Here is a 56,011-nt window from a genome sequence, read left to right as displayed (position 1 = left end):
TGGGGTTTTGGGGCGATTGAGACTTTTTCCCTTTCAAATTTTTCTGCCCCTCTAAATCTGACCATAGTGCGTGTCTTACAAAATTCTGCATTACACCAGTAAGGGGAAGTTTAAGGGCTGCGGCCATTGATAAGGAAATGCATCTGGTAGGCAGAGCTGTCACGAAGAGATCAATTTGTGCTAAGCTCTAGAACAGTGTACTGCCTTGGGGCCTGTTTCAATAAAGTGTCTGTAATCCGCTGCGCTTTTTTAATCTGAAATTTTTGAAACTCGACCGGTTTGCGAGCGCATAGATGGTCAACCGTTGTTGACTTGATTGAAATTCAGCGTATTCCCGTGAGAGCATCAGAAGCTGTGTGAGATTTTCTACCAGCATTTTCCCTGTTCCGGGTTCCCATTTGTGATTACACGGAACTGCTACAATGTTATTTTATAGCAATTGTATGGACGAATTTTTTCGACAATAACAACCCGATATAACTACCTAGGCGGCTGCAAAGGATACAGTCGCCTTTTGGAAAAATGACTTCGCCAGCCTTTTATTCTTCTTGATGCTCCGCAAATCTTTGCCGGCGAGAATCATTAAGGACTCACCTTCTTTTAGCGGCTTCTTTAAAGTCCCTATGTTTCTCATGTGGTTCCACACCAGTTAATCTGGGTTCAGGTCTGGCGCATATGGGGCAAGAATACGATCTCAAGCCTTCCTTCTTGTGATTCCACATAGTCAAGAACGTTCTTCGATTTGTGCACTGGATGGCCATCTACAATGAGGATCACCGGACGCCTTTAGCTTCTCTGGAAATCTTTGAAGCACTCCACACACTTATCTGCCGTGAGTCTTCCGCTGTAAATGTGGTGCCAAAATCCACCTTTATTTGATAACGCATAGATCGCATTAATGGATTGCCTTTGCCCGCTGGTTTTTACTATCGGAGTCTTCTGTCTTTCTCACCGCGTCCTTTGCAGCGGGCCGTCAGACCGGATGCTTGCCTCATCCAGCCAGAATATCTCTGCGTAACGGCTTTTATGGAGTTAAACCCGACCGGTGCAGAAGCTCACCGACGCTAGTTACACTAAGTTCAATACCAAATTGCTCTCGAATCAGATCTGATACGATTTGGCGTGTCTACAATCCAAAGTCAAAACCGTATTGCCTTGGATCACCACCAATAACCCACCGTTTGACTTCTAGCCCCTCGGTAGGAGACAACTTTCTGCCGCGCCCAAGCCTTGCTTTGGGGGCCAAAGCTTCGATGCCTTTTCCCGTGCAGTTTTTAACCATAAGAAAATGGTTCTACCACCAGCCCTAAATTACGGGTAATCTCCACCGCCGACTCACCATCAAACACCCGCTGCACGGCTATTTTCTGTATCCGTATGAGATGTTGTCCTTCTATGCTAAGTTTTCCAGCGTCATATTTCATGCGCGCCATGATATCATAATGTATTGATTATTTCCGCTCCGCTAGTATATCGGTTCCACCCTGGCCGTTTTTGCTGCGTCTGTTTTTATCCATGCTTTAACAGTGGGCGCTGTTGGTGATAGTAAAAAAGGCAGAGTAAAAAAAGCAGACATGGTTTTGAGTTCTTATAAATAAATTATTGATAGCTTTAGTGCCGCTGGTTTGATAAGTGCTTCAGTGAAAAATTTAAAATAAAAGGATGTCCGATTTGATTTTTGGGAAGAAAAATAATCTTTTTCTTGGGTGGTTCAAGCACACTCTATGTTTTTTCTGTCTCAAGACCAGAGCAATTTGATTCTAAAAAATACCGTAACTATTTTTACAGAGAAAAATTCAGAAAAGCCGGCTTATCAAAACCTGTTTGAGGTTATTTCATCGCCTTTCACTGAAGATACAAAGAGTATAGGAGTGGCTTCTTTTGAAGGTATGGCTGTCAATGTGTTCACTGAGTCGCTTGTTGCGATGAGAGCGGAGCTAGCTGAAAAGCATGAATCAGATAGTAAGGAAGTTTCTCTACACTTTTATTCGGGAGGTAAAAAAGTCTACAAGCGAGGTCGTATTATTTCAAAAGATTGCGAACGGATGACTTTCCGTACTTGGGTAAAGTCGGTGCCAACCCTAGACCTAGAGGCTACAGAATTTTGCCTGGAAAGCTGATAATCTAACATTTGAGCGAGTGGTCCTTACCCTTTGTTTTGACAACTCAAGGCAGCGGCCTGGTGCGCCCGCTATCATCGATCGCCACAAACACAAATTCACCCTCGGTGACTTTTACCTGTTCCCCGGAATCGACCCGCGTCAACCACACCTCAACCATGGTTCGAATGGAGGAGCGCCCCACCTCTATGGCTTCGGCGTAACAGCTGACGGTGGAGCCAACCGGAACCGGGCGCAAAAACACCATGCTGCCAACCGCTACCGTGGTGACCCTGCCGCGGGCGATGCTCTGTGCCAGGATGGCACCGGCCAGGTCCATCTGTGACATCAGCCAACCGGCGAAGACATCCCCCTGAGGATTGGTGTCGCGGGGCATGGCCAGGGTTTGCAGGGCGAGTGTGCCTGTGGGTTGCGGGTTTTCATCTAGTGCTGACATCGACTGCTCATAGATCATTAGCGTTATTCGGGGCGACTGCCGAAGAGGTGGCGTATTCTAGCACAAATTGCGCAGTAATTGACCAGAACTTCCTGTGAAAACTCGCGGATCAGACACTGCCTGGTATTTCTCAACGGGCTACCATGGCCGGCAACCAGGTCGCCAGAGCCGGCCACAAGGCCAGCACACAGAGCATCAGTAGCTGGATGGCGATAAACGGGATAACCCCGCGGTAGATGGCCGAGGTGGCTACAGAACTCGGTGCCACACCGCGCAGGTAAAAAAGCGCGAAGCCAAATGGCGGTGTCAGGAAGGAAGTCTGCAGGTTGATGGCAATCATAATCCCCAGCCACACGGGATCGACACCCATAGCCAGCAGCACGGGTCCGACGATGGGCACCACCACGAAAGTGATTTCGAAAAAGTCGAGAATAAAGCCGAGCAGGAAGATCACCAGCATCACCAGAAGGGTTGCGCCTATAACGCCTCCGGGCAGGCTGTGAAAAATGCCCGTGATCAGTTCCTCGCCACCGTAGCCGCGAAAGACCAGGGAAAACAGGGATGCGCCGATCAGTATGGCGAAGACCATGGCGGTTACCTGCAGGGTACTCCGTCCTACCGCGCCCGCCCTTGCCCAGTCCAGAGCACCGCGGCTGTATGCCAGCAGAGCGGCACCGAGGGCACCGATGGCGGCGGCTTCAGTGGGAGTGGCGATACCTGTCATAATCGAGCCCAATACCATCAGCATCAGGGTGATGGGGGGTAACAGACTGTGCAGTAATGGCCAGAGTTCGAGTGCTTCGCGTTCTCCGGGTGGGGCCGAGGCCGGTTTACGGCGCGCAATCAGCAACAGGTAAATGATGTAGGCCGCTACCAGTAACAGACCGGGAATAATGGCGCCGATAAACAGGTCGGCGGCATTGATGGGCGTGGGGTTGAAGATGCCGGCAGACAGCTGTGCCTGCTGATAGGCATTGGAAAGGGTGTCGCCCAACAGTACCAGCGCGATTGACGGCGGGATGATTTGTCCCAGGGTACCTGTGGCACAGATGGTGCCGGTGGCGAGTGTGGGCGAATAGCCCTGCTTTAACATGGTGGGTAGAGACATCAGTCCCATGGTGACCACAGTGGCGCCGACGATACCGGTACTGGCGGCGAGGAGTGTCCCAACCACCACTACAGAGATGGCCATGCCCGCACGCGCGCCCATAAAGACCTTGGTCAGGTTGACGAGCAGATCCTCGGCGATCTTGGCCCGCTCCAGTATGACGCCCATCAGGACAAATAGCGGCACGGCTACCAGGGTGCGGTTTCGCATAATGCCGTAGAGGCGATCGGGAAAGGCGCGCAACAGTTCCGCGTCGAAGACACCGTAGACTATACCCAGTCCTGCGGCGATAAGGGCTGTGCCGCCGAGGGTAAAGGCCACCGGATAGCCGAACATCAGCAGGGCACAGATGGCGGCAAACATCAGCAGGGGGACCAACTCGATCATACCTCGGTCTCTTCTGCCTGTTTGGGTAATACCGGCGAGATTGCAGCAGTTTTTGTCACTGCGGCTGCTTCCATCAGCTGTACCAAGGCGCGGATAAACTGGGCTGCGCCGGCCAGGGCAAGGGTGATTGCGGCCAGCGGAATCAGGCTCTTCAGCAGAAAGACCCCGGGCAGGCCGCCGGCATTGGCACTGCCTTCGAATACCCGCCAGCTGTTCAGGACAAACCGCCAGCTGCTGGTCAAGAGGAAGCCGCACAGGGGCAACAAAAAGACGAGATAACCGGTGGCATTGACCCAGGCCCTGCCCCGTGGGTGCATACGGCGGTAAAAGACGTCCACACGCACATGGGTATCGGTTTGCAGTGCATAGGCCAGTCCGAGCATAAAGGCGGCGCTGTGCAAGTAGACAACGGACTCCTGCAAGGCAATAGAGCCGCTGTCAAAGATGTGGCGCAGCACTACGATGCCGCTTTGCAGTAATACCATGGCCAGGGTAAACCAGGCGAGCAGGTGACCGGTGCGCCTGGCAAGCGCTTCCAGCACACGCGCTCCTCGCAACAGAAATGCCATAGGGGCTTCTCTCTAACATCTTATTGTTATCTCGATGCTGTGAAGGTTACCGTTTTGCCCGTTCCGGCACCAGCGGAGCAAACTCCAAGGTTGTAACCTTTTTGTCATCTTTTATTCATAGAATCGTCACCCGTTGTTCCTAGCATCGCCGCGTGAAATAAAAAACACTCACTGGAGTTCCACATGAACAAGCAAATTCTGGCAACTTCCCTGGCGGCGCTGACCCTCGCCTCCGCCCAGGTGGCTATGGCGGCTCGCGACTACATCAGTATTGTCGGTTCCTCTACCGTCTACCCCTTTACCACCACGGTGGCGGAGCGTTTCAGCCGCGCGACCCAGTTCAAGACCCCGGTTGTTGAATCCACAGGCACCGGCGGCGGTATGAAACTGTTCTGCCAGGGGGTTGGCGAGAGCACTGCGGATGTCACCGGTGCCTCCCGTCGCATCAAGCAGTCCGAACTGGAGATGTGTAACAACAATGGCGTCGATGTCGTAGAGGTACAGATCGGCTACGACGGCATTGTGCTCGCCAATGCAAAAAAGCTGGCCCCGTTTGAGTTGTCCCGCAGGGACATCTTTCTGGCCCTGGGCAAGGAAGTGCCCAACCCGGATGGCTCAAAAACCCTGGTTGCTAACCCCTATAAAACCTGGAAAGACGTCAACCCGGCGCTGCCCAACCTCCGTATCGAAGTCTTGGGCCCACCCCCCACTTCCGGCACCCGTGACGCCTTTGTCGAGCTGGCCATGGAGGGGGGGTGTAAAACGTTTGGCTGGATCAAGGCCATGAAAAAAACAGACAAGAGCGCATACAAGGCGATCTGCCACAATGTGCGCGAGGACGGCGCTTATGTTGAAGCCGGTGAAAACGACAACCTGATCGTGAATAAGCTGGTCGCCAATCCCAATGCCCTGGGCATCTTCGGTTTCAGTTTCCTCGACCAGAACGCCGACAAGGTACAGGGCTCTCTGATCGAAGGTCAGGCCCCGACGTTTGACTCTATTGCCGACCAGAGCTATCCGGTATCCCGCCCATTGTTTATCTATGTGAAAAAGGCCCATGCCGATGTGGTTCCGGGCATCAGGCAGTTCCTGGCGGAATTTACCAACGCGCGCGCCTGGGGGGAAGAGGGTTACCTGGCAGACAAGGGCATGATCCCACTGCCTGAGGAGCAGCGTCAGCAGGTTGCCGCCGACGTGCGCAAGCTGAATGCGCTGGGTAATCTCGCTGCAAAATAGTTGTGCTCTGGAGTAATATGGTCAAAGGGACTTGGCGGCCAAGCTCGAGAGGGCTTGGCCGTTCTTTATGCACAGTCACATGAAAACCCAAGGAAAAGTCAGGATAATGCCCACAGCAACCCCTTACAGCAAGGTAAATTAATGCAAACCCCCACCCTGCTCGCCCTCCTGCTGCTGTTGGTACTGGCAGTCTACGGTACGGGCTTCAGCCGGGCACTGGGCGCCGCGCGCAGTCTCGGTGGCGTGCGCAACCTGGCTTCCCTGCCCAGTTACTACGGCCTGTTTGCCGCACTCTGGTGCGGCCTGCCAGCCCTGATGCTGCTGGGGGCCTGGATCGCCTTCGACGATGCGGTTATCCGCGCGATGGTGTTGGGCAGTCTCCCCGACAAGCCCGACACGCCCTCTGGGCAAAATCTGCTCTACGCCCAAATTCAGAATCTCTCCGCCGGTCATCTGATTGGAGAAAAAACGCCTCAGTTGCAATCGGCCGCGGACTACCTCAGTCGCCTGCGCCACAATTCCAGCAACTTGCAGGCTTTTTTAAGCTTGACGCTGGCAGTGGGGCTGGCCGCTTTTGCCCTGTTGCGTTGCTCGCCAAAACTGTGTGCGCGGGAGAAAGTAGAAAAAGTACTGCGTGCCATTTTGGTCGCCTGCGCCTGTGCCGCCATTTTCACCACAGTGGGCATTTTGCTCTCTGTATTGTTTGAATCCCTGCGTTTTTTCCAGTCTGTACCGGTGAGCGAGTTTCTCTTTGGCCTGCACTGGAGCCCGCAGATGGCACTGCGTGCCGATCAGGTGGGCTCCAGCGGCGCTTTCGGTGCTGTGCCCCTGTTCACCGGAACCCTGATGGTGTCGGCCATCGCCATGTTTGTGGCGGTGCCTGTGGGTTTGATGGCGGCTATTTATCTGGCCGAATATGCCAGCCGGCGCGTGCGCGCGCTGGCCAAGCCCATCCTCGAAATTCTCGCCGGTGTACCCACGGTGGTATACGGCTTCTTTGCGGCCCTTACCGTGGCACCCTTCATTCGCGATCTGGCCACTTCGGTAGGGCTGCAGGCATCCAGTGAAAGCGCACTGGCCGCCGGGTTGGTGATGGGGATTATGATTATTCCGTTTGTTTCCTCCCTGTCTGACGACGTGATCAACGCGGTGCCGCAATCTTTGCGCGACGGGGCGCTCGGGCTCGGTTCCACCCGCTCCGAAACTGTGCGCAAGGTGGTGATTCCGGCGGCTTTGCCCGGTATCGTCGGCGGTGTGTTGCTGGCGGTATCCCGCGCAATTGGCGAAACCATGATCGTGGTGATGGCGGCAGGGCTGGCGGCCAATCTCACCGCCAACCCACTGGAGTCGGTAACCACCGTTACGGTACAGATAGTGACACTGCTGGTTGGGGATCAGGAATTTGACAGTCCAAAAACCCTCGCCGCCTTTGCTCTGGGCCTGATGCTGTTTATTTCCACCCTGGTGCTCAACTTTATCGCCCTGCATGTAGTGAAAAAATACCGGGAGCAGTATGACTGATCTGACTCAGGCACAAGTTCGCGAGCGCATTGCAAAGCGTCTCGCCAGCCGCCATCGCAAGGAAAAGCTCTTCCGCGGGCTGGGCATTGCCAGTATTGCTTTTGGCGTACTCGCGGTCGTCATTCTGTTCAGCGATATTATCAGTAAGGGCAGCGGTGCCTTCATGCAGACCGCTATCCAGTTGCAGGTGCACTACGATGCGCAGGTACTCGGTATCGATACGGTGGATGACGAGAGCCTGGCCTGGGCCAACTTCTCCGGTGTGATCCGTCAGGCCCTGCGCGAGCGCTTTCCCTCGGTGACCGGCCGCAGTACCAAGCGCGAATTGTACAGCCTGGTTTCCTCCGGCGCTCCCTTTACCCTGCGTGACCGTCTGGCCGACAATCCGAAGCTGCTCGGCGGGAGTGAGACCGTCTGGCTTGCCGCCGATGATGATGTGGATACTTTTGTCAAAAGCCTGAAGGGTTCCGAGGCGGGCTTTCGCGGTCGCACCTCGGATCAAAAAGCCGGCTGGATCGAGCAGCTGCTGGGTAGCGGCGAGCTGAAAAAGCGCTTCAATACCACTTTCTTTACCAATGGTGACTCCCGCGAGCCGGAGCAGGCGGGTATCCGTGCGGCCTTGATGGGCTCCCTGTTTACCCTGCTGGTGACGCTAACCCTATCCTTCCCCATCGGGGTGGCTGCGGCTATCTACCTGGAGGAGTATGCGCCGAAGAACCGCTGGACGGATTTAATCGAGGTGAATATCAACAACCTCGCCGCAGTGCCCTCCATCGTATTCGGTCTGCTCGGGCTCGCGATCTTTATCAATTTCTTTGAACTGCCCCGTTCGGCACCGCTGGTCGGTGGCCTGGTGCTCACCCTAATGACCCTGCCGACGATTATTATTTCCAGCCGTGCGGCGTTGAAGGCCGTTCCGCCCTCCATCCGCGAAGCCGCCATGGGCATGGGCGCCTCACCCTTGCAAGTGGTTTTCCACCATGTACTGCCCCTGGCCATGCCCGGCATGCTCACCGGTGCGATTATCGGTATGGCTCAGGCATTGGGAGAGACGGCACCCCTGTTGATGATCGGTATGGTTGCGTTTATTGTCGATGTGCCTGGCGGCATTACTGATCCGGCCACCGTGTTGCCCGTACAGATTTTCCTGTGGGCCGACAGCCCGGAGCGCGCCTTTGTGGAGCGCACCTCTGCCGCCATTATGGTGCTGCTGAGTGTGTTGATCGTAATGAATACCTGCGCGGTATTGCTTCGAAAGAAACTGGAGCGCCGCTGGTAACAGAGCGCAGAGGATCAGAGAGCGGGATTATTTATGAGTACCATGACCCTGGATGCCAACGCACGCACTGAGGCGGCACAAGTCGAGCTTTTGGGTGTGGAGAGTGTGGCGCATTCGGCCGAGGTGAGAAAAACCGTGGGCCGGCCTTTTATTGAGACCGCCAAATTGCGTATGCGCGATGTCAATGTATGCTATGGAGAGATCCAGGCGATTCACTCGGTAAGCCTGGATATCGGCTGCAACGAAGTGGTGGCCATGATCGGCCCATCGGGCTGCGGTAAATCTACGTTCCTGCGCTGTCTCAACCGTATGAATGACACCATCGAAGGATGCCGCGTCGAAGGTGAGCTGAGTTTGGATGGTGAACCCATTTACGGCTCCAAGGTGGATGTGGTGCCCTTGCGTGCGCGGGTGGGCATGGTGTTCCAGAAGCCCAACCCCTTCCCCAAATCCATCTACGAAAACGTCGCTTATGGTCCCAAGATCCACGGTATTGCCAGCCGCCGTGCGGAACTGGATGAGATTGTGGAAAACAGTCTGTACCGAGCCGGTCTGTGGAATGAAGTGAAGGACCGCCTGAACAAACCGGGAACCGGTCTGTCCGGTGGCCAACAGCAGCGCTTGTGTATTGCCCGTGCCATTGCGGTGAGCCCGGAGGTGATCCTGATGGACGAACCCTGTTCGGCTCTGGACCCGATTGCCACTGCGCGCATTGAGGAATTGATCGACGAGCTTAGGGCAAACTACACCATCGCCATTGTGACCCACTCCATGCAGCAGGCGGCCCGCGTCAGCCAGCGCACCGCCTACTTTCACCTCGGACATCTTGTCGAGGTCAACGATACCGAAACCGTGTTCACCAATCCCGAGCATGAATTAACCGAAGCCTATATCACCGGCCGCTTCGGCTGAGCCAGCTTTGCCCCGAGGGTTAACCATGGAAATGCACTTTGATCAGCACATCTCCCGCCAGTTCAACGAGGATCTGGAGGGTATCAAGACTGAAATGTTGGAGATGGGTGGTATGGTCGCCCGCCAGGTGGCCGACGCTGTGGATGCCCTGTCCAATGCCGACAGTCAATTGGCGGAAAAAGTTCTGCGGATCGAAGACGAAATCGACAGAAGCGAGATGGCTCTGGATGAGCACGCGACCCTGATTATTGCCAAGCGCCAGCCCGCCGCATCGGATTTGCGCATGGTGATGTCGGTAACCCGCATCGCCCGCGACCTGGAGCGCATCGGCGATGAGGCCTGCAAAGTCGCGAAAATGGCGATAGCGCTGACTGACGAGGGTACCTCGCCGCGGGGTTATACTGAGATACGCCATATCGCCAACGCCGTGCGCAAGATGCTCAACGATGCCCTGGATGCTTACACCCGTTTCGATGTGGCGTCGGCTCTGCGCACCCTGGCGGAAGATGAGCAGGTGGATATGGATTACCGTACCGCAGTGCGCGAGCTGGTGACCTATATGATGGAAGACCCACGCAGTATCTCGCGGGTAATCAATGTGTTGTGGACCCTGCGCTCACTGGAGCGCATCGGCGATCACGCGAAGAACATTTGCGAGCAGGTGGTTTATTTGGTGGAGGGAGCGGATATTCGGCACGGGCATGAGAAAAATCTGAGGAAACCCTGAGTTCCTCCGCCCGCTGAAGAGGTCGCGCAATGCGGCCTTTTTTATTGCCGGATTTTCGCCTAAAGACGCTTTTGAGGGAAATGATGAAATATATTTTCGAGATTCGTATCAAGCAAGGCTTCAGTGCCGAGGAATATGCCGAGGCCTGGGTAAGGGCGTCCAGATTAATTCAGCGGTCCCCTGGTGCCATGGGTACGGAACTTCACCGAGACATTGGTGATCCAAACAGATTGATCGCCATTGCCAGCTGGCGCAGCAAGGAAGACAGGGATGCAATGCAGGCACGGGATTCAGCCGAGATCAATACAATCATTCATAGCGTAGCGCCTTTTGTCGAGATACGTTCACTGGGCGAGTTCGAAGATCCGCAGTGGGTTGTCAATGTTGAATATGATGCATCGTAACCAAGCAAACCTGAATGCACGCTGAATAAAATCAGAATTTTTAAAAAATCAAAGTACGCGATCCCTTGTCGTTTATATAAGAAAGTTTATTTTTAGCCGCTTACACGGGATTACAGGGGATTACATTTTCAATTTCAAATTTTTAATCTACAAGGTTTTAAAATTCAACTTGACCTTTGATTTCATTCTTCTCGCCGCAAAATTTTTATTAACTGATTTTTTGTAATTTGGTGTTGTTGCGGATAAAAAAAATTCTGCTACAATCCGCAGCCCAATTTGGATCTATCGTTAATGAAGGATTTTGTCATGAGATTCAAGCTCGCTGCTCTTCCCCTGATGATTCTCGCGGCCACTGCCACTGCAGAGGAATATAACTCTGTTACCACTGTTGGATATTCTAATCTGGATTTTGATGACAATGATGGCAACCGGCTAAGCGCCGAAACCACTTACTACTTCGATGGCAAGGAGGCCCTGGGCCCCCTGAAAGAGTTTGAATATATTAATAAAGCCAGCAATCTATCAGCAGCTTATCTCCACTACGATGTGGGTAGCTTTGATATGGATAATTTTGCTGTTGCCGGTGAATATTTTGCCGGGAACGGCTTGGTTTTCGGTGCAAATTTAACCGAAATTGATAATGACAATGTTAATGTAGTTTCTCTTGGCTACCTGTTTACACCTAACTTTTTGGTGAAGTTGTCTCATTCTGATGCAGACTTTGGTGACGAAACTTTTATTGAGGCTCGTTATAATCATCAGTTGAGCGGTTCCGATTATATCGGTTTTGATTTTGCTGCAGATGATGAGTTTGACGTGCGTGTCTTTTCCTCCAAGTATTTTGCCAGCCTGGGTAATGATCAATACTTAACTGCGGATTTTGCCTATGCCAACTTTGATGAAGGGGATGATTACTGGCAGCTCGGTGCGGATTACTACTTCACGCGGAATACGGCATTTGGCGTTACAGTGGATGAAAATGAAGACTATAAGGTGGGCTTCTCTCACTTCTTCAGTCGCAATGTTGCAGTAGAAGCGGCCTACAGCACTGTTTTTTCTGATGATTTAAATATTCGCAGCTTTGGTAATGAAGCTTTTGCTGTGGCTGCAAATGCAGATGTTGAGGTAGACAAATTCGAGCTGGGTTTAACTGTTCAGCTGTAAGTGTCGGTAAGAAAAGGGCTATCTTTGATAGCCCTTTTCTTTGGTCATTATCTTCTTAAGATTTTCTCTCAGCTATTCCTTTAAGAAAAATTACCTTTTACTTGTTAACGCCTGCACCCGCGCCTGCGCCTTAGCGCCGATCTCCCCGCCCGCCCCGGCAGCCGTTTGGTAGTGCTTGTAAGCATCCCTCAGCTTGCCTTGTTGCGCATAGACTTCGCCCAGGTAGTAGTGGGCATAAGCGGTATCCAGGTAACGCAGTGAGCGGCTTAAATCCCGCTCCGCCGAAACATAATCCTTGAGCGCCGCACTGGCGACTCCGCGCTTTAACCAGTGGGAAAACAAAATGGGGTTTTTCTGCACGGCGCGGTCGTAAGCCTTGTGGGCTTTTGCGTACTGCTTCTTCTGCGCCAGCAGGTCGCCCTCTAGGGCAAAGAAGGTCGCTTCCTTGGGCTGTTGCTGCTGTGCCTTGCGCACAAGACGGAGGGCATTGTCGTATTGCTGCTTACCTGCCGCTTGCAGAGCCTGATCGTAATGCTTGTAGGCAGTGGCATCACGCTTTAGCTGGGCTATCGCCTTTTGATAGGCATCGCGATTGGTAACCCCCCCTGTTGGCAGAGACTGACTGTGCTCGATATTGGCGCTGACGCGGGACTGCGAGGGCGGGTGGCTGGCAAAAAGTGCTTCCAGACCATTGGCCTGGCGGCCTTTGGACAGCGCGACAAACTTGCGCTGCAGGCGTACCGCACCCTGGGGGTCATAGCCGGCCGCGGCCATGTATTGCATACCGTATTTATCGGACTGCAGCTCATTGCTGCGACCGTAACGTGCAATATAGGCAGAGCCGCCCAACTGGCTGCCGGTGGAGATCAGGTCGGCGTAGGCGGTATCTTTTGTTGCTGCCCCCAGAGCAGCGAGCCCGGCGCCCAGTACCTGCTGCTGGGACAGGGCAGTGGCCGAATGCCGCGCTGCAGCGTGAACGATCTCGTGGCTGAGAACGGCGGCCAGCTCGGCTTCGTCTTCCAGCAGTACCAGAAGACCGCGGTTGATGGCGATTTTGCCGCCGGGCAGGGCCCAGGCATTGGGTACGGCATTGTCCAGTACCACGAATGCATAGGGCAGTTGTGGCTGGTCTGAAACCCGTGCCAGTTTTTGCCCCACCTTGTTCACATAGTCCTGCAGGTGGAGATCAATAGTGTATTGGCCGCCCTGTTGTTGCTGATTGATGGGGTATTGCTGCTGTCCCAGGCGCAGTTCTTGTTGAACGGAGATCAGCGAGAGCTGCTTTTCCCCGGTGACCGGGTTCACAGCGCAGCCACTGATGGATACCGCTGCTACCAGCGCTGCATTGGCGATGCAGGCGGAGAAACGTGGGGTTCGCGGGATCATTGCCTGCCTCCCTGTATAATGCCGGGTGTTCCAAGATCACCCATTGTACACAGTCTGGGAAGAGAGAGGCTATGACGGCACTTCAGGTAATCGAGTTATTCGCAGGTACCAATTCCGATGGCGAGCCGGTGGTGGAGCGCCTGCAGGTGCGGGTCAATGAGGCGGACTGTTGTCAGCTGGTGCGCTCCCCGGCCTTTGTTAAAGGCATCGCCAGTGGTGATCGTATCAAGGTGGATAAGGACACCCAGCAGTTTGAATTGATCAAGCGCTCGGGCAACCTGGCGATCCGGGTATTCTTCCGCACGGACAGCGCAGACTTGTCAGATCGGCTGACTCCGCAGCTGGAAAAGCTGGGTGGTGAACTGGACCTTGAACAGCCTCGGCTGTTGGTGTACAGCATTCATGTCAGCTGTGGCTTCGACAAAATTGAGAAAATCCTCAACAATGTCTGTGACGGAGCTGACAGTGTCTGGTATTACGGCAATGTCTACGATCCCAAGGATGGTCAGACGCCGCTGAACTGGTGGCAGGATATTCTAAAACCCGAGTAGGTCCGCAAGCCGGCAGGGTCTTCGCTCCCGGGGTTGAATGCGCGGAATTTTCAGGCGAATCGACCAGATAGCGGGCCACAGCCCACCCTGGTGCCGCTACCAGCAAGGCGCTGGGGACGGATCGCGCAGCAGTGACAAGTAAGGTATCCGATGTTAATAGTGATTTCTCCAGCCAAGTCGCTGGACTATGAAAGCGATATTCCCACGCTGAAAACAACCCAGCCGGATTTTCTGGCGGAATCCGCGGCGCTGGTCAAGACGTTGCGGACATTGAGTCCGCAGCAGATCTCCAGCCTGATGAAGATTTCCGACAAGCTGGGCACTCTGAATTATGACCGTTTCCAGACCTGGAAGCGGCCTTTCACCGATCGGAATGCGCGCCCAGCCCTGCTTGCCTTCAAAGGCGATGTGTATACCGGCCTCGAGGCTGAAAGCCTAGGCAGGCGCGATTTTGCCTATGCTCAAAAGCACCTGCGCATGCTCTCGGGCCTCTACGGCCTGTTGCGTCCCCTGGACCTGATGCAGCCCTACCGCCTGGAGATGGGTACCCGGTTTGAAAATGCCCGCGGCAAGAACCTGTACGAGTTCTGGGGAGATCGGATCACCCTGGCCCTTAACCAGCAGATGCACAGCTTGAAGAGCCGCGAGCTGGTCAATCTGGCTTCCAATGAGTATTTCAAATCGGTTCAGTCCGGTGCGCTCGATGCAGAGGTGATTACACCGCACTTCAAGGACTTGAAGAATGGCCAGTACAAGATGATCAGTTTCTTTGCCAAGAAGGCGCGCGGCATGATGAGTCGCTGGGCCATTGATCAACGGGTAAAAAAAGCGCAAACGCTCAAGGATTTTACTATGGCGGGTTATCGCTATAGCCCGGAGATGTCCGGCCAGCGCGACTGGGTATTTACTCGGGACGGGGGGCAATGAGGGATTTACCGCTTCCGGATGCGCCTTCCTGCGCGCGCAATCGCGAGTCAATTTTGCAGCACCTGCGCCGCTTGTTGGTCGATCATCAACGGGTGCTGGAAGTGGGTAGTGGTACCGGCCAGCACGCGGTGTACTTCGCTCCGTTTCTGTCGCACCTGGTATGGCAGACTTCCGAGCGGGAGGAGATGCTGTCCGGGGTCCGCGCCTGGCTCGCCAGTGCCCCAGCCGACAATCTGAGTGACCCCCTGGCCCTGGATGTCGATGCGCCCTGGCCCGCGCTGAGTGTCGATACGGTTTTTACCGCCAATACCCTGCATATTATGTCTGTGGGGTCTGTAGAGCGCTTTTTCCAACAGTTGCCGTCGGTACTGCAGCCCGGTGGACTTTTGATTGTCTACGGCCCTATGAAAATTGCCGGGGCGTTTATCGGACCCGGCAATGCCGATTTTGATCTCTGGTTAAAAGAGCGCAACCCCTTAAGTGGTATTCGCGCGCTCGAGTGGCTGGATCAACTGGCTGCAGATGCAGGGTTTAAGCGTGAAGAGTTAAACTACCTGCCGGCCAATAACCAGTTGGTGGCCTGGCGTAGAAAGCGATAACGAGGAGTCACTATGCCTGCATGGTTTGAAGTATTGATCATTGTCGTCTTTGCCATTGGCGCTGTGTTCTTTTTCGCCAAATACCGCGAGACCGTTGCCGTCCTGCACGAGAGTGAACGTATGAAAACACGCCTCTCCAACGACCTGGGTCGCTACCGGGATGTGCCCCGCCTGCGTGCCCTGCGCGAAGCAGTGCTGGGCAGTAAACCGCTACCCACCGATGATGACGGTAATGAGCACTTGTTGCTGCGCGACGGTGACCTGCAACTACACCACCTGATTCTACGCAGGGAGAGCGCACCGGTTGGCGATGACGACAACATTACTTACACGAAAAATGGTGAACAGGTAAAGCTGGAAGAGCTGGAGTAAGCCGTCCTAGGTATCGGCCATCTCTTCGCTGGTTTCCGGTGTGCGGACGGGCTTTGCGGTCAACTTGTTCTCAGGAAAGTGCAGGGTGAAGGTACTGCCCTGGGTGGGGGTACTCTCTATGCTCATCTCCCCACTGTGGCGCAGCAGTACATGCTTAACGATCGCCAATCCCAGCCCGGTGCCGCCACTGTCCCGTGAACGGCCGGGGTCGACCCGGTAGAAACGCTCTGTCAGTCGGGGAATATGCACCGGGTCTATGCCGATGCCCTGGTCCTGTACGCTGAAATGACCGCCACGGTTATCCTGCCACCAGCGCAGCTGGATTGCCCCCCCCGCTGGGCTGTACCGCACGGCGTTGAGCACCAGGTTGGCAAAGGCGCTGTGCAGCTCGCCGGCGTCGCCAAGGATACGGCTGTCGGCTTCGCACTGCACCACAACCTTGTGGCGGCCGCCGCTGAAGCTGTGTGCCTCCCGCGCAACCCGCCCCATCAGTTCGCGTACATCCACCGGCACATCCCCGATCTTGCACTCGGAGGTTTCCAGGCGTGCCAACAACAGCAGGTCGTTGACCAGTGCCGTCATGCGCACGGCCTGCTCCTCCATTTGCGCCAGGGGCCGCTGCCAGACCGGCGGTGCCAAGTCGCTGCCCTGCAGGGTTTCCAGGTAGCCGGTGATCACGGTCAGGGGGGTGCGCAGCTCGTGGGAAACATTGGCGACGAAATCGCGCCGCATCTGCTCCAGGTTGCGCAGGCGGGTGATATCGCGAACGATGACCAGCGCTTCATCCTGGCCGTAGCGGGTGACTTCGAGCTGGAGGCGAAGGGCCTCGTTGCCGGGTGCCGGCAGGGTCAGGGGTTCCCGCACCCTGCTGTCATTGCTGTGCATGTAGCTGACAAAGCCCGGGTCACGCACAAAGTTGACCAGCGACTGCCCGGTATCACTGGCCTGCAGGCCGAGGAGCTCGCCGGCGGCGGGGTTCCACCAGGCCAGGTTATCGCCGTTCTCCAGTGCCACTATGCCCTCGCACAGGGCGTTGGTGCTGTCCTGTACCCGGCGCAACATGGCGTGCAGTTTCTGTTTTTCCCGGCGGTGGCGGCGCTGCATACGGTAGAAATCGTCGTAGATCTCCCCCCAGATACCAAAGGCGGAGGGTGCCGGGCCGCGTCGGCCGCCCGCCAGCCAGCGGTTGAAGCGTTGCTGTTGCCACAACAGCGACGCCAGATAGACGGACAGCCCTGCGATCAGGGCAATCGACCAGCTGCCCCAGGTGAAACCGAGGATAGTACAGCCCAGAGTGATAAGGACAAAACGCGAAAACTCGCCAATACTGCGATCAAACATAGCCTAGTCGTGTTACCAAACGGACAACAGAGGGGATCATTTCCTCCCCGGCTGAATCGCTCCCCGGCATCCACTCGCTGCGCAAAGGGCGCACCGGCGGGAATTCCGCGGGCATCAGTATCTGTCGTGTGAAATTGTCACACTTTTTCGACAGTTTGCACAGAAAATCGATAGCCGGTGCCCCGCACCGTCTGGATATAGCGGTCGTGGCGGTCCAGTGTCAGGGCCTTGCGCAGGCGGCGGATATGTACGTCCACGGTACGCTCCTCCACATAGACATTGCCACCCCAGACGTGGTCAAGTAGTTGGGTGCGGGTATAGGCGCGCTCCTGGTGGGAGAGGAAGAAGGTGAGGAGGCGAAATTCCGTGGGGCCCATATCGACCGGCTGGCCCTTGATGGTGACCCTGTGGCTGAGTGGGTCCAGTACCAGATGCCCGGCGCTGAGTGGGTCCTCGGGGGTGGCCGGGCCAGCGCGGCGCAACACCGCTTTCAATCGGGCCACCAGTTCGCGGGGGGAAAAGGGCTTGGTGATATAGTCGTCGGCGCCCGTTTCCAGCCCTTTGATTTTATTATCTTCCTCGCCTTTGGCGGTGAGCATGATAATGGGTACAGCAGTGGTCAACTCGTCGCGTTTGAGGCGTCGGGCCAGTTCGACGCCGGATACATCCGGCAGCATCCAGTCCAGCAGAATCAGGTCCGGTTTTTCATCGATCACCAGGGCGTGGGCCTCGCGCGCATTCTCCGCCTCCAGACAGCGGTAATCCGCCATTTCCAGCGCCACCCGCAGCATATCGCGCACGGCGGCCTCATCATCGACAATCAGGATCGTTTTACTGTGCATTTGTCTGCTATTCCCGCGCTGTTGTCAGGATTTCCCGTTTCCGCCGGAGATTAAACGGGAATAGTATGACAAATATATGACGGCCGTCCCGCGGCTCCCAATCCAGGGCTAATTCAGCAGATAATGCAGGGATATTCCCGTGAAAATAGCCAAACCCACCCAGTTATTGTTGAGAAAAGCCTGAAAGCAGGCATCCCGTTCCCGTTTGCGAATCAGCCACTGCTGGTAGACAAAGAGGGCGGTCACAGCCACCAAACTTAAATAATAGATGGCGCTCATGCCAAAGCGCTGACCGAGGAGCAAAAGAGCGATCACTACCAGCAACTGCAGGGCTGCAGTCATGGCTCTATCCATGTCACCAAACAGGATCGCCGTAGATTTCACTCCGATTTTCAGATCGTCGTCGCGGTCCACCATGGCGTAGAAGGTGTCGTAGCACAGGGTCCACAACAGGTTTGCCGTATACAGCAACCATGCCTGGGGGGGGATTTCGCCGCTGACCGCGGCAAATGCCATGGGGATGCCCATACTGAAAGCGGCTCCCAGGACTACCTGCGGCAGATGGGTGTGGCGCTTGGCGAAAGGGTAGCAAAAGGCGAGCGCCAGGGCCGGCAGCGACAGGAGTATCGTGAGTTTGTTGGTGGTTAGCACCAGTGCGAAGGCCGCCAGACTGAGTCCGGCGAAGAGCCACAGGGCCGCGCGCGGGGTGACACTGCCGGTGGCGAGCGGGCGCGTCGCTGTGCGCTTTACATGGCGGTCAATTTCGCGATCAGCGAAGTCGTTGACCGCACAGCCGGCTGCGCGCATCAGGATCACCCCAAGCGTAAACACGGCCGACAGGTGCCATCCCGGCCAGCCGCCGGCAGCGAGCCACAGCGCGGACCAGGTGGGCCACAGCAGTAGCAGTGTGCCGATGGGCCTGTGCATACGGGTCAGCTGCCAGTAGGGCATCACTGCAGGCCAACGCCGGGCAATCTGTTGGCTGATCAAGGCGGATTCTCTCCCAGGGTTTTATCGTCGGGTCCGGTGGCCTTGGGCGGCCCGCCGGGACGGAAGCTCGAGAGGAACGTCTCGGCCACCAGCAGAGGCTTGTCCCGCAGCCAGAAGGTGGAGCGGCGCCCCCAGGCATTGTCATCCTCGCGACAGAGTGCTGCCAGTTGCAAGCGGGGATTGCGTTGCAGGTGGTTGAATTCAATATCGCTTCGGCGCATGCCCGGCTCGCTGAACAGCAACTCCCCCAGTGGTCGGTTGTCCAGACTGCGCAGGTTGCGGGATTTGCCCTGCAGGCTGCGCAAAGGCAGGACACTGCGGGCATAGACCCAGGGATGGCCGCGACCGTACAACAGCACTTCGCGTACCAGCGCGCGGCTGTGTGTGCGCAAATTGAGTGCGCGGCACTCCTCCGCGAGGGGCAGTTGCCAGCACTGACTCAGCACCTGCACGCGAAAATCCCCCCGGCTCTGTCGCTTGAGTGCAGCGGTGAGCGAACCGGGGTATTCCAGCCAGGGCAACAGCATCTGTGGGGGCTGGGGGTGCGCCGGTTCAAGCAGCTGCCCATGCCAATCGCCAGTGGGCACAAACGGGGATTGGTACAACGATCACTCCGCAATCTGGAAAAAGGGACATTGTACCTCGCCCGCTAACGGCTGGCCCCTTCCTGTTGCAGTTTTGCTCCCCGCGGTCTCAATAGATATAGTGCGCAGAGCATTGAAAACAACAAATACACAGAGAGAAGCTTGTTATGGGGCTTACTACCAGAATTGTGATTGCCATGGGCGCGGGTATTGCCCTTGGCCTGTTATTCAATACCCTCAATATGAGCGGGTTTCTGGGGGCCGGGGTCAATGAGGCGATTAATATCTACCTCACCGAAGGTCTGTTCGATATCGTCGGCCGGATTTTTATCGCCTCATTGAAACTTATGGTGGTGCCGCTGGTGTTGGTTTCACTGATCAGTGGCGCCTGCGCCCTGTCGGAAGGCAGCCGTATAGGTCCGCTTGCGGGTAAAACAATACTGCTTTACATGTTAACCACGGCAATAGCCATTACCCTGGCTTTGTGCCTGGCTCTGTTATTCCAGCCCGGTGTCGGTGTGAGCGAGGCAGCGGCACAGACGACTGCCGCCTTCCAGCCAAAAGAGCCTCCACCGCTTTCCGAGGTACTGGTGAATATTTTCCCCACCAATCCGGTGGCGGCCATGGCCGAGGGCAACATGCTGCAGATTATCGTGTTTGCCCTGCTGATGGGGTATGCCATTTCCCGCTGTGGTGAACCGGGACAGCGCATCGCGGCTTTCTTTAACGACCTCAACAGTGTTGTCCTGCGTATGGTCGGGGTGCTGATGGTATTCGCTCCCTACGGGGTCTTTGCCCTGTTGGCGAAGACCTTTGCAGACTTGGGGTTGGGTGGCTTGGTGCAGCTCGGTAAATACTTCCTGGTTGTGCTGGGGGCCCTGCTGTTACACGCTCTGGGTGTCTATTCGCTTCTTCTAAAACTGCTGAGTGGCCTCAACCCGTTGGAACTGCTCAAGAAGATGCGTTCCACTATGGTGTTCGCTTTTAGTACTGCCTCTTCGGCGGCCACCATCCCGGTAACCCTGTCGACCGTGGAGAAGCGCCTGGGTGTGGACAACAAGGTGGCGGCATTCACTATTCCGCTTGGTGCCACCATCAATATGGATGGCACCGCGATTATGCAGGGGGTGGCCACGGTCTTTATTGCCCAGTTCTTCGGTGTGGAGATCGGTTTGATGGGCTATTTGACCGTAATTCTCACCGCGACCCTGGCTTCGATCGGTACTGCCGGTGTGCCCGGCGTCGGCCTGATTATGTTGGGTATGGTGCTGCAGCAGGTGGGATTGCCATTGGAGGGCATCGCCATGATCATCGGTGTCGACCGCCTGCTGGATATGGTGCGCACCGCGGTGAATATCACCGGTGATGCGGTGGTGAGCAGCGTGGTGGCGAAAAGTGAAGGCGCGCTGGACGAGGAGACTTTCTACGACGCCAACTATGACAGCGTGAGTATCAGCGATTCCCACAATACCATCGGCGCCCATTGAGGCGCTGCCCATCAGGCCTCGGCGAAACGGGGCTTGTTCTGTAACCAGCGCTGGATCAGCAGGCGCCGCATTTCCTGATTGAGTGCCGGGGATGCAGCAATCCTCTGTACCTGCGGCAGTAGCCCGGCATCCCTTTGCAGATCGGCAATCCGGTGCTGGATCTCACCGGTTTGGCGGGTGCCGAGAATTTCACCGGGCCCGCGCAGGTGCAGATCCTCCTCGGCGATGGCGAAGCCGTCGCTGTGCTGGCGCAGGGCCTGTAGGCGCGCGCGGCCACTTTTTGACAGTGGCGTACCGTATAACAGCACGCAGTGACTGGCGATGGAACCCCGCCCTACACGTCCGCGCAACTGGTGCAGTTGCGCCAGACCGAGCCGTTCCGGGTTTTCAATAATCATGAGGCTTGCGTTGGGCACATCCACCCCCACTTCGATCACGGTGGTTGCCACCAGCAGGTCCACTTCCCCCGCGGTGAAGGCGCTCATCACCTGTTCTTTCTGTTCCGGCTTGAGGCGGCCATGTACCAGGGCTACCCGCACCCCATCGAGCACCTCAGTCAATTCCAGTGCGGTGGATTCTGCCGCCTGGGCCTGCAAGCTTTCAGACTCCTCAATCAGGGTGCAGACCCAGTAAGCCTGGCGGCCCTCGGCAATGGCGCTGTGCACCCGTTCCATCACCTGATTGCGGCGATCATTGGAAATCGCCACCGTACTGATGGGTTGCCGCCCCGGGGGCAGTTCGTCGATGATCGAGCAGTCCAGGTCGGCGAAGGCGGACATGGCCAGGGTGCGTGGAATCGGTGTCGCGGTCATGATCAACTGGTGTGGTTGGCACTTGCCGATGACACCGCTGGCGGCGCCCTTCTCGCGCAGCTCCAGGCGCTGGCGCACCCCGAAGCGGTGCTGCTCATCGATAATCACCAGTGCCAGGTTGTGGAAAGCCACTTCCGCCTGGAACAGTGCGTGAGTGCCCACCACCAGCCGGGCTTCGCCGCTGGCCACTTGTGCCAACTGTTCGCGGCGCCGGCTGGCCTTGAGGCTGCCGGTGAGCTGCGCTACCACAATACCGAGAGGCTCCAGCCAGGTGCTGAAATTCAGGCGGTGCTGTTCGGCGAGGATTTCCGTGGGGGCCATAACCGCCACCTGGGCGCCGGCGCCAATGCCCTTGAGTGCCGCCATGGCTGCGACCAGGGTCTTGCCGGCGCCGACATCACCCTGTAGCAGACGCATCATGGGATAATCCCGGGCCAGGTCTGCGGCAATTTCTTGACACACCCGTTGCTGGGCTGCGGTTAGGGCAAAAGGCAGGCGCGCGAGAAAATCCTGCTCCAGGGAAGTATTTACACCTAAAGGCGGTGCGGCGACCCTGGCGCTGTTGCGCCGGAGTTCCAGCAGGCTCAGATGGTGGGCGAGCAGTTCCTCCAGCGCCAAACGCTGCTGTACCGGGTGTAAACCGGCGGCGAGCTGCGCCTGCTGGGTATCGGCGGGGGGGGCGTGCAGGTAGACCAGGGCATCTCCGAGGGGGCAGCGCAGGGCCCTCGGGAGCAGTTCAGCGGGGAGCAGTTCGGCGATGGAGCGGTGCTGCAGTTGCGCCAGCGCCTGCTGTACCAGTCCGCGCATACGCTTTTGGCCCACGCCCTCTGTCAGGGGATACACCGGGGTCAGGGTTTCCCCGGCGGTGGCGGCCGCGCTGTCCACCACTTCGGTCTCTGGGTGGCAGAGTTCGAGTCCGGCACTGCCGCGGCGCGCTTCGCCATAGCAGCGCAGGCGGAGTCCGCGGGCAAAGCGGTTTTTCTGCGCTGCGGAAAAGTGGAAAAAGCGCAGGGTGATGGCGCCGCTGTTGTCCTGTAGCCGCACCACCAGGCTGCGCCGCCGCCCGAAGACGATATCCGCTGTGGCCACTTCCCCTTCAATCACCGCATCTTGCCCCGCATTCAGATCGGCAATGGAAATAACCCGCGTGCGGTCCTGGTAGCGCAGAGGCAGGTGAAAGAGCAGATCCTGCAGGGAGCGAATGTGCAGCTTTTCCAACACCTGGGCAAATTTATCCCCAACGCCCTTCAGGGTGGTGACAGGCTGTTGGGCCAGGCTGGTTAGGGTTCGATCAGATGACACTGGCTGATCGCCTCACGCAGGATATCAATGGCGCGGTGGCGCGGGAAACTGGCTCGCCAGGCCAGGGCGACGGTGCGATGTGGCCCCGGCGCGGTGAAGGGACGGGTTTCCAGCAGACCAATGGCGTATTGCGGCGCTGTGGCGGCGGACAGGGGCAGTATGGTAATGCCGAGCCCGGAGGCCACCATATGGCGCAGGGTTTCCAGGGAGCTGCCGTCAGAAGCGGTGCGGATACCCCCTCCACCAGCGTGCTTCTCCATGCTCAGTTGCAGGTGCGGGCAGGCCTCGAGGACCTGATCGCGAAAGCAGTGCCCTTCGCCGAGGAGCAGGACATTGTCCTCAGTGAGCTGATCCGGGGAGAGACTCTCATACTCTGTCAGGGGGTGATCCGCCGGCAATAACACCACAAAAGGCTCGTCATAGAGGGGTTGAGTAACCACATCCGGCTCGGTAAAAGGCAGCGCGATAATAATTGAATCCAGATCCCCCTTGCGCAGGCGCCGGCGCAGGGTGGCCGTATAGCCCTCTTCCACGTAGAGGGGCATTTCCGGGGCCAGATGCTGCAGTTGCGGTATAAAGTGCGGGAACAGGTAGGGTCCGATGGTAAAGATTGCGCCCACAGATAGCGGGCTGGCCAGCTGATCCTTGCCCGCGCTTGCGATGTCCTTGATTGCCGCCGACTGTTCCAGTACCAGCTGGGCCTGGGCGACGATGCGCTCTCCCAAAGGCGTTGCTTGTACCCGGGTCTTGGAGCGCTCAAACAGCGCCACACCCAGCTCTTTTTCCAATTTCTTGACTGCGATCGACAGTGTTGGCTGGCTCACGTAGCAGCGTTCGGCGGCACGGCCGAAATGCTGTTCCTGGGCGAGGGTGACGATGTAACGCAATTCATTGAGAGTCATAGTAAAGGTAATCAATTATTCTCTGGTGATAGATATTATTCATATATAATAGCCGATGGCCAATATCTGGGCGCGCTCTGTAGCCTGAAGTCAAAAATTGGAAAAATTTACCAATTATGGGCGCACCTAGAGGATTGAGGCGCAAAATTTTGCTATATCTAATGTGAGCACAGCGAACGGAGAAGCGTGATGGGAATTCTATCCTGGGTCATTCTCGGACTGATTGCCGGCGCCTTGGCGAAGTGGATTATGCCTGGAAAAGATCCCGGTGGCTGGATAGTCACTATGGCCATTGGCATTATTGGTGCCTTTATCGGTGGTTGGCTGGGCGCCCTGGCGGGGATCGGCGGGCCAGTGACCGGTTTTGGTTTTGGCGACATAATAACAGCGACCATTGGCGCAATTATCTTTCTTGCGATTTACCGCCTGCTCAAGCGACGCGGTAATTAGGCAAAAAACCGGCATCGTTGACAGTATGGCGGGGCTGCCGGTGCCCCGCACCGGTATTCATGGATGATAGCCCGCGATGGTTTGCGGGATCATTCTGGAGCCTTTCGAAGGCATTGGGCGAACAGGGCTTGAGTGTATCCAGATCTGGGGTTTCTCTGGCAGGACTCTATAAAACAGAATCAAGGGAATAGGGCAGACGGGCGGTTTTTCGCTCTGTTTGCCGGGAACGATATGACACAACAAGAAAATCTTTGGGTCCTTGGATGTGGTGACCTCGGAGCGCGTCTGGCGCTGAATATAGACCGCGACAAATATACGGTGTACGGCATGCGGCGCAACCCGCTGGTGGCTCTGGCGAGCAAGCGCCGCGCAGATGCGGTCAACTGGCGCAGGGGGGATGCCACCAGGGCGAGGGATATAGAGCGATTGCTGGTTACCGGGGCCGATATTGTCCTCGCCACATTCAGCCCGGATGAACATACACCAGGCGGTTACCAGCGGGCCTATGTGGAAACCGCCAGTGCGCTCGGTGAAGTGATTCCAGTTCTGCCCAAACCGCCCCGACTGGTACTCTGGGTATCGTCCACCCGGGTCTATGGACAGAGTGGGGAGGAGTTTATCGATGAGCAGACTCCGCCGGTGCCCGGCAGTTTCCAGGGAGAGGCGCTGTTGAAGGCGGAGGAAATAATTCGAGCGGCTGTGCCTGCCGCCTGTATTGTGCGCTTTGCCGGTATTTATGGGCCGGGCCGCGACCGCTTGCTGTCCCAGGTTCGCGCCGGGCGCTGCGCACCCCCGCAACCGCCCCAGTACAGCAACCGTATCCATGTGGATGACTGTATCGGCTTTCTGTTGCACCTGATCGAGCGGCACAGGGAGGGCTGGGCGCCGGAACCGCTCTATATCGTTGCCGACAGCAAACCCGTGCCCATGTACGAACTGCAGCAGTGGCTGGTAAAGGCCATGGGGTATACCAGTGCACATTTGCGCGAGATAGTGCAAACCAGCGTTCGGCGCTCAAAGAGGCTGGGGAACCAGCGTATGCTGGCCAGCGGTTACGCGTTGAAATACCCGGATTACAAGGCTGGCTACGGCGCCCTGCTGGCGGCGGAGGGCTGAGCCGCTGTTGTTTGAAGCGGACAGTTTTTCCGGCATTGTTCACAGGCGCGGATGGTGCAATGGCTGGAGGCGCTCAGGGCACCATCACGCCTTCGGCTTCAAATTGTGCCCCCAGGGGCAGCTCCTTGACGGCGACAGTCGCCCGCGCCGGGTAGGGCTCCTGAAAGAATTCTGCCATCACCTCGTTGAGGCGGGCAAAGTTTCTGCTGTCGGTGATATAAAGGTTCAGCTTTACAATATGTTGCAGTGAGCCGTCCGCCGCCTCACAGACGGCTTTCAGATTGCGAAACACCTGGCGCACCTCGTCGGCAAAACTGCCGCAAACCATTTGCTGTGTGTGGGGATCAAGCCCGATCTGCCCGGACAAGTAAACCGTATTGTTGACCTTTACCGCCTGGGAATAGGTGCCCGCTGCGGCCGGTGCCTTGTCTGTTTTTATAATTGCGCGGTTGGGCATGGGGTACTCCTTTACCTGTTGGTATTTGAGAAGGAAAGCCGATAAATATAGCGCGCTTTAACGACAAATGGCAGCGTCAACAGAGAGGAAAGCGGAGAGGTCCACCGGCTTGTAAATCATGCATGGCGGCGGTGACCCTGCCTAGGGGCGTGCGATGCGGATGACCGAAGGCAGGTTGCGCAACCGTTTCATGACCCTCGCCAGGTGCACCCGGCCGCCCACTTCCAGTGTCAGGGAGATCACACTGTTGTGTGCGTCTTTTTCATCCACATTGATCTGCTCAATACTGGCTCCCTCTTCCGTAATCCGGGTCGCCAGGCGCGCGATAATGCCGCGTTCGGATTCCACCTCCACGCGCACATCGCCGAGAAAGTCCCCTTTGACATCCGGTGACCAGTTTACCAGCATTATGTTTTCCGGATGTTCGCGAAATTCACCAGTATTGCGGCAGGTATCCCGGTGCACGACCACTCCTTTGCCGGAGCTGATATGGCCAATAATGGTATCTCCGGGGATTGGCCGGCAACAGCGTGCGAAGCTGATCATCATGCCCTCCTGGGCGTCGATGGTCAGCGGTGAGGAGATATGGCTCATTTCGGCCTCTTCACTGTGTGCCGGGGCCAGCAGCTTGGCTGCGGAGAAGGCGACTTTATTGCCGAGGCCAATCTCTTCCAGCAGCTTGTCCAGGGTCGCGCATTTGGCGTCCTGCAGGCCTCGTGTCAGCTGCTCCTCGGTCAGTGCTTCCAGGCGTGTTTCAAACTTGCTCAGGGCTTTTTCCAGCAGGCGCCGGCCGAGGGCGATGGAGTCGTGGTGGCGCTGGTGCTTGAGGAAGTGACGAATAGCGCTGCGGGCCTTGGCGGTGACGACAAAATTGAGCCAGTTGGGATTCGGCTGGGCATTTTTACGGGTGAGAATTTCAACTTTCTGTCCGCTCTCCAGGGGTTGCGACAGTGGCGCCAGGCGTTGGTTGATGCGTACGGCCACACAGGTATTGCCGATATCCGTATGGACTGAATAGGCGAAGTCCACGGCGGTGGCACCGGCGGGCAGGTCGATAATCTGGCCCTTTGGGGTGAACACGTAGACTTCGTCGGGGAACAGGTCGATTTTGACATTCTCGATAAACTCCAGGGAGTCGCCTGCGCGCTGCTGCATTTCCAGCAGCCCCTGCACCCAGCGGCGTGCGCGCACCTGGCTGGTGCCGCCGGTGTTGATCACCTCTTCGCCGGAAGCCTTGTACAGCCAGTGAGCGGCAATGCCGCTGTTGGCCATCTCGTCCATTTCCTTGGTGCGGATCTGTACCTCGATCGGTACGCCGTGCATACCCAGCAGCACGGTGTGCAGCGATTGGTAGCCGTTGGATTTGGGGATAGCGATATAATCCTTGAAGTCTGAAATCACCGGTTTATACAGGCTGTGCATCACACCGAGTACCCGGTAGCAGGTGTCCACGCTGTCCACGATGATGCGAAAGGCATAGACGTCCATGATCTCCTTGAAGGATTTCTTTTTCGCACGCATCTTCTGGTAAATACTGAAAAGATGCTTCTCGCGGCCGATCACCAGGGCGCTGATGCCCTCCCGTTGCAGGCGCAGTTCGATGGCGTTCTGAATCTGTTCGAGTAGTTCCTTGCGGTTGCCGCGTGCGGCAACCAGGGCGGCGCGCAGCCGGCTGGCGCGCAGGGGGTAGATGGCGAAGAAGGCGCGGTCCTCGAATTCTATACGCACGTCGTTCATCCCCAGGCGGTGGGCAATAGGTGCGTAGATTTCCAGGGTTTCGCGGGCGATACGCGCGCGTTTCTGCGGTTTTAGTGCGCCCAGGGTGCGCATGTTGTGCAGGCGGTCGGCCAGCTTTACCAGGATGACGCGAATATCCCGCGCCATGGCCAGGGCCATTTTCTGGAAGTTTTCCGCCTGCTTTTCCGCCGCGCTGTCGGTTTCGAACTGGGTCAGCTTGGAGACGCCGTCGACGAGATCGGCCACCTCGCTGCCAAACTGCTCCGCCAGTGCCGCCTTGGGGATGCCGGTATCCTCGATCACGTCGTGCAGCATGGCCGCAGCCAGGCTCTCGTGATCCATATGCATACCCGCGAGAATGGTTGCCACCGCCAGGGGGTGAGTCACATAGGGTTCGCCGGAGCGGCGCTGCTGCCCGTCGTGGGCCTGTTCGGCATAGAAATAGGCGCGGCGGACTATCTGGATCTGATCGGGGGACAGGTATGAGGAGAGGCGGTGGGCCAGACTATCGATGGTGTGCAATGCCGCGCGCGCCTCTCATATCACTTACTAACACTCAGCAGGAATAGACCGGAATCAGATTTCCTGGCCGGAGAGATAAGCCGGGGCCGCCATGGTGGCGGGTGTTTCATCAATATCCGGTTCATTGAGGACGCTGGCGTCTACCAGGCCTTCCCCGATTTCGCGCAGGGCGATCACGGTGGGTTTGTCGTTCTCCTCTGGAACCAGAGGGTCCCGGCCGCCGGTGGCGATCTGACGGGCGCGTCGGCTACCCACGATAACAAGCTCGAAGCGGTTGTCGACGTGCTCCAGGCAGTCCTCAACTGTAATACGTGCCATAAACTTTCGGTTCCATTCTCTGTGCCCGGAGGGCAAATTGTGTTCGGGGGAGCGACTATTTTACCGGACCATATAGTGTACGCAATTCGATCAATCAGCTCAATGGCGCAGCAGTGCCTGTAACAGTGCCCCGTGGCGCAGTTGCTGCTGCGCGAGGCGCTGACGCTGGGCAAGGATTATAGCGCGCAGCTCTGTCAGGGCCTGGTTAAAGTCATCGTTGATCACCAGATAATCCGCTTCGACATAGTGTGTCATCTCGTCGATGGCCTGGCCCATACGCCGATCAATCACGGGCTGGTCATCCTGGCCGCGGCCGGTGAGGCGCTCGCGCAGAGCTTGTTGGGACGGCGGCAGGATAAAGATCCCGACAGTATCGGTATGCAGGCGTCGCACCTGTGCAGCGCCTTGCCAGTCGATTTCCAGAATAACGTCACAACCCCTGGCGAGGGTCTCTTCCACTTCCTTTTTGGCGGTGCCGTAGTAATTGTCGCCGTACACCTGGGCGTGCTCGAGAAAAGCATTCTGCTCGAGCATTGCCAGGAACCCCTCGCGCTCCACGAAGTGGTAATCAATACCCTGCACCTCACCGGAGCGTTTGACGCGGGTGGTATGGGAAACAGACACTGTGACCTGGCTGTCGCTTGCCACTAGCGCCTTCACCAGGCTGGTTTTCCCTGCACCTGAGGGTGCGGACACGGTATAGAGGGTTCCTGTTGGCACATCTGGTCCTGTTCGCGGGCAAAACGTGCATTATAGCCCAAGCTCCGGCATTGCGGTCCTGCAAGGGGTGGAACAATGGGACATAAAAGTGGGAAAAGGTTAAACACCGACCGGGGTTGAGGGGGCAGTGTTGGGCGTTTCAGGTGCACGATACCGTCTGCACACCGGTGCCGGCCGGAATCGCCTGTGCGCATGTGCTCAATCACCGCAGGCTTTCTGCGATAGAGACTTGCCCCGCGTTGCTAATGGCTAGCGAGGGCGACGGTATCTTTTTTGTCCGTGATTGCCAGCCACCACCACAGCAGGGCGCTGATAAAAATATAGGCAGTGAAAACGGGCACAAATTTGGCGCTTAGCAGCGGCAGGGCCCCGGCCAGAAGCCCCAGGCGCAGGGGCTCCAGAACTCTGGCCCATGGGTGCCCGTCCAGGATGCGCCCGTTGACCATTAGGCAGAATACCAGTGCGGTCACAACCGCCAGCAGCGGTGCAAAGCCCAGTTGTGTACTGAGCCAGAGCAGGGCCAGGCTGGCGACGGAATAGCACAGGTGCTGGATCAGCGCATAGTTGCGGCGGCCGCGGCGGATGCGGGGATTGAAGCGCTGGAAATGCGTCAGGTCGGTGGAGGATACGGGCATGGCCGCCTCCGCATCTGCAGGTCGGTAGCCGGTGGGGCGAAACCACAGGGTAAGTTTGTCCCGCCAGCGTTTGGTGTACCAGGCATCCAGTGCCATGCGCTTCAAATGCTGCAGGTTGGCCGCCAGGGGGTCGAAGGTGTTGAGGGGTTTGCGTACGCCGTAGATACAGGGTTCGCTGTCGAGCTCCTCCTGGTAGGTGCCAAACAGGCGGTCCCAAAAAATCAGGATGCCACCGTAATTTTTGTCTACATAGACCGTGTTCTGGGCGTGATGTACCCGGTGGTTGGACGGGGTGATAAAGAACCACTCCATCCAGCGTATCTTGGGAATTTTTTGTGTATGTACCCAGAATTGGTAGAGAAGATCTATGGCGCCGGCGGTGATCACCATCTCTGCGGGCAGGCCGATCAGTAGCAGCGGCAGATAAAAGACCCACTCGAGTTGTAGGCCGCCGCTCGATTGGCGCAGGGCGGTGGTGAGATTGTAGTCCTCGCTCTGGTGGTGCACCAGGTGCCCGGCCCAGAAGAGATTTATCTCGTGACTGATACGGTGTTTCCAGTAGTAGCAGAAGTCGTAGGCGATGACCGCAATACACAGGTGCCAGCCATTGGTCATGGACCAGTCGACGCCCACCAGCTGGTAATAGGGCGCCAGCAAATGGTACAGCGGGATATACACAACCAGGAACAAACTTTTATAGGTCAGCCCCAGGATGCGGCTGAGGATGCCCGTACTGAGATTGCCGAGAGCGTCGTTAAGGCGGTAGACCCCCCAGCCTTTCCAGCGGTCTAATGCGAGTTCGGACAGGACAGCGATAAGAAAAAAAGGAATGGCAAGGGTAATCAGACTCACGGCGACCTCTTAGGGTATAGATAACACTTGATACCGTAGTTGTCCCGACTTTGCCACACAGGGCGTATGTGGCAAATATTTACAGGGGCTGAATTCCGAAATTCATCAGTGTTAGCGCCGGGAAATCCTTCAGAGATAGCTGATGAGGCCCGGGGGAGCCGGACAAAAGCTTTACCAGAGCCTGGGCCCGTACCAATCAAGGCCGCTGAAAAGACCGGAGCAAAGCCAACAAGAAGCGCCGAAGGAAGCCTGAAGGCGCCAAGCCCCCGCAACAGCTGGCGAGAGCCTGAGCCATTGACTGCAGCGGCCAATTCGGCCGGATGAAGTTAACACCTTTGGTGGGATTTACAACGCATTCTGCGGACATGTCGCAACTTCAAAGGCCCCCATCAATAGCCCTTAATACCGCGGAAATAACCCAGCTAGAAAAGTGGGGGCATTGGGGTGATGATTCCATCGCCACTGGAGTAACACCGGGTTGTCTGGAGGAGCGCACTAACAGAGAAGCTAAAAGGTGTCGCGCAGATGGTGGACAATATGTGCCTCTCTTCAAGTGCAGACCCGTTATCGCGACTGGCTTTATGGAAAAGGTGTAATGGTTGTCAGTGAAAAATTCAGGCACGTCAATCAAGGGAAAAGTCACAGTGTACGGAGTTTTCGGGCACCACTGGGGAAAAGGTGACAACAGACAACAGGACAAAGAACCGGGTCAGCTTACACACAGATTTTGCAGGATATCTTTCATCTCTATTAGCCAACCTCAGAAAAACGGCTCAGTGATCAATGCCCGGTTGAAATTTCCGCGCTTTCAGTGATCCCCTTGTACTGGCCCGGCGTGCATGGATCCGGGTATTACTCGATATTTTGCACCTGCTCCCTCATCTGCTCAATGAGGACCTTCAACTCTACCGCCGCTTGGGTGGTACTGGTTACGATGGATTTTGCAGACAGGGTATTGGCTTCGCGATTAAATTCCTGCATCAGAAAGTCCAGCCTTCGACCTATGGCGCCGCCACCAGAGAGCACCCGGCGTGTCTCGGCGGTGTGCGCACCCAGGCGGTCCAGCTCTTCATCCACATCCGCTTTTTGAGCCAGAAGTACGATTTCCTGCTCCAGGCGCTCTTTGTCCAGATCCAACGAGAACTCCTCTAGTCGGCTGCGCAGCTTTTCCCGTTGCGCCTCCAGTATTTGTGGAAGCAGCCCGCGCACCTGGGAGATTTGTTCCTCAATGCCCACCAAGCGGGCTTCAATAAAATTGGCCAGCTCTGCCCCTTCGCGCTCCCGATTTGCGCGAAGCTGTTGCAGTGCTTGGCGAAAAGCCTGGAGAACAGTGGCGGATTGTCGCTCGGGATCGGTTTCCGGCTCACCGATGACACCGGGCCACTGGAGAATCTGCAAAGGGTTGAGCGGCAGGGTATCTTCGTTCGCGGCTACTTGCTTGGCGGCCTGCAACAGGGCTTGCGCCAATGCCTGGTTAATCTCCAGTCCGACGGTTTCCCCACTGTTGGGCTTGAGGGTCAGGGTGAGTTCGATTTTGCCGCGGGACAGATTTTTGCGCAAAATATCCCGCAACTGAGCCTCCAGGGGGCGCGCGGTCTCCGGGAGGCGGAAGTTGGGCTCCAGGTAGCGGTGGTTGACTGAGCGCAGTTCCCAGATGGCGGTCCCTGTTTCGAAAATGGCCTCGGCGCGCCCGAAAGCGGTCATGCTACGCACGCTGTTTTGTTCCCGGTTATCAGCCATTGCGGATCCTCTGCAGGCGTTTTGTCAGCCCGGCATCATAGCACAGCGTCCGGATGCCCATGGGGGAGTATATAATGCAGGGCTTCCATGCAATAGATCGAGGTGAATTATGCAGCGACCCAGTGGCCGCGCAGCGGCGCAACTGCGCCCCATCAAGATAACCCGCAACTATACCCGTCACGCCGAGGGTTCTGTGCTGGTGGCGTTCGGCGGTACAAAAGTGTTGTGCAATGCCTCTGTCTCGAATGAAGTGCCGCGGTTTTTGCGCGGTCGGGGCAGTGGCTGGATCACGGCGGAGTACGGTATGTTGCCGCGCTCCACCGGTACACGTATGCCGCGGGAGGCAGCCAAGGGCAAGCAGAGTGGCCGCACGGTGGAGATTCAGCGCCTGATTGGTCGCTCGCTGCGGGCGGCAGTGGATCTGGAGAAGCTCGGTGAAAACCAGATTACCCTCGATTGTGATGTCATTCAGGCCGATGGTGGTACGCGCACAGCGGCGATTACCGGTGCCTGCGTGGCGCTGGTGGACGCCCTGCGCCATATGCAGCGGGAAAAGCTTCTCATCCAAGACCCGCTGTTAAACCTGGTTGCGGCGGTGTCAGTGGGTATCTATGCGGGGCAGCCGGTGCTGGACCTGGATTACCCCGAGGACAGTAGCGCCGATACCGATATGAACCTGGTGATGGCGGCAGACGGCGGTATGATTGAGGTGCAGGGAACCGCCGAAGGCGCGCCCTTTTCTGAAAAGCAGTTTGCCCAGATGCTGGGTTTGGGCAAGGCGGGGATCGGCGAACTGATTGCCCTGCAGAAAAAGGCGCTGGATGCGCGGGGCGACTGAGATTCGGCAGCCTCCTGGCTGCCTGGCCCGGCAGTCTCTGCCGGGGCGCAAATGCTCGCGGAGTTCAGTACCGCCCGGGCCCGCCGCTAATCACACTTCGAGGTCATAATCCATGCTGACCGGCAGGTGGCTGGAAAAGCTGACGTTCTTGTTGATGGCGCCGTACTCGATGCGATTCTTCAGCCCGTGTGAGACTATCTGCATATCGATGCGCCAACCATCGCCCTCGCCGAGGGTGCCACTGGGCCACCAGGTGAATTCATCGGTGTCTTTGACCACCCGACGGAAAGCATCGGCATAGCCGATTTCATTGAACAACTGGTCCAGCCAGCGCTGTTCATGGCGCATAAACCCCGGAGTGTCCTGATGGTCCTGCCAGTTCTGCACGTCGGCGCGGCGGTGGGCCATGCCCCAGTTGCCGCAGAAGATAAAGTCACGGCGTTTGCGACTGACCTTGTGCAGGTGCGCCTGCATATCGTCGAAGAACTGTACCTTTTTCTCCAGGGTTGCCTCACCGGTAGCTGCGGGGGCGAGCAGCGAGCCGACACTCAGGCGCTCGAAGTCCGCCTGTAAATAGCGTCCGAACATGTCCTCACCACTGGCAAAGCCCATACCGAAGATAATGGCTTTGGGCTGGCTGCGGGTGTAGATGGCCACCCCATTTTCGTGCGGCGTTCCCGAGTCGAAGAAATAGCTGTAATAACCGTCGGGGTGAAAGACGGGGTGGTCCAGCTGGGGCTCAAGGGCGCGCAGGTCCTGTAGACAGATAATGTCTGCGTCCTGCTCTGCCAACCAATCGTAGAGGCCGCGTTGTGCGGCCTGGTGAACGCCGTCCACCGACAAGCTTACTATTCGCATTATTAGCCCCTTACCAGCGGACTGTGTATCATTAGAAACATTATGTGTGTGCCTGTCCCCGGGATTGCCACGGGGCGGTCTCCCTTCACCTTAGCCAATTGTTAACAATTTTCCATGCAGCAGTATCAGCGCGATTTTATCCAACTGGCCCTGGATCACCGAGTGTTGCGTTTCGGTGACTTCACCCTGAAATCAGGCCGCCAGAGTCCCTATTTCTTCAATGCCGGACACTTCCATACCGGTGCAGCGCTGGCAGCACTCGGACACGCCTACGCCGAAGCGGTTATCGCTTCAGAGGTGGATTTTGATGTCATTTTCGGGCCGGCTTACAAGGGTATCCCGCTGGGTGCGGTGACCGCCGTGGCACTGGCGCAGAAGGGCATCAACAAGCCTTTCTGCTTCAACCGCAAGGAAGCCAAGGATCACGGCGAGGGTGGAACCATAGTGGGTGCGCCGCTGGTTGGCAAGGTTTTGATTGTCGATGATGTGATTACCGCGGGTACTGCGGTGCGCGAAGTAGTACAAATTATCGCAGCCCACGGAGCCAGCGCCGCCGGTGTGGTGATCGGATTGAACCGCCAGGAAAGAGCGAGCGAGGAATGTGAATTCTCCGCTATTCAGCAGGTAGAGAGACAGTACAATATCCCGGTGATCAGCATCGTGCAGCTGGACAATGTGATCAGTTATCTCGAGCAGGAATCGCACGACAGCGAGACCCTGCAAAAAATTGTGGACTATCGGCAGCGTTACGGCGTTTCGGATCAATAGAGCGGGACCTTTGTGGCGGGCCGGAGGACTATTCAGTGAGAAGTGCGATGCGAGCCGCTCCTGTGGTACGTTTACTGGTCGCCGCTCTGGTGTCGCTGCCTGCCTTGGCAAATGCCGCGGGCGGTGCCGGGGACAGGGTGCTCTATCGCTATACCGATGAGCGGGGCATAGTGGTGCTCAATGAGGTGGTCCCACCCGAGTATGTTGCCAAGGGGTATGAGATCCTCACCCCCACTGGCCGTGTGCTCGAGGTGGTGCCCCCGCAGCCGAGCCCCGAGGAATACGCGGCGAAGCGCCGGCAGGAAGTCCAGAAGGAGGCGGACCGCAGGTTACTAAAACGGTACAACAGCATTGCCGATATTGAGAGTGCGCGGACGCGCAAGCTGGCTATTGTGGAGCAGGATATGGCAATTATGCGCTCGAATATCGCCAGTCTCGTTCGCCAGATCGCTGAGGAGGAAGCAGCTGCGGCGCGTACCCAGCGCAGCGGCCGTGAGGTGGCACTCGAACTCCTGAGGCGTATCGCCGATTTACAAAAGGAGGTATCGGTCTTGCGCGAGCGCCTCAGTCAGCGTGCGGGGGAGGCCCGCTCTATCGGTGCGGAGTTCGATAAAGCCGTTGCCCGTTACACCGAGCTCACAGCCCGATCCTAGCCGGGCAGTCCTTCCGTTGCGCATTCCCCGGTTTTGCTCGCGGCCCATTTGATTGCGGGGTGGATCATGGCGGAATTGCCTCCGGCCCGCTACCTGACCGGGACCAGGGTTTCGCGAAAGAACCCCGAGGTCAGAACCGGCCACTGCTCCTCCCAATACTCGGTGGGTTTGCGTTTAAAGCCGCTGCGTACATATTGCACAATCCGTCCTTCGGCACTGGCCAGCAGCAGGTTGGCCGCGCCGCCTAGAGGCAGTACTGGGCGCAGGTCCTCGCGCAGTTCCGCCTCTCGCAGGATTTGTCGCATTTGAGTTTCCAGGCGGTCGAACAACTGTAGAATTCGCCCGTGTAGTCGCTCGGTCTCGCCCGTCAGGGCATCGCCCGTGAGCAGCCGGGTAATACCCGGATTGCGTTCACAGAAGGCCAGAAGGAGGTGCAGAATTTTCTGGCAGCGGCTCAGGGCCGAGGGCTCATCCCGCAGAATCAGTGCGACGCGACTAAAAATGGCCTCTTCAATGAATTCAATCAGGCCCTCAAACATTTTCGATTTGCTGGGGAAGTGGCGATAGAGTGCCGCTTCGGAGAAACCGACCTCCCTGGCCAGGGCTGCAGTTGTGATACGTGCGCCGGGACTGGCTTCCAGCATATGAGCCAGGGCTTCCAGAATTTGTTGCCGCCGAGTAATTTTTTCACTGCTCATTGATTGCCTTTTGTCCACTTGAGGGTGGGCGGTGATTTTGTTTTTATCGCTGTAGTGTTGCGGTGGCGGAATCCTACCGATTCGCCGGGCTGTGTTCAATTGCCAAGACGTTATCTGCTTTCAGTTTGCGCGCGGCTATTGGTGATCAATGTGCCTACGCCACTATCTGTGAAAATTTCCAGCAGTACCGCATTTGGGATGCGCCCGTCGATAATGTGGGCTGCGTTAACCCCGGCTTTGATGGCATCCAGTGCGCAGGCAATCTTGGGAAGCATACCGCCGTAAATAGTGCCATCGTCAATCAGGCTCTGCACCTGTGGGCTGGCCAGGCCGGTGAGTACTTCTCCCTGCTTGTTTTTCAGGCCCGCTACATTGGTGAGCAGCATCAGTTTCTCGGCTTTTAAGCACTCGGCGATTTTACCGGCCACCAGATCCGCATTTATGTTATAAGAGATGCCATTTCTGTCCACACCAATCGGGGCAATGACCGGAATGAAATCACCATTGATAAGCATGTTGATGACTTCGATATTGACTTTTTCCACCTCTCCGACCTGACCGATATCGATAATCTCAGAGGCGTGCAGGCCGGCGTTTTCATTTTTCCTGGTCAGTTTGCGGGCCTCTAACAGCAGACCGTCTTTACCGGTCACGCCCACAGCGCGGCCGCCATTGTGGTTAATCAGGTTGACAATTTGCTTGTTGACGGTACCGCCCAGCACCATCTCCACCACATTCATGGTCTCACTGTCGGTGACTCGCATTCCATCCACAAAGCGGGATTCAATATTCAGTTTATGCAGCAGTTGGCCAATTTGCGGACCGCCACCATGCACCACCACCGGGTTCATACCCACCAACTTCATTAAGATAATGTCGCGCGCGAAACTATTTTGCAGTTCCCAGTCCACCATGGCGTTACCGCCGAATTTCACCACGATGGTTTTGCCGGTAAATCGCTGGATATAGGGTAGTGCTTCATTTAAAACCTGGGCGACACGCAGAGCAGACTTCTTATTGAGGGACATGACCATTCCTTTCTGATCAAGCAGAATCGTACGGATATCGCCACCCGCCTTTACCGGGGATACTGGGCAAATAACCGGGGTTTGTATTGGAAAAACTTGCTGGCCAAGGGCTAACAGCGGCAGCAGCACCTGCCATATATATTACCGGGTCGGAAGGAAAGAATACCCTTCCCCCAGAACGCGTTGTGAATACATCCCTATACGCCCTTAATCGGCCTCCATGCCTCATACGGTTCTGAGAGAGGGGTTATTTTCCCCTCCTGCTTTACTAGTCATTCGGAATCAAGCCGAACGCACTAGTCGAGAAGCTGCCAATTGGGCACTGTGATCGCGGGCGCAATTCTCCTGAGCTGGTCCATCACTTGGGTGCGGATACGTTCCAGGGCTTCGGCATTTTCCGCTTCAAAACGCAGCGTCAGCGCACTGGTGGTGTTGGAGGCGCGCACCAGCCCCCAGCCATCGGAAAACTCGATGCGCAGGCCGTCGATGGTGTTGATGTCCGCATTGGCAAAGTCCCCCTGCTCGCGCAGTTGATCGACCAGGGAAAACTTCTCCTGCTCCTCTACCGGCAACAAAATTTCCGGGGTGCTTTCCATTCTTGGCAGCGAATCCAAAAGCTCATCCAATGTCTGTTCGCGCAGGGCCATAATTTCCAGTATGCGCGCGGCCGCATAGATACCGTCGTCAAATCCAAACCAGCGATCTCTGATAAAAATATGTCCCGACAGCTCGCCGCCCAGAATGGCCTTGGTTTCCAGCATTTTGGTTTTCATCGGCGCGTGGCCGGTTTTCCACATCACCGAGCGGCCGCCATACTGGCTGATCAGTTGCGCCAGGCTGCGGCTGCTTTTTACATCAAAGACAATATGCTCCCCGGGGTGACGTCCGAGAATATCCCGCGCCAACAGCATCACCAACTGATCCGCCCAGGCGATGCGCCCGCTGCGAGAGATCAAGGTAACCCTATCGCCATCACCATCGAGCGCCACACCGAGATCTGCACCGCATTCTGTCACCTTGTCAATCAGGGCCTGCAGATTTTCAGGTCGGGAAGGGTCCGGCGGGTGATTGGGGAAATTTCCATCCACTTCGCAGAAAATAGGGGTCACGGCACAGCCCAGTTGCTCAAACAGGCGTGGCGCCAAAACGGAGGCAGCGCCGTTGCCGGTATCCACAACCAAGTGTGGCTGTCCGGCAAGGGCGACGTTATTCAAGACCTCGTCAATGTACTTGTCTTTGATTTCCTGTTCACGATTGCTGCCCTCACCCTGCTTGAAAGGACCTTTCTGCATCAGTTGATACAGTCTCTGCAGTTTTTCCTCGGCCAGCGGGCGCCCTTTCAGAACAATTTTAAATCCATTGTCCTCGGCGGGATTGTGGCTCGCTGTAACTATAACGCCACTGCTGGTATTTTTCCCTTTTACACAGGCGTAATAGAGTAGGGGGGAGGGTATCAGCCCCAGATTGATACTGTTGCAGCCGCTGTCGAGAATACCTTCCACCAGGCAGTTGCCCAGCAGTTCACTGCTATTGCGGCCGTCGCGTCCCACCAGCAGAATAGATTCGCCAGCGTGTTGTGCCAGGGTTCCCAGGGCGCGCCCCAGTTGATAGGCGAAAGGCTCGTTGATTTCCTCACCGGCAATACCGCGAATATCGTAGGCGCGAAATACGTGTTGTGGACAGTTGATTGCCGGGTTCAGCCCGGACTGGCGCACAGCCACAGGGGGTTGTTTGCCGGCGGTGTTATTTTCCCTGTTTTGCCGGGGGGTATCTGCAGTAACACTCGGTGGTGAAGCGAGACTTTGGGGTATAGGGTTTTCTCCCTGTATGACATTCCCGCTCGGCGCGGATTTTCCCGTTCCACCTTTTGCGCCATTGCCCCTGCGCTCCCAGGGCGCTTTGGTACCCCTGGGGAGGAAAGCTGCCAGTAATACCAGAGAAATCAGCAGGCCTGCGCCAGCACCGAGATAAATCCAGAGTTCCGGCAGGCTGTGCCGATTTGTGAAGCTGTCCGAGGGACTAAATTGAATACGCAGATAACTGTTTTGGAGATTTATCCCAGTGGCGTGTCCGGCCCCCTGGCCGCCGCGCCACAGCGTCTGTGCCGGCGCATCGGGAAATTTCTGAATCAGTTGGATTTGTCCCCGGCTCTTGTCGAGTCCGTTCAGGGTATTTTCCAGAATGGCAAACGGCTGGGAGATCAGTAGCTGCTCTCCGTGCAGATTCAGTGCACTGTGCAGCTGCAAGCTGTTGTCTTTGCCGGTACGCAGTATTTCCAAAGGTAGTCGCGAATCCGTCCGCCCGCGTTTGAGCAGGTCCACCAGGGCGAAATTGAGGGTTGGATTTGCACCTGCGCCCACTTGAATCTGCTGTTCAGTAAACACCTGTACTGAAGACCCCTCGGGCAGTTGCGCGGTTTCCAGCAGTGTGAGAGCCGGTATTTCTGTGGCATGAACTTTTTGCAGGCGCCGGGAGCGTTCGCTCAGTTGTTGCTGCACGATCTGGGCAAACGCCTCTCCCTGTTGCTGGGCTACCTGCCTTACCTGGGCCTGGTTGTAGGGATCTACAACGTATTCTATCAGTAAATAGGCACCGCCTAGCCAGGCGACAGCGGCCAGTAGGGATGGCAAAAACAGTCCCTTGTGCAGGTGCACACGGCGATGGTCATTCTTGTTGGAAACCACGGATTTTCCTGTTTGTAGCGTTTACTGTTGTTGTGCTTTTGTGGCGATTATTTCTATTAATTGTTTGGCAAGGTTGGCCTTTAAAGCCGGCGGCAAACTGTTACAGCCATCGCGGTCTATGACCGTGACCGCATTTTGATCGCTATTAAAGCCGCTATCTGCGCGGCTGACATCATTGGCGATAATCATATCGAGGTTTTTGTGCTGCAGCTTGCCCTGCGCATACTGCACCACCCGCTGGGTTTCCGCAGCGAAACCCACGGTGAATGGGCGTAGTTTGGTGCGCGCTGCAATGCCGGCGATGATATCGGGGTTTTTTACCAGGGTTATCGAAGTCTCGTCGCGACCTTCCTGCTTTTTAAGCTTTTGCCCGGCCACGGTTGCCGGGCGAAAATCCGCTACTGCGGCAGCGCCGATAAAAATATCGCAGAGATCCGCGGCGCGTTCGGCGGCATCGCGCATTTCCCGGGCATTGACAACATCGACGCGTTTTACCTGTGCCGGGGTACTGAGACTCACAGGTCCCGAGATCAGCGTCACCTGAGCGCCGGCCCGCCGGGCCGCTGCGGCGAGGGCAAAGCCCATTTTGCCGGAGCTGTGATTGCTGAGGTAGCGGACCGGGTCCAGAGCTTCACGGGTGGGGCCCGATGTGATCACCACTTTTTTTCCGTGCAGGCAGTTGCTGCTGGCGTACAGGCGCTCTGCCTGTTGTGCCAGGTCCTCCGGTTCCAGCATACGTCCGGGTCCCACATCGCCGCAGGCCTGGCTGCCGCCCGCAGGGCCCCAGAACAGCACGCCACGTTTGCGCAGGGTTTGTGTATTGGTGGCAGTGGCAGGGTGGCGCCACATGGCTTGATTCATGGCGGGCGCCAGCGCCAGTGGTGCCTCGCTGGCAAGGCACAGGGTGGTGAGCAGGTCGTCCGCCATGCCACAGGCAAGCTTGGCCATGATCTGGGCGCTGGCGGGAGCGATGAGGATCAGTTCGGCCCATCTGGCCAATTCTATATGCCCCATGGCCGCCTCCGCTGCCGGGTCCAGCAGGTCGGTGTGCACCGGGTTGCCGGACAGGGCCTGATAGGTCAGCGGCTGTACAAATTCACGCGCGCCGGCACTCATGACCACTCTCACTGCGGCACCGCGCTCCTTGAGGCGGCGCACCAGGTCGGCACTCTTGTAGGCGGCAATACCGCCACTGATACCCAGGATGATGTGTTTGTCGGCCAGGGAGGACATAGGTGCAGTTCCCGAATTGCTACAAGGGGGTAGATTAGCATTGATGCCTCTGTTCATATAAGACGGGGATCGGGCATTCACTGAAATGTGGGTAGAGGCGGGGAATGAGGCGCTGTGGCGGAAAGGTCGGAGGGCAAAGGTGAAAATCAAGGATTGGCCCGAGGCTGAGAGGCCGAGGGAGAAGCTGTTGGCACAAGGTGCCGGGGCACTATCGGATGCGGAGCTACTGGCCATTTTTCTGCGCGTGGGCTTGCCGGGGGTCTCTGCGGTGGATATGGCGCGCAGTCTGCTGAGGGAATTCGGCGGTTTGCGTGCGCTGCTGGAGGTGGACCGGGACCGGTTCTGCCGCGCACCGGGACTGGGCAATGCCAAGTTCGCCCAGTTGCAGGCGGCGCTGGAAATGGCGCGGCGGCACCTGGCAGAGACCATCCGGCTGGGCAGTGCCCTGGGCAGCCCTGCGGCGTTACGGGATTACCTGGCAATGCAGCTGCGCCACCGTCGCCGCGAGGTTTTCTGCTGCCTCTATCTGAATAACCAGCGCTGTGTGATCGCCTTTGAAGAGCTGTTTGAAGGGACGCTCAACGCCGCCAATGTGTATCCCCGTGAGGTGGTGCAGGCTGCACTCTACCGGGGTGCTGCAGCGGTAATTTTGGCGCACAATCACCCGTCCGGTTCCTGTGAGCCCAGCCAGGCGGATATCTGGATTACCGAACGCCTGGTTCAGGCACTGCAACTGTTCGATATCCCGGTGCTCGACCATATGATTATCGGTGAGGGCGAAACGCTGTCCTTTGTTGAACACGGGCTGCTGTAAAGCGAAAGCGCGGTTGCCGGTGACATGGACGGGTTGTACAAAACTTGCCCCCTGCGGGCTCTTTTGGTATAAAACGCCGCTCTTTGCGGCCGGGCCGGATTCTGAACAGGTTCCGCCGCCATCCAGGAACCGGACTAGAATCCCGATTTGTATGTTCCCGCAGCAGCTTCCTCGCCAGGAGGGGCTGTGGGCACAAGCGTTTTCAAGAGGCCAACAGATGTCTAAGGTATGTCAGGTAACCGGTAAACGGCCGGTTACCGGAAACAATGTATCCCACGCCAAGAATCGCACCAAGCGCCGCTTTGTGCCGAACCTGCACAGCCATCGTTTCTGGGTTGAATCCGAGAAGCGTTTCGTGAAGCTGCGTGTTTCCGCGAAGGGCATGCGCGTGATCGACAAGAAAGGGATCGACGCTGTTCTGACGGAGCTGCGTACCCGTGGCGAAAAAGTATAACGGCTGTAGCCCAGCAAACCGATTGGAGAGAGAGCAATGCGCGAGAAGATCCGCCTGAATTCCAGTGCCGGTACCGGCCACTTTTACACGACCACCAAGAACAAGCGCAACATGCCCGAGAAAATGGAGATCAAAAAGTACGATCCCGTTGTACGCAAGCATGTTATGTACAAGGAAGGCAAAATCAAGTGACTGTCGCTTGCGTAGCCTGTAAAAAGCCCGGCCAGTCACCGGGCTTTTTTGTCTCTGTGGATTCGGTACGCCGGTCCTGAGGGTCCGCGAAAGCAGATAATGCCAGAACTACCGGAAGTAGAGACCACACGTCTGGGGCTGCAGTCCCACCTGAAGGGGCGCCGGGTATGCTCTGCCGAGGTGCGCCAACCCCGCCTGCGCTGGCCGGTGGAATCGGACTTTGTTCACCGTATCCGCGGTGCCCGGATACTCCGCCTGGCCCGCCGTGCCAAGTATCTGCTGGTGTACACAGATATGGGCTGCGCCATCTGGCACCTGGGAATGTCCGGCAGCCTGCGCATGGTGAAAGCCGGCACTGAGCCCGAGAAACACGACCATATCGACTGGCGGCTCGACAGTGGCTGGATACTGCGCTATCGGGACACGCGCCGCTTTGGTGCGCTGCTTTGGGCTTCCGGCAACCCCCTGACCCACAAACTGCTCAGCCACCTGGGTCCGGAGCCGCTCTCTGCCAAATTTAACGGGGACTATCTGTTCTCGGTCTCCCGCAAGCGCCGGCAGTCGGTGAAAACACTCATTATGGATGGGCATATTGTGGTGGGCGTCGGCAATATCTACGCTAGTGAGTCATTGTTTCTCGCCGGTATCCGCCCGGACCGGGAGGCGGGTTCTATCTCCAGGGCCCGCTATGGACGCCTCGCGGAGGCCATCAAGCAGGTGCTGCAGCGGGCCATCACCCGGGGAGGGACGACCCTGCGGGACTTCATCGGGGGGGATGGCAAACCGGGTTACTTCGCCCAGGAGCTCAATGTCTATGGCCGTGCGGGGGCGCCCTGCCCAACCTGTGGGCGCCCGCTGCGCGATAGGATTCTGGGGCAGCGCAACACCTTCTTCTGTACTCGTTGCCAACGTTGACCAGATGGTCTGTGTGTGGGCAGCAGGGATCGGCAATACTCATATCAGTACGAATGCTGGATGCGGAGATAGCCCGTGGTAATGATGTTGCCTTTCCTTACGGTTCTGATAGCCATCTGGTCTCTATGGAAGGGCCGCCGGCGTGCAGTGATCGGTTGGTGGCTGGCGACTTTGCTGATTTATATCGCCTGGTGTGCTTATCACATGACCGGGGTGTTGGGCCTCTCCTTCTAGGCGTGGTGGTGGCATGGCGTATACAGTGCGAAGACTCGATACCCTGATCCTATTGGCCGTGACGGTCGCGTTGTGGTTTGCCTTTGCCGTGGAGATATTCCTGCAGCAACTGCCCTGCCCTCTGTGCCTGCTGCAGCGTGTCGCTTTTACCATGGTGGGCATTGGCCTGTTACTGAATTTGCGCTTCGGTGTGCGCCCCATGCACTACGGGGTAGTTATATTGTCGAGCCTCGCCGGGCTGGCTGTGGCTGGGCGACAAGTGCTGCTGCATATCCTGCCGGGCAATCCTGGCTTTGGCAGTCCTGTTCTTGGCCTACACCTGTATACCTGGGCGGCCATTGCTTTCTTTGCCCTGTTGGCCTACAGCGGGATCATCCTGATGTTGGCCTTTGTCCGACAAAACGGTGCCCCGCGCCGATTCGGTTTCGCCGAGAAATTTGTCGCAGCGGCATTTTTCACCATTGCCCTGGTCAACCTGATCAGTACTGTTTTTGAGTGTGGTCTGGGTCCCTGCACCAGTCATTCCTTCGGCTATCACTGGTTCCGGCCCTAGCTGTATTTATCAGCGCGGCAATCTCATCGACGGTGGGGTTAATAGCCAGGTGTTTTTCCTTTCCTATAATTTTTCTGTTGATGCCTGAAATTTAAGTAGTGGAATAAGTGCTGCTTAAATATAAATACTCGGGTTGGTCCTTTATATCGAAAAAATCTGTACAGGGATTATTGCTGTGCTATCGATGTATAACTCAAGAGCATGCCGGTAATATTTTTCACCTGGGAAAAGGGAGGTAACATGATGCACCTGACCTGGTTTTTAGCGGGTTTCCTTTTGCTGTCTTGTGGGCGGGCTGACCCCAGCGGAGTCTCAGTAGTTACTCCAGCCGATCTGGTGATCAAAAATGCCCATATCTACACTGTGAACAGGGATAAATCTGTCGCTTCGGTGATGGCAGTCAAGGGTGGACGCATTGTCTACGTTGGCAGTGGCCGGGAAATAGAAAACCATATCGGACCACAAACAACAATTGAAGACCTTCATGGGCACTTTATTTTACCGGGGTTTATACAGGGAATAAAAATTCGGGGAGCAGTCTCTGGTATCAATCTTTTCTCTGGAAACTCTATAGAGGAGTATCGTCGTTCCGTGGAAATATTCATCGCGGAAAATCCGAATCAACAGGTGATTGTTGGCATGGGTTGGCGTCCGCAGGTTTTTTCCTCACGCAGGCCCCATAAAGAGATGCTGGACCAGATCAACGACCTGATTCCGATCATCCTGTTTTCTGCCGATAGTGCCAGCATTTGGACAAATTCTGAGGGGCTGGCGGCTGCAGGTATCGATAACGATACAGAGAATCCCGAAGGTGGTTTGATTGTGAAGGATGAAGATGGCATGGCTGTCGGCTTATTGCGCGGGCGCGGCGCAACTGCACTTTTGCAGAAATTGATACCGGAAGGCCGCTCCACAGACTATCGGGAAGCTATTTTGCGCGTACATAAACTGGCGCCAAGCCGGGGGGTGACAACCGCGTATGAAGTCGGGATACCCCCAAAGAGCCATAGGGAACAAATAGCGGATATGGAGACCTTATCCGGGCTCAGCCCTTTGGATCTGCGTGTGAGGACTGCTTTTACCGTTTCGCCGGGAATTACTGAGGCACAGCTAAGGGTGTTGCAAGGTCTTGCAAAACACTATACCAGTGAGGATTTCCAGATAGGCTCCGTGAGTGTTTCAGCACTGGATCATCAGGCAACGTCCACCGACATGCACGTTAATATGGAACCGGTAGAAATTGACAGAATGGCCCGGTTGATTCAGCGCGCAAACAGGCAAAATTTTTCGGTACAACTGTACGCGGGAAATCGGGCCGGCACTGAGCGGGCCCTGGCGGCCCTGCTGCAATTGGAGGCGGTCGCAAAGCGCCAGCGCAACAGCATCCTGGGCGCCTCAATTGCCAGCGCCGGGGAATTACAGCGGTTTGCACAGGGCAGCATTGTGGCGGTATTGCATCCCGGACAGATTCCGTCAAAGCGTGTTCACCCCGACAGGTCCGGGGCCGGGCGTTTTTTCCCCGTGGGGGTGACCCTGGTATCCGGCTATGCCTGGTTACCGGGCGGGCCGGACACGCCACTGGCCGGTATTCAATCCGGAGTCCGACGCAGAATTCCTCTTTCGGCGATGATAGAGACCGTGACCCTTAATGGCGCCTTTGCCAACGGCCTGGAAGCAGAAACCGGCAGTCTGGAAAAGGGCAAATGGGCGGATTTTATTGTGTTGGACCGCAACCTCTTCCAGATTCCGGTCGAGGAAATCACCAGGGCCCGTGTGCTGCGCACCTATTACAAGGGAAGACTGGTCCACGACAGTGACAACCCCCACACATCCGGCTTGCCCGCCAGATAAAAAGCCTGAAAAACGGCCAGGAGTTCTTCCAAGGGGCAGCCAAAGGGAGGTTAGTGCCCCCGGGCGCTGCCCTCCCGGCGGGGATCAGCGCCGCCGTAGAGTTTGTTGCCTTTTAGCGCGATCGCGTGAAGGCCGCTGTTGAGGTTGCGCTCCACCACCTGATGCCCGCGCGCCTCCAGTTTCTCAACGGTATCCTCACTGAAGAAGCCCGGCTCCAGTTCCACACGCCGACCAATCGCCGCGATGTTGCCGGCGGCAATGGCGTCTGCAATGGGCATGTTCAGACCCAGGTGATAGAGGATGGTGCGCGCGGTGTAGTCGATAATACGGGAGCCACCGGGTGAACCCACTAACAGGCGCATGCTGCCGTCGGGGTTGAATACGATCGTGGGGGACATGGAAGAACGCGGCCGCTTGCGCGCCTGGATGCGGTTGGCCACCGGCTGCCCGTCTGCGTTTTTCGGGGTGAAGGAAAAGTCGGTCAGCTGGTTATTCAACAGGAACCCCTTCACAAGCAGGCGCGAGCCAAACCCGGTCTCGATGCTGGTGGTCATACTGACCCCGTTGCCGTAGCGGTCGACAATAACCAGGTGACTGGTATTGGGCATTTCCGGCGATTGCGACATAGCGCGCTTGCGCGCATGGCCGGTGGGGTCGCCGGGCTCGGCCACGGTGGCGCTGTCCGGATCGATCAGCGCTGTGCGCCCTTTCAGATAGTGGGTGGAGACCAACAATTGACTGGGTACACTGACAAAATCGGGATCGGCGGCGTAGGCGTTGCGGTCGGCAAATGCCAGCTCCGATGCCTCGACAAACAGATGGGTGAGCAAGTCGTCACCGGCTTCCAGGTCCTGCAGTGGAAACGCCTGCAGTACACCCAGGATAGCGCCCATGGTGGTGCCGCCAGAGGAGGGCGCATCGGCACTGCAGACGCGGTATTCGAGAAACAAGAAGCACAGGGGTTGTCGCTCTTTTGCGCGATAGTGCGCCATATCCTTCAGGCTGAGCAGGCCGGGATTGATCGGGTCGCCCTGTACCGCTTGTACAACTGCCTCGGCGATCTCCCCCCGGTAAAAGGCATCGGCACCGCCCTTGGCGATGGCCCGCAGGGTTTGCGCATACTCCGGATTCTTCAGCCGATATCCCACCGGTAGTGGCTCGCCGTCACCGTTGAAGAAGTAGTTGGTGATAGCGGGCCTGGCGGCCACCCTGGGCAATTTCAGCAACAATTGGTGCAGTCGCGGGGAAATTTCAAACCCGGACTCAGCCAACTGGATCGCCGGCTGGAACAGGGATGCCCAGGGCAGTTTGCCGTCGCGCCGGTGTGCCAGTGCCAGCATGCGGACTACCCCGGGCACACCTACGGAATAACCGCCGATCACCGCCTGCATAAAAGAGCGCGGTCTGCCATCGTGCATGAAATAGTCTTCGTTGACCGCTGCCGGCGCTGTCTCCCGCCCGTCGTAGTAGCGGAGTTTTTTCTGTTCGGCGTTGTAACTGAGCATAAAGGCACCGCCGCCGATGCCCGATGACTGCGGTTCCACCAGTCCCAAGACCATCTGTGCGGCGATGGCTGCATCCACGGCGGTACCGCCGCGCGCAAGGATCTGTTCAGCGGTGCGGCTGGCGTAGGGGTTGGCGGTGACCGCCATATAGGTTCCGGCAGTGGCGGATTTGATGGCGCTACGACCGGTATCAATTTCCGGCTGTGGCTCGTCGGCAACGGCCTGATTCAGAAAAACGGCGAAGGCGAAGAGAAGGTGGCGCACGAGACACTCCGCGGACTGTGGAAAAACCCGCATGAGTGTATCAGAAATTCCCCTGAATCCGGGTTAGCGGAATTTCTCCTTGAGCGCAGTCTGGACCGTTGGCGGAACAAATTTGGCCACATTCCCGCCCAGAGAGGCGATTTCCCGGACCAGGGACGAGGAAATGTAGGATAAATGTTCCGCCGGGGTCAGAAACAGGCTTTCCATATTGGGGGCCAGCTGGCGGTTCATGTTGGCCAACTGGAACTCGTACTCGAAGTCGGAAACGGCGCGCAGGCCGCGCAGTACGCCGTAAGCGTTGACTTGGTGTACCAGATCGGCGAGCAGGATATCGAAACCGATCACTTCCACATTGGGCAGGTGACCGAGTACCTGCTGGGAGAGTTCGACCCGTTCGTCCAGGGTAAACAGCGGATTTTTGCGGCTGCTGGCGGCCACCGCGACGATGACCTGGTCAAACAGGCGGCAGGCCCGCTCAACGAGGTCCAAATGGCCATTGGTGATGGGATCGAAAGTCCCAGGATAGACGACTTTTTTCATATGCCAAGACTTATTGCGGGCCGGACAGGGTGCGAATGGTAAACAATTTACGGCTAGGGCTCAAAAAGGGATGGGGCCAACGGGTGTGCCCTGCCCCTCTAGTGATCGTCAGGACGGGATGGCGCGCAATGATATAAGCGCATACACACTTGCCCCGTGGATTTTTCCTTGTCCAGTTGCCAGTGTGGTGGCGTTGGGAGCGCGGTATTGCGAGGTGTCTCGACATAGACCAAAGCTTCGGGGGCGAGGTGACTTTCCAGCGCATCGAGACTCTCCTGCCAGAGATTGTCGGCAAAGGGTGGATCAACAAAGACGATATCGTACCGTTTGCTGGTGCTCGCCAGGAAGTCGTGCGCTTTGCAGTTGTGCACCTGGGCCCCGAAAGCGCCCAACAATTGCAGTTGTTCCTTCAGGGTGTGCGCCGCCTGTGCGTTCAGCTCGACAAAGTCCACCGAGGTGGCGCCGCGGGACAGCGCCTCCAGCCCCAGGGCACCCGAACCCGCAAACAGATCCAGGCAGCGCGTGCCGAGCAGAGAGCATTGCAGCCAGTTAAACAGGGTTTCGCGCAGCCGGTCGCCGGTGGGCCTCAGCCCCGCCACCGCTGCGAACTGCAACTTGCGCCCGCGCCACTGTCCTCCAATGATACGCAACTGCGAACGGGGCGGCGGGGTTGACCGGTGGGATGAACTTCTGGCCAAGGTCACTCTCTACTGGGGGCTTAGCGATGCTAAGATTAGCGTCTTTCTGCAAGCGGTACACCCGGATATACGAATGATCTTTGATTTTCTGCGTAAAAAGAAAAAGGGCAAACCCAAACAAAGCGAGCCCCAGAAAGGGCATGCAGAGGCCGCCGCTGTGCCCGAAGAGGTATTGCCGGCGAAGCAGCGGGCACCTTCGGCAGTACAGGAAGAATCCCCTACGCCTAAAGCGCGCACCACCGCCGGGCAGGAGGCCTCTGAGGAGGACCCGAGCGGGACAGTTGCGGAGCAGGCTCCGGCAGAGCCCCCGCAGCCTGTTGTCGGGGAAATGCAAGGTGCTGCCGCCGCAGATGCCCCCCTGCCTCCCACACCGGAGTCCCTGCCTAAACCCACGGCCCCCCTGCAGGAAAAGTCGACCCCAATAAAGAAAGAGGGATTGTTTGCGCGCATTCGCCGGGGCCTCAGCCGCACCAGCAGCCAGTTTGCCGAAGGTATGGGCAACCTGTTCCTCGGCACCAAGGAGATCGATGAGGATCTGCTTGAAGAGCTGGAAACCCAGTTGCTGATCGCGGATGTGGGGGTCGAGGCCACCAGTGAAATCGTCGGGCGTCTTACCGAGCGCGTCTCCCGTCGCGAACTGGCCGATGGCAATGCGCTCTACAGCGCGCTGCAGCAGGAATTGACCGAATTACTCGACAGCGTCGAGGCCCCCCTTGTCATAGACACCGGCAAAAAGCCCTATGTGATTCTGGTGGTCGGCGTCAACGGTGTCGGCAAAACCACCACAATAGGCAAGCTGGCGCATCGCTTTCTCAACGAGGGCAGGTCGGTCATGCTCGCCGCCGGCGATACCTTCCGCGCCGCTGCGGTGGAACAGTTGCAGGTCTGGGGGCAGCGCCACCATGTGCCAGTGATCGCCCAGCACACCGGCGCGGACAGCGCCTCGGTTATTTTTGATGCGGTGCAGTCGGCCCAGGCCCGCGGGGTCGATGTCGTGATTGCAGATACCGCAGGGCGCCTGCATACCAAATCCAATCTGATGGAGGAGCTGACCAAGGTGCGCCGCGTCATGGGTAAGCTGGACCCCAGCGCCCCCCACGAGGTCCTGCTGGTGCTGGATGCCGGCACCGGCCAGAACGCTATCAACCAGGCCACCCAGTTCCGCCAGGCAGCCAGCGTCACCGGCCTGGTGCTGAGCAAACTGGACGGCACCGCCAAGGGTGGAGTGATCTTTGCCCTGGCGCGGCACTTCGGCATTCCCGTACGCTTTATCGGTGTGGGCGAGCAGGCGGAAGACCTGCAGCCTTTCCGCGCGCGTGAATTTGTCTCGGCCCTTTTTAGTCGCGATGGGGCCTGATTACCTCACCCTCAGGGAAAATCCATAATCGTGATCACCTTTGACCATGTGAACAAGCGCTATGCATCGGGACAGGACGCCCTGGCGCGGGTCAGCCTGGAAATCCCCCGCGGCGATATGGTGTTTATCACCGGGCATTCCGGTGCCGGCAAAAGCACCCTGCTCAGATTGCTCACCGCCATTGAGCGCCCCACCAAGGGCACGATTCTGGTGGCCGGGCAAAACCTCAACCGTCTGCGCAATCATCAGATCCCCTATTACCGACGGAATCTGGGCATTGTGTTCCAGAACCACCAGTTGTTGTCTGACCGCAGCGTATTCGACAATATTGCCCTGCCCCTGTCTGTAACCGGCTGCAACAGGCGTGAAACGGGTCGCCGGGTGCGCGCAGCGCTGGATAAAGTCGGGCTGTTGCACAAGGAAAAGCAGAACCCCATGGTACTCTCCGGGGGAGAGCAGCAGCGCGTGGGTATTGCCCGCGCCGTGGTGAATAAGCCGGCAATACTGGTGGCGGACGAGCCCACCGGCAACCTGGATTCACAGCTCTCGCGGGAAATCATGCAGTTGTTTGCCGATTTCAACGCCGTGGGAGTCACCGTGCTGGTGGCCAGCCATGATCTGGAGCTGGTCGCGTATATGCGCCAGCGGGTGCTGACGCTGCAGGAGGGCCAGTTGATTTACGACGGGGTTGCAAGCCGTGAAGTACTCCCAAACTAGGGCGGCGCAGACACAGCGCCGGAACAAAGCTGCTGCGGAAAAGCGCGCGCGCAGCACCGGAGCCGTGGTTGCGCGCACCGGCTTTGGCGACCTGTGGCACAGCTGGCTCGGCCACCATCGAGAGGTGGCGGTGGAATCTCTGCGCCGCTTCTTTGCCACACCTATGGCCAGTACCCTGACGGCCCTGGTGATTGCCATCGCCCTGGCGCTGCCCGCCGCTTTGCAGCTGGGATTGCTGAACTTTCAGCGCGCGGTGGCCGGCTGGGATGGGCAGCCGCAGATCTCGGTATTTCTGCACAAAGACGCAAAAGAGGGGGCAGTCCGGTCTTATACCGAAAAGCTGCGCGAAGACCCGGCCATTGCCGAGGTAACTTATATCTCCCCGGAGATGGCCCTGGCCGAGTTCGAGCGGGCTTCCGGGCTTGGTGAGGTGCTCACGGGTCTCGATAACAACCCGCTACCGGCGGTGCTGCTGTTGCGCCCGCGGGATCTGCAGGATAGCGCAAAGCTGCAGGCGCTGGCGGAAAATCTGGATGCACAGGCACTGACCGATTCCGTGGTGCTGGACCTGGCCTGGGTGCAGCGCCTCACCCAACTGACACAACTGGGGCAGCGCCTCTCTGCGGGGCTTGCGGTGCTGTTGTCGCTCGGGGTAATCCTGATCGTGATTAACACCATTCGCCTGCATATCGAAAACCGCCGCGAGGAGATACGGGTAGTGAAGCTGGTGGGCGGTACCAACGCCTTTGTACGCCGCCCCTTCCTCTACAGTGGCCTCTGTTATGGCCTTGCTGGCGGCCTGCTGGCCTGGCTGCTACTCCTCGCCGGCGTGCTGCTGTTGTCGGGGCCGGTTGCGGGCCTGGCCTCCAGTTACGACAGCAACTACACCCTGGCCGGCCCCGGCCTCAACGACTTCCTGGGGTTGACTGCCGGTGCCGCCCTGCTGGGGTTGCTGGGTGCCTGGCTGGCGGCCACCCGGCATATCCGCGCGATAGAGCCGTGTTGACTGTTTGGTTATATCAAGAAGCGTAAAGCCGCCCCGGCGCAGGGAACCTGTGGCGCCAGCCGGTTCTCTAACTGACCACAATACACCGGAATACGGCGTGTGTCGGCGGGCTTTCTTATCTGCCGGTGCAAATGCTACACTGGGCCAGCTTGTCAGCGGATTCTGTGTCCGCGGGCAGGGGTCGGTGGAACCGGCCGACGAATAATGAGAGGAGAGACCTGAATGGCAACCAGCCTACAGCCAGTGCATACGCTGTCTCCGGGCGCCAACCTGGGAGCTTATATCCAGACGGTCAGTGGCTTTGATGTCCTGTCCGCAGAAGAGGAAAAGCGCCTGGCAGAAGACCTTTACTATCGGGAAGATCTCGATGCAGCACGTCAGCTGGTGATGTCACACCTGCGTTTTGTCGTGCATATCGCCAAATCCTATTCCGGTTATGGCCTCAACCAGGCCGATCTGGTGCAGGAGGGCAATGTCGGACTGATGAAGGCCGTGAAGCGCTTTAACCCCGAAAAAGGGGTGCGCCTGGTGTCCTTTGCGGTTCACTGGATCAAGGCCGAGATCCATGAATTTATCCTGCGCAACTGGCGCATCGTGAAGATCGCCACCACCAAGGCGCAGCGCAAATTGTTCTTTAACCTGCGCGGACAGAAAAAGCGGCTGGCCTGGCTCAGCAATGACGAAGCCAAAGCCGTGGCCAAGGACTTGAATGTGGACGTTACCCAGGTTCACGAAATGGAAGGACGCCTGGCCGCATATGATGCCGCTTTTGACGCGGGTGTCGATGACGACGATGACACCGCCTGGCAGGCACCGGCACACTATCTGGAGGATCGCAGTTTCGATCCGGCGGCCCAACTGGAGCGTGACAACTGGCAGGCCACCAGCCTCACCAGTCTGAACAGTGCCCTAGCGCAGTTGGATGAGCGCAGCCGCGATATTCTCCAGGCACGCTGGCTGAGCGAGGAAAAGTCCACCCTGCATGAATTGGCAGGGAAGTATGGTGTCTCCGCCGAGCGTATCCGCCAGTTGGAAAAGAACGCCATGAAAAAAGTGCGCACGGCAATGGAGGCCTGAGCCCGCGCATTGACCGATCAAGGGAAAACCGCGCTGTAGCGCGGTTTTTTTGTTTGCGCAATTGCCCTTTCCCTCTGCCCTTGGGGGAGGGCAATAGTTAGGAGGTAGGCAATGGCCAAACTGTACTTTTTGCTCGCTGCCCTGTTTGGTGCCAGTGGCGTTGCACTTGGCGCATTTGCGGCGCACGGGCTGCGTGACAAGGTGACGGAAAGCCTGCTGGAGGCTTTTAAGACCGGGGTGCAGTACCAGATGATCCACACCCTGGCCCTGTTCGGCGTTGCGCTGTTGATGCAGAGCTGGGGCGAGCGCCTGTCGCTGTCACTGAGCGGTGCGCTTTTTATCGCTGGCGTGGTGTTTTTTTCCGGCAGTCTCTATACGCTCGCGCTTGGCGGGCCGCGCTGGCTGGGGCCGGTAACCCCGCTTGGGGGTGTGCTGATGATTGCCGGCTGGTTCGCGCTTTTTGCCGCCGCCGCTAACTTTTCCAAATAGGTTCGGGTGGCTGCCTGCACTTTGGGCTGTCGATGGCCCGGCACCGTCCCGACCAGTGAATACCGTTTCGCATCAGAGGTTGTAAGTCATGCAAGACGAATTCGCGGAAGCATTTTCCTACCGCACCGAGTACAAAAAAAAGTCCATTCGCAGCTATGTGATGCGCGCAGGGCGTATCACAGAGGGGCAGCGCCGTGCTTTTGATACTTACTGGGGGCAGTACGGACTGTCCCTGTTCGATGGTCCACCCAATGCCCGTGCGGTTTTTGGCCGCGAGGCCCCGCTGGTTTTGGAGATCGGCTTCGGCATGGGGGACTCCCTGCTGGCGATGGCGCAGGCAGAGCCTGAAAAGGATTTTATCGGCATTGAAGTACACCCGCCCGGCGTCGGAAGGTTGATCAACAACGCCGGCAAGGCCGGCGTAAAGAACCTGCGTGTGTATATGGCCGATGCCCTGGATGTTTTGAACGATTGTATCCGTAATGGCAGCCTGGATCGGTTCCAGCTGTATTTCCCCGACCCCTGGCACAAGAAAAAGCACCACAAGCGCCGTATTGTGCAGCCGGAGTTTGTGCACTTAATCTGCAACAAACTCAAGACCGGTGGCCAGCTGCATATGGCGACGGACTGGCAGAATTACGCCGAGCATATGCAGGCGGTATTGCAGGCGGCGCACCCGCTGGAAAACACCGCCGCCGATGGGGGCACTGTGGAACGCCCCCAGTGGCGCCCGCAAACCAAGTTTGAGCGCCGCGGCCAGCGCCTTGGGCACGGGGTATGGGACCTGCTTTACCGGCGCCTGCCCGGTGTTATTCCCATGCAGAGAAAGTCTTCCGAGCAAGACTAATCCACCCTTGTATAATTCGGTACATGATGGTGTTTGGGCTGTAAGGGTTTCAAGTCAACGTCTTTTTCCGGCACGGGAGTTTCTACCAGGTACGCTCTCTAAAAGAGCGATTTCCCTATTTTTGCTGATCAGCAATAGGTATGCGTATTTATCCATACTGGGTGGATGTCACAGTGATATTTCGGAGCAGAGCGAGCCTGGCTGGGAGTTTTCATTTTTAGAGTTCACTTTGCGCATTCTTTAGGGCCAAAAGGGTATCGGGGAAGCACAAAGCCAGAAGCGTGCGAATCAATGGTTCCGATCAAAAAACGCTCTTACGTATGTAGAGCACAGTGATCAAAATCGGTATCCAGCGTTGCCAGTACACATTTGCAAGCTTTACGAGTTTTTCAAGGAAAATCTCTCCGGAATAGCGCATTCCGAGCGAAGATAACAGAATAAAGACACCGTGTTGACCAATCTCACCACGCAGTGATAAACCCCGAAACAGTGCCAGCGGCGATTACATAACCAGATTTTACAGTGACCTGCCAGTAAAATAATGGAAATAGGTTATGTCGCAGAATATAGACTTGAACTTTTCAGTATTAAATGCGCTTCCACTTTTAAGCACAGCTCATTTTATGGGGAGTGTACCAGTTCGTATAAAATAGATACATAATGGTGATTGCCATCGCTTTTATATTCCGTATGGCGTGAAATTCTCTTGTTAGGATTTCGCCGCGCTTGTACCTTGCTTAAACATTCAAAAACGTTCTTAGTACGGATCTGCCAATACCCTTTAGGTAACCAAATGGATTGCCTGATAAAGGCTATTATGCCTGAAGTGGTATTAACCAGGACCTTGCAATATTGAAAATTCTGCACAGCTATGCTCGGTTGTCACAAGTGGCCATCCAGTTGTCACGGTAAATCTGGTCTAGCAGGTAAATAAAAATAATGGGGATGCCTGACTGTAAATGGTATTTACCTTCAGGCGATTGGGGCTATTCAGATGCTAAATACTATTTATCGCCACTGGTACTGGTTTTCGTTTTTCACTCTTATCTCTTTTTCATCATACGCCCTGGCGTTTGTCCAACCCCCACGAGTTATTGTCAATTTTGGTGTTCAAAAAGCCAGATTAAGCAGCGCTCTGGTCGGCTGTTGACACCTCCTCTCCATCTTTGAACTTCACTCCGGTGATGACCTTGGCCAGGCAGTCAAAGCCCCGGAGTTTTCTCCACTTTCCCT

General features: G+C 57.1%; 57 protein-coding genes. 31 read left to right on the top strand and 26 right to left on the bottom strand.

Annotated features, from left to right (window positions below; genetic code table 11):
• Positions 1-660: 660 nt before the first annotated feature.
• Together ACL7TT_RS06125 and ACL7TT_RS06120 are read right to left on the bottom strand one after the other, a co-directional pair.
• On the bottom strand, positions 661-777 hold the full coding sequence (locus ACL7TT_RS06125) for a hypothetical protein (RefSeq protein WP_413393955.1): 117 nt from the start codon (positions 775-777) through the stop codon (positions 661-663).
• Between the two features lie 247 nt (positions 778-1,024).
• Positions 1,025-1,117, bottom strand: a complete 93-nt coding sequence (locus tag ACL7TT_RS06120; RefSeq protein ID WP_413394128.1) for a winged helix-turn-helix domain-containing protein — start codon at positions 1,115-1,117, stop codon at positions 1,025-1,027.
• A gap of 607 nt (positions 1,118-1,724) precedes the next feature.
• Between ACL7TT_RS06120 and ACL7TT_RS06115 the strand changes: the two genes are divergently transcribed.
• Positions 1,725-2,120 (top strand): hypothetical protein, encoded by a 396-nt coding sequence (locus ACL7TT_RS06115; RefSeq protein ID WP_413393953.1) that lies wholly within the window; start codon positions 1,725-1,727, stop codon positions 2,118-2,120.
• A 46-nt stretch (positions 2,121-2,166) separates the two neighbouring features.
• Here ACL7TT_RS06115 and ACL7TT_RS06110 read toward each other — a convergent pair whose 3' ends face one another.
• The 3 genes from ACL7TT_RS06110 to ACL7TT_RS06100 all read right to left on the bottom strand — a co-directional run bounded on the left by ACL7TT_RS06110 (position 2,167) and on the right by ACL7TT_RS06100 (position 4,620).
• On the bottom strand, positions 2,167-2,556 hold the full coding sequence (locus ACL7TT_RS06110; protein ID WP_299943256.1) for an acyl-CoA thioesterase: 390 nt from the start codon (positions 2,554-2,556) through the stop codon (positions 2,167-2,169).
• A gap of 130 nt (positions 2,557-2,686) precedes the next feature.
• Positions 2,687-4,051, bottom strand: a complete 1,365-nt coding sequence (locus tag ACL7TT_RS06105; protein ID WP_413393951.1) for a TRAP transporter large permease — start codon at positions 4,049-4,051, stop codon at positions 2,687-2,689.
• Positions 4,048-4,620 (bottom strand): TRAP transporter small permease subunit, encoded by a 573-nt coding sequence (locus ACL7TT_RS06100; protein WP_413393950.1) that lies wholly within the window; start codon positions 4,618-4,620, stop codon positions 4,048-4,050. Before ACL7TT_RS06100 ends, ACL7TT_RS06105 begins: the two co-directional genes overlap by 4 nt.
• 183 nt (positions 4,621-4,803) lie before the next feature.
• Between ACL7TT_RS06100 and ACL7TT_RS06095 the strand changes: the two genes are divergently transcribed.
• The 7 genes from ACL7TT_RS06095 (at position 4,804) to ACL7TT_RS06065 (ending at position 11,863) form a co-directional block, all read left to right on the top strand.
• Positions 4,804-5,856, top strand: coding sequence for a PstS family phosphate ABC transporter substrate-binding protein (locus ACL7TT_RS06095; protein ID WP_299943244.1), 1,053 nt, complete (start codon positions 4,804-4,806; stop codon positions 5,854-5,856).
• Between the two features lie 141 nt (positions 5,857-5,997).
• Positions 5,998-7,377, top strand: a complete 1,380-nt coding sequence (gene pstC / locus ACL7TT_RS06090; protein WP_413393947.1) for a phosphate ABC transporter permease subunit PstC — start codon at positions 5,998-6,000, stop codon at positions 7,375-7,377.
• Positions 7,370-8,656, top strand: coding sequence for a phosphate ABC transporter permease PstA (gene pstA / locus ACL7TT_RS06085; RefSeq protein ID WP_413393945.1), 1,287 nt, complete (start codon positions 7,370-7,372; stop codon positions 8,654-8,656). Before pstC ends, pstA begins: the two co-directional genes overlap by 8 nt.
• A 33-nt stretch (positions 8,657-8,689) precedes the next feature.
• Positions 8,690-9,568 carry a phosphate ABC transporter ATP-binding protein PstB gene (gene pstB, locus ACL7TT_RS06080; protein ID WP_413393943.1) on the top strand — a complete coding sequence of 293 codons (879 nt, stop codon included), beginning with the start codon at positions 8,690-8,692 and terminating at the stop codon, positions 9,566-9,568.
• A gap of 25 nt (positions 9,569-9,593) precedes the next feature.
• Positions 9,594-10,295, top strand: coding sequence for a phosphate signaling complex protein PhoU (gene phoU, locus ACL7TT_RS06075; protein WP_413393941.1), 702 nt, complete (start codon positions 9,594-9,596; stop codon positions 10,293-10,295).
• Positions 10,296-10,324: 29 nt separating this feature from the next.
• The gene (locus ACL7TT_RS06070; protein WP_413393939.1) at positions 10,325-10,699 is read left to right on the top strand and encodes an antibiotic biosynthesis monooxygenase family protein; all 375 of its coding nucleotides are present in this window, start codon (positions 10,325-10,327) and stop codon (positions 10,697-10,699) included.
• A 306-nt stretch (positions 10,700-11,005) separates the two neighbouring features.
• Positions 11,006-11,863, top strand: coding sequence for a putative porin (locus ACL7TT_RS06065; protein WP_413393937.1), 858 nt, complete (start codon positions 11,006-11,008; stop codon positions 11,861-11,863).
• A gap of 90 nt (positions 11,864-11,953) precedes the next feature.
• Here ACL7TT_RS06065 and ACL7TT_RS06060 read toward each other — a convergent pair whose 3' ends face one another.
• Positions 11,954-13,249 carry a M48 family metalloprotease gene (locus ACL7TT_RS06060; RefSeq protein WP_413393935.1) on the bottom strand — a complete coding sequence of 432 codons (1,296 nt, stop codon included), beginning with the start codon at positions 13,247-13,249 and terminating at the stop codon, positions 11,954-11,956.
• Between the two features lie 71 nt (positions 13,250-13,320).
• On the opposite strand from ACL7TT_RS06060, the gene ACL7TT_RS06055 reads away from it, so the two are divergent.
• The 4 genes from ACL7TT_RS06055 (at position 13,321) to ACL7TT_RS06040 (ending at position 15,698) form a co-directional block, all read left to right on the top strand.
• On the top strand, positions 13,321-13,800 hold the full coding sequence (locus tag ACL7TT_RS06055) for a DUF4265 domain-containing protein (RefSeq protein WP_413393933.1): 480 nt from the start codon (positions 13,321-13,323) through the stop codon (positions 13,798-13,800).
• Between the two features lie 150 nt (positions 13,801-13,950).
• Complete coding sequence (gene yaaA, locus ACL7TT_RS06050; RefSeq protein WP_413393931.1) at positions 13,951-14,727, top strand: peroxide stress protein YaaA; 777 nt, start codon at positions 13,951-13,953, stop codon at positions 14,725-14,727.
• Positions 14,724-15,326: a DUF938 domain-containing protein gene (locus ACL7TT_RS06045; RefSeq protein ID WP_413393929.1), complete on the top strand. Its 603-nt coding sequence runs from the start codon at positions 14,724-14,726 to the stop codon at positions 15,324-15,326. The genes yaaA and ACL7TT_RS06045 overlap by 4 nt, the downstream gene beginning before the upstream one ends.
• Before the next feature lie 12 nt (positions 15,327-15,338).
• The gene (locus tag ACL7TT_RS06040; RefSeq protein WP_413393927.1) at positions 15,339-15,698 is read left to right on the top strand and encodes a hypothetical protein; all 360 of its coding nucleotides are present in this window, start codon (positions 15,339-15,341) and stop codon (positions 15,696-15,698) included.
• 6 nt (positions 15,699-15,704) lie between these two features.
• Here the strand turns inward: ACL7TT_RS06040 and phoR are convergent, their stop codons facing one another.
• The 4 genes from phoR to ACL7TT_RS06020 form a co-directional block, all read right to left on the bottom strand.
• Positions 15,705-17,039: a phosphate regulon sensor histidine kinase PhoR gene (gene phoR, locus ACL7TT_RS06035; RefSeq protein WP_413393925.1), complete on the bottom strand. Its 1,335-nt coding sequence runs from the start codon at positions 17,037-17,039 to the stop codon at positions 15,705-15,707.
• A gap of 137 nt (positions 17,040-17,176) precedes the next feature.
• Positions 17,177-17,881: a phosphate regulon transcriptional regulator PhoB gene (gene phoB / locus ACL7TT_RS06030; protein ID WP_299943219.1), complete on the bottom strand. Its 705-nt coding sequence runs from the start codon at positions 17,879-17,881 to the stop codon at positions 17,177-17,179.
• A gap of 108 nt (positions 17,882-17,989) precedes the next feature.
• Positions 17,990-18,832 carry a 4-hydroxybenzoate octaprenyltransferase gene (gene ubiA / locus ACL7TT_RS06025; protein WP_413394126.1) on the bottom strand — a complete coding sequence of 281 codons (843 nt, stop codon included), beginning with the start codon at positions 18,830-18,832 and terminating at the stop codon, positions 17,990-17,992.
• 35 nt (positions 18,833-18,867) lie between these two features.
• The gene (locus ACL7TT_RS06020) at positions 18,868-19,476 is read right to left on the bottom strand and encodes a chorismate--pyruvate lyase family protein (protein WP_413393923.1); all 609 of its coding nucleotides are present in this window, start codon (positions 19,474-19,476) and stop codon (positions 18,868-18,870) included.
• A 146-nt stretch (positions 19,477-19,622) separates the two neighbouring features.
• Between ACL7TT_RS06020 and ACL7TT_RS06015 the strand changes: the two genes are divergently transcribed.
• A complete protein-coding gene (locus tag ACL7TT_RS06015) occupies positions 19,623-20,942 on the top strand; it encodes a dicarboxylate/amino acid:cation symporter (protein WP_413393921.1) in 1,320 nt (439 codons plus the stop codon).
• A gap of 11 nt (positions 20,943-20,953) precedes the next feature.
• Here ACL7TT_RS06015 and recG read toward each other — a convergent pair whose 3' ends face one another.
• Together recG and ACL7TT_RS06005 are read right to left on the bottom strand one after the other, a co-directional pair.
• Positions 20,954-23,056 carry an ATP-dependent DNA helicase RecG gene (gene recG / locus ACL7TT_RS06010; RefSeq protein WP_413393919.1) on the bottom strand — a complete coding sequence of 701 codons (2,103 nt, stop codon included), beginning with the start codon at positions 23,054-23,056 and terminating at the stop codon, positions 20,954-20,956.
• Positions 23,035-23,958 carry a hydrogen peroxide-inducible genes activator gene (locus ACL7TT_RS06005; protein ID WP_413394125.1) on the bottom strand — a complete coding sequence of 308 codons (924 nt, stop codon included), beginning with the start codon at positions 23,956-23,958 and terminating at the stop codon, positions 23,035-23,037. Before ACL7TT_RS06005 ends, recG begins: the two co-directional genes overlap by 22 nt.
• Positions 23,959-24,147: 189 nt before the next feature.
• Between ACL7TT_RS06005 and ACL7TT_RS06000 the strand changes: the two genes are divergently transcribed.
• Together ACL7TT_RS06000 and ACL7TT_RS05995 are read left to right on the top strand one after the other, a co-directional pair.
• A complete protein-coding gene (locus tag ACL7TT_RS06000) occupies positions 24,148-24,408 on the top strand; it encodes a GlsB/YeaQ/YmgE family stress response membrane protein (protein WP_299943211.1) in 261 nt (86 codons plus the stop codon).
• A 231-nt stretch (positions 24,409-24,639) separates the two neighbouring features.
• Positions 24,640-25,524 carry an NAD-dependent epimerase/dehydratase family protein gene (locus tag ACL7TT_RS05995; protein WP_413393917.1) on the top strand — a complete coding sequence of 295 codons (885 nt, stop codon included), beginning with the start codon at positions 24,640-24,642 and terminating at the stop codon, positions 25,522-25,524.
• 73 nt (positions 25,525-25,597) lie between these two features.
• Here the strand turns inward: ACL7TT_RS05995 and ACL7TT_RS05990 are convergent, their stop codons facing one another.
• From ACL7TT_RS05990 to ACL7TT_RS05965, 6 genes are all read right to left on the bottom strand, one after another.
• Entirely contained in the window at positions 25,598-25,981 is a 384-nt protein-coding gene (locus tag ACL7TT_RS05990) for a RidA family protein (RefSeq protein ID WP_413393916.1), read from the bottom strand.
• A 141-nt stretch (positions 25,982-26,122) separates the two neighbouring features.
• Positions 26,123-28,240, bottom strand: coding sequence for a bifunctional GTP diphosphokinase/guanosine-3',5'-bis pyrophosphate 3'-pyrophosphohydrolase (gene spoT / locus ACL7TT_RS05985; protein WP_413393914.1), 2,118 nt, complete (start codon positions 28,238-28,240; stop codon positions 26,123-26,125).
• Positions 28,241-28,294: 54 nt separating this feature from the next.
• Positions 28,295-28,558, bottom strand: coding sequence for a DNA-directed RNA polymerase subunit omega (rpoZ, locus tag ACL7TT_RS05980; RefSeq protein WP_299943203.1), 264 nt, complete (start codon positions 28,556-28,558; stop codon positions 28,295-28,297).
• Positions 28,559-28,657: 99 nt separating this feature from the next.
• Positions 28,658-29,278 (bottom strand): guanylate kinase, encoded by a 621-nt coding sequence (gene gmk, locus ACL7TT_RS05975; RefSeq protein ID WP_413393912.1) that lies wholly within the window; start codon positions 29,276-29,278, stop codon positions 28,658-28,660.
• A gap of 242 nt (positions 29,279-29,520) precedes the next feature.
• A complete protein-coding gene (locus tag ACL7TT_RS05970) occupies positions 29,521-30,765 on the bottom strand; it encodes a sterol desaturase family protein (protein WP_413393910.1) in 1,245 nt (414 codons plus the stop codon).
• A gap of 852 nt (positions 30,766-31,617) precedes the next feature.
• Complete coding sequence (locus ACL7TT_RS05965) at positions 31,618-32,505, bottom strand: YicC/YloC family endoribonuclease (RefSeq protein ID WP_413393909.1); 888 nt, start codon at positions 32,503-32,505, stop codon at positions 31,618-31,620.
• Between the two features lie 109 nt (positions 32,506-32,614).
• Here ACL7TT_RS05965 and rph point away from each other — a divergent pair, with 109 nt between their 5' ends.
• The gene (gene rph / locus ACL7TT_RS05960; RefSeq protein WP_413393907.1) at positions 32,615-33,343 is read left to right on the top strand and encodes a ribonuclease PH; all 729 of its coding nucleotides are present in this window, start codon (positions 32,615-32,617) and stop codon (positions 33,341-33,343) included.
• Between the two features lie 90 nt (positions 33,344-33,433).
• On the opposite strand, the gene ACL7TT_RS05955 is transcribed toward rph, so the two are convergent.
• On the bottom strand, positions 33,434-34,201 hold the full coding sequence (locus tag ACL7TT_RS05955) for an exodeoxyribonuclease III (RefSeq protein WP_299943193.1): 768 nt from the start codon (positions 34,199-34,201) through the stop codon (positions 33,434-33,436).
• A gap of 114 nt (positions 34,202-34,315) precedes the next feature.
• Here ACL7TT_RS05955 and pyrE point away from each other — a divergent pair, with 114 nt between their 5' ends.
• Together pyrE and ACL7TT_RS05945 are read left to right on the top strand one after the other, a co-directional pair.
• Positions 34,316-34,969, top strand: a complete 654-nt coding sequence (pyrE, locus tag ACL7TT_RS05950) for an orotate phosphoribosyltransferase (protein WP_413393904.1) — start codon at positions 34,316-34,318, stop codon at positions 34,967-34,969.
• A gap of 35 nt (positions 34,970-35,004) precedes the next feature.
• Positions 35,005-35,622, top strand: a complete 618-nt coding sequence (locus ACL7TT_RS05945) for a hypothetical protein (protein WP_413393901.1) — start codon at positions 35,005-35,007, stop codon at positions 35,620-35,622.
• A gap of 89 nt (positions 35,623-35,711) precedes the next feature.
• On the opposite strand, the gene slmA is transcribed toward ACL7TT_RS05945, so the two are convergent.
• The 4 genes from slmA to coaBC form a co-directional block, all read right to left on the bottom strand.
• On the bottom strand, positions 35,712-36,320 hold the full coding sequence (gene slmA / locus ACL7TT_RS05940; RefSeq protein ID WP_299943185.1) for a nucleoid occlusion factor SlmA: 609 nt from the start codon (positions 36,318-36,320) through the stop codon (positions 35,712-35,714).
• Positions 36,321-36,430: 110 nt separating this feature from the next.
• Positions 36,431-37,348, bottom strand: a complete 918-nt coding sequence (gene argB, locus ACL7TT_RS05935; protein WP_413393898.1) for an acetylglutamate kinase — start codon at positions 37,346-37,348, stop codon at positions 36,431-36,433.
• A 296-nt stretch (positions 37,349-37,644) separates the two neighbouring features.
• Positions 37,645-40,032, bottom strand: a complete 2,388-nt coding sequence (locus ACL7TT_RS05930; protein WP_413393895.1) for a phosphomannomutase/phosphoglucomutase — start codon at positions 40,030-40,032, stop codon at positions 37,645-37,647.
• A 21-nt stretch (positions 40,033-40,053) separates the two neighbouring features.
• Positions 40,054-41,265: a bifunctional phosphopantothenoylcysteine decarboxylase/phosphopantothenate--cysteine ligase CoaBC gene (coaBC, locus tag ACL7TT_RS05925; RefSeq protein ID WP_413393893.1), complete on the bottom strand. Its 1,212-nt coding sequence runs from the start codon at positions 41,263-41,265 to the stop codon at positions 40,054-40,056.
• Between the two features lie 139 nt (positions 41,266-41,404).
• Between coaBC and radC the strand changes: the two genes are divergently transcribed.
• The 7 genes from radC to ACL7TT_RS05890 all read left to right on the top strand — a co-directional run bounded on the left by radC (position 41,405) and on the right by ACL7TT_RS05890 (position 46,278).
• The gene (gene radC / locus ACL7TT_RS05920) at positions 41,405-42,079 is read left to right on the top strand and encodes a RadC family protein (RefSeq protein ID WP_299943175.1); all 675 of its coding nucleotides are present in this window, start codon (positions 41,405-41,407) and stop codon (positions 42,077-42,079) included.
• A gap of 217 nt (positions 42,080-42,296) precedes the next feature.
• Positions 42,297-42,533, top strand: coding sequence for a 50S ribosomal protein L28 (gene rpmB / locus ACL7TT_RS05915; RefSeq protein WP_226644147.1), 237 nt, complete (start codon positions 42,297-42,299; stop codon positions 42,531-42,533).
• 36 nt (positions 42,534-42,569) lie between these two features.
• A complete protein-coding gene (gene rpmG, locus ACL7TT_RS05910) occupies positions 42,570-42,725 on the top strand; it encodes a 50S ribosomal protein L33 (RefSeq protein ID WP_020413983.1) in 156 nt (51 codons plus the stop codon).
• A 99-nt stretch (positions 42,726-42,824) separates the two neighbouring features.
• Positions 42,825-43,640 (top strand): bifunctional DNA-formamidopyrimidine glycosylase/DNA-(apurinic or apyrimidinic site) lyase, encoded by an 816-nt coding sequence (gene mutM / locus ACL7TT_RS05905; protein ID WP_413393890.1) that lies wholly within the window; start codon positions 42,825-42,827, stop codon positions 43,638-43,640.
• An 81-nt stretch (positions 43,641-43,721) separates the two neighbouring features.
• Positions 43,722-43,874 (top strand): DUF5993 family protein, encoded by a 153-nt coding sequence (locus ACL7TT_RS05900; protein ID WP_413394123.1) that lies wholly within the window; start codon positions 43,722-43,724, stop codon positions 43,872-43,874.
• Positions 43,875-43,887: 13 nt separating this feature from the next.
• Complete coding sequence (locus ACL7TT_RS05895; RefSeq protein WP_413393888.1) at positions 43,888-44,427, top strand: disulfide bond formation protein B; 540 nt, start codon at positions 43,888-43,890, stop codon at positions 44,425-44,427.
• Positions 44,428-44,667: 240 nt separating this feature from the next.
• Positions 44,668-46,278, top strand: a complete 1,611-nt coding sequence (locus tag ACL7TT_RS05890) for an amidohydrolase (protein ID WP_413393887.1) — start codon at positions 44,668-44,670, stop codon at positions 46,276-46,278.
• Between the two features lie 50 nt (positions 46,279-46,328).
• On the opposite strand, the gene ggt is transcribed toward ACL7TT_RS05890, so the two are convergent.
• The 3 genes from ggt to rsmD form a co-directional block, all read right to left on the bottom strand.
• Complete coding sequence (ggt, locus tag ACL7TT_RS05885; protein WP_299943155.1) at positions 46,329-48,047, bottom strand: gamma-glutamyltransferase; 1,719 nt, start codon at positions 48,045-48,047, stop codon at positions 46,329-46,331.
• A gap of 63 nt (positions 48,048-48,110) precedes the next feature.
• A complete protein-coding gene (coaD, locus tag ACL7TT_RS05880; protein WP_299943153.1) occupies positions 48,111-48,587 on the bottom strand; it encodes a pantetheine-phosphate adenylyltransferase in 477 nt (158 codons plus the stop codon).
• A 98-nt stretch (positions 48,588-48,685) separates the two neighbouring features.
• Positions 48,686-49,285, bottom strand: a complete 600-nt coding sequence (gene rsmD, locus ACL7TT_RS05875) for a 16S rRNA (guanine(966)-N(2))-methyltransferase RsmD (RefSeq protein ID WP_413393884.1) — start codon at positions 49,283-49,285, stop codon at positions 48,686-48,688.
• 328 nt (positions 49,286-49,613) lie between these two features.
• Between rsmD and ftsY the strand changes: the two genes are divergently transcribed.
• The 6 genes from ftsY (at position 49,614) to trmB (ending at position 54,778) form a co-directional block, all read left to right on the top strand.
• On the top strand, positions 49,614-50,642 hold the full coding sequence (ftsY, locus tag ACL7TT_RS05870; RefSeq protein WP_413394121.1) for a signal recognition particle-docking protein FtsY: 1,029 nt from the start codon (positions 49,614-49,616) through the stop codon (positions 50,640-50,642).
• Between the two features lie 30 nt (positions 50,643-50,672).
• Positions 50,673-51,359 (top strand): cell division ATP-binding protein FtsE, encoded by a 687-nt coding sequence (gene ftsE / locus ACL7TT_RS05865; protein WP_299943147.1) that lies wholly within the window; start codon positions 50,673-50,675, stop codon positions 51,357-51,359.
• Entirely contained in the window at positions 51,340-52,365 is a 1,026-nt protein-coding gene (gene ftsX / locus ACL7TT_RS05860) for a permease-like cell division protein FtsX (protein ID WP_413393882.1), read from the top strand. Before ftsE ends, ftsX begins: the two co-directional genes overlap by 20 nt.
• Before the next feature lie 222 nt (positions 52,366-52,587).
• A complete protein-coding gene (gene rpoH / locus ACL7TT_RS05855) occupies positions 52,588-53,442 on the top strand; it encodes an RNA polymerase sigma factor RpoH (protein WP_413393880.1) in 855 nt (284 codons plus the stop codon).
• 111 nt (positions 53,443-53,553) lie between these two features.
• Positions 53,554-53,931: a DUF423 domain-containing protein gene (locus tag ACL7TT_RS05850; protein WP_413393878.1), complete on the top strand. Its 378-nt coding sequence runs from the start codon at positions 53,554-53,556 to the stop codon at positions 53,929-53,931.
• An 88-nt stretch (positions 53,932-54,019) separates the two neighbouring features.
• Positions 54,020-54,778, top strand: a complete 759-nt coding sequence (trmB, locus tag ACL7TT_RS05845) for a tRNA (guanosine(46)-N7)-methyltransferase TrmB (protein ID WP_413393876.1) — start codon at positions 54,020-54,022, stop codon at positions 54,776-54,778.
• Positions 54,779-56,011: the final 1,233 nt, after the last annotated feature.

The organism is Microbulbifer jejuensis (assembly GCF_047289955.1).
Taxonomy (GTDB): Bacteria; Pseudomonadota; Gammaproteobacteria; order Pseudomonadales; family Cellvibrionaceae; genus Microbulbifer.
The sequence above is the reverse complement of the archived record's forward strand: the minus strand, read 5'-3'. Positions and strand labels throughout refer to the sequence as shown.

Excerpts from the sequence above, each read along its gene's own strand:
- ACL7TT_RS06115 (WP_413393953.1), top strand. The coding sequence starts at position 1,725 with ATGTTTTTTCTGTCTCAAGACCAGAGCAATTTGATTCTAAAAAATACC.
- ACL7TT_RS06110 (WP_299943256.1), bottom strand. The coding sequence starts at position 2,556 with ATGTCAGCACTAGATGAAAACCCGCAACCCACAGGCACACTCGCCCTG.
- ACL7TT_RS06105 (WP_413393951.1), bottom strand. The coding sequence starts at position 4,051 with ATGATCGAGTTGGTCCCCCTGCTGATGTTTGCCGCCATCTGTGCCCTG.
- ACL7TT_RS06100 (WP_413393950.1), bottom strand. The coding sequence starts at position 4,620 with ATGGCATTTCTGTTGCGAGGAGCGCGTGTGCTGGAAGCGCTTGCCAGG.
- ACL7TT_RS06095 (WP_299943244.1), top strand. The coding sequence starts at position 4,804 with ATGAACAAGCAAATTCTGGCAACTTCCCTGGCGGCGCTGACCCTCGCC.
- pstC (WP_413393947.1), top strand. The coding sequence starts at position 5,998 with ATGCAAACCCCCACCCTGCTCGCCCTCCTGCTGCTGTTGGTACTGGCA.
- pstA (WP_413393945.1), top strand. The coding sequence starts at position 7,370 with ATGACTGATCTGACTCAGGCACAAGTTCGCGAGCGCATTGCAAAGCGT.
- pstB (WP_413393943.1), top strand. The coding sequence starts at position 8,690 with ATGAGTACCATGACCCTGGATGCCAACGCACGCACTGAGGCGGCACAA.
- phoU (WP_413393941.1), top strand. The coding sequence starts at position 9,594 with ATGGAAATGCACTTTGATCAGCACATCTCCCGCCAGTTCAACGAGGAT.
- ACL7TT_RS06070 (WP_413393939.1), top strand. The coding sequence starts at position 10,325 with ATGCGGCCTTTTTTATTGCCGGATTTTCGCCTAAAGACGCTTTTGAGG.
- ACL7TT_RS06065 (WP_413393937.1), top strand. The coding sequence starts at position 11,006 with ATGAGATTCAAGCTCGCTGCTCTTCCCCTGATGATTCTCGCGGCCACT.
- ACL7TT_RS06060 (WP_413393935.1), bottom strand. The coding sequence starts at position 13,249 with ATGATCCCGCGAACCCCACGTTTCTCCGCCTGCATCGCCAATGCAGCG.
- ACL7TT_RS06055 (WP_413393933.1), top strand. The coding sequence starts at position 13,321 with ATGACGGCACTTCAGGTAATCGAGTTATTCGCAGGTACCAATTCCGAT.
- yaaA (WP_413393931.1), top strand. The coding sequence starts at position 13,951 with ATGTTAATAGTGATTTCTCCAGCCAAGTCGCTGGACTATGAAAGCGAT.
- ACL7TT_RS06045 (WP_413393929.1), top strand. The coding sequence starts at position 14,724 with ATGAGGGATTTACCGCTTCCGGATGCGCCTTCCTGCGCGCGCAATCGC.
- ACL7TT_RS06040 (WP_413393927.1), top strand. The coding sequence starts at position 15,339 with ATGCCTGCATGGTTTGAAGTATTGATCATTGTCGTCTTTGCCATTGGC.
- phoR (WP_413393925.1), bottom strand. The coding sequence starts at position 17,039 with ATGTTTGATCGCAGTATTGGCGAGTTTTCGCGTTTTGTCCTTATCACT.
- phoB (WP_299943219.1), bottom strand. The coding sequence starts at position 17,881 with ATGCACAGTAAAACGATCCTGATTGTCGATGATGAGGCCGCCGTGCGC.
- ubiA (WP_413394126.1), bottom strand. The coding sequence starts at position 18,832 with ATGCCCTACTGGCAGCTGACCCGTATGCACAGGCCCATCGGCACACTG.
- ACL7TT_RS06015 (WP_413393921.1), top strand. The coding sequence starts at position 19,623 with ATGGGGCTTACTACCAGAATTGTGATTGCCATGGGCGCGGGTATTGCC.
- ACL7TT_RS06005 (WP_413394125.1), bottom strand. The coding sequence starts at position 23,958 with ATGACTCTCAATGAATTGCGTTACATCGTCACCCTCGCCCAGGAACAG.
- ACL7TT_RS06000 (WP_299943211.1), top strand. The coding sequence starts at position 24,148 with ATGGGAATTCTATCCTGGGTCATTCTCGGACTGATTGCCGGCGCCTTG.
- ACL7TT_RS05995 (WP_413393917.1), top strand. The coding sequence starts at position 24,640 with ATGACACAACAAGAAAATCTTTGGGTCCTTGGATGTGGTGACCTCGGA.
- ACL7TT_RS05990 (WP_413393916.1), bottom strand. The coding sequence starts at position 25,981 with ATGCCCAACCGCGCAATTATAAAAACAGACAAGGCACCGGCCGCAGCG.
- rpoZ (WP_299943203.1), bottom strand. The coding sequence starts at position 28,558 with ATGGCACGTATTACAGTTGAGGACTGCCTGGAGCACGTCGACAACCGC.
- ACL7TT_RS05965 (WP_413393909.1), bottom strand. The coding sequence starts at position 32,505 with ATGGCTGATAACCGGGAACAAAACAGCGTGCGTAGCATGACCGCTTTC.
- rph (WP_413393907.1), top strand. The coding sequence starts at position 32,615 with ATGCAGCGACCCAGTGGCCGCGCAGCGGCGCAACTGCGCCCCATCAAG.
- ACL7TT_RS05955 (WP_299943193.1), bottom strand. The coding sequence starts at position 34,201 with ATGCGAATAGTAAGCTTGTCGGTGGACGGCGTTCACCAGGCCGCACAA.
- pyrE (WP_413393904.1), top strand. The coding sequence starts at position 34,316 with ATGCAGCAGTATCAGCGCGATTTTATCCAACTGGCCCTGGATCACCGA.
- slmA (WP_299943185.1), bottom strand. The coding sequence starts at position 36,320 with ATGAGCAGTGAAAAAATTACTCGGCGGCAACAAATTCTGGAAGCCCTG.
- argB (WP_413393898.1), bottom strand. The coding sequence starts at position 37,348 with ATGTCCCTCAATAAGAAGTCTGCTCTGCGTGTCGCCCAGGTTTTAAAT.
- coaBC (WP_413393893.1), bottom strand. The coding sequence starts at position 41,265 with ATGTCCTCCCTGGCCGACAAACACATCATCCTGGGTATCAGTGGCGGT.
- rpmB (WP_226644147.1), top strand. The coding sequence starts at position 42,297 with ATGTCTAAGGTATGTCAGGTAACCGGTAAACGGCCGGTTACCGGAAAC.
- rpmG (WP_020413983.1), top strand. The coding sequence starts at position 42,570 with ATGCGCGAGAAGATCCGCCTGAATTCCAGTGCCGGTACCGGCCACTTT.
- mutM (WP_413393890.1), top strand. The coding sequence starts at position 42,825 with ATGCCAGAACTACCGGAAGTAGAGACCACACGTCTGGGGCTGCAGTCC.
- ACL7TT_RS05900 (WP_413394123.1), top strand. The coding sequence starts at position 43,722 with ATGATGTTGCCTTTCCTTACGGTTCTGATAGCCATCTGGTCTCTATGG.
- ACL7TT_RS05895 (WP_413393888.1), top strand. The coding sequence starts at position 43,888 with ATGGCGTATACAGTGCGAAGACTCGATACCCTGATCCTATTGGCCGTG.
- ACL7TT_RS05890 (WP_413393887.1), top strand. The coding sequence starts at position 44,668 with ATGATGCACCTGACCTGGTTTTTAGCGGGTTTCCTTTTGCTGTCTTGT.
- coaD (WP_299943153.1), bottom strand. The coding sequence starts at position 48,587 with ATGAAAAAAGTCGTCTATCCTGGGACTTTCGATCCCATCACCAATGGC.
- ftsY (WP_413394121.1), top strand. The coding sequence starts at position 49,614 with ATGCAAGGTGCTGCCGCCGCAGATGCCCCCCTGCCTCCCACACCGGAG.
- rpoH (WP_413393880.1), top strand. The coding sequence starts at position 52,588 with ATGGCAACCAGCCTACAGCCAGTGCATACGCTGTCTCCGGGCGCCAAC.
- ACL7TT_RS05850 (WP_413393878.1), top strand. The coding sequence starts at position 53,554 with ATGGCCAAACTGTACTTTTTGCTCGCTGCCCTGTTTGGTGCCAGTGGC.
- trmB (WP_413393876.1), top strand. The coding sequence starts at position 54,020 with ATGCAAGACGAATTCGCGGAAGCATTTTCCTACCGCACCGAGTACAAA.